The sequence below is a fragment of the Streptomyces sp. NPDC044921 genome, from assembly GCF_056432865.1.
Genome location: NZ_JBWKIF010000022.1, coordinates 1 through 55,552, shown reverse-complemented (window position 1 = coordinate 55,552; position 55,552 = coordinate 1). Strand labels below are relative to the sequence as shown.

At 73.2% G+C, this 55,552-nt stretch carries 52 protein-coding genes (1 of these 52 cut by a window edge); 14 read left to right on the top strand and 38 right to left on the bottom strand.

The window, feature by feature from the left end; translation table 11 throughout:
• The 3 genes from argJ to AC07DA_RS28890 all read right to left on the bottom strand — a co-directional run.
• A protein-coding gene (argJ, locus tag AC07DA_RS28900) for a bifunctional glutamate N-acetyltransferase/amino-acid acetyltransferase ArgJ (RefSeq protein ID WP_479131151.1) crosses the window boundary here: on the bottom strand, positions 1-917 show its 5' portion. It extends 235 nt beyond the left edge of the window; only the first 917 of its 1,152 coding nucleotides appear in the window; its start codon is at positions 915-917; its stop codon lies off the left edge, out of view.
• Complete coding sequence (gene argC, locus AC07DA_RS28895) at positions 914-1,942, bottom strand: N-acetyl-gamma-glutamyl-phosphate reductase (RefSeq protein ID WP_479131150.1); 1,029 nt, start codon at positions 1,940-1,942, stop codon at positions 914-916. The genes argJ and argC overlap by 4 nt, the downstream gene beginning before the upstream one ends.
• A gap of 120 nt (positions 1,943-2,062) precedes the next feature.
• Positions 2,063-4,546 carry an alpha-L-arabinofuranosidase C-terminal domain-containing protein gene (locus AC07DA_RS28890; RefSeq protein ID WP_479131148.1) on the bottom strand — a complete coding sequence of 828 codons (2,484 nt, stop codon included), beginning with the start codon at positions 4,544-4,546 and terminating at the stop codon, positions 2,063-2,065.
• Between the two features lie 137 nt (positions 4,547-4,683).
• Here AC07DA_RS28890 and AC07DA_RS28885 point away from each other — a divergent pair, with 137 nt between their 5' ends.
• Positions 4,684-5,124, top strand: a complete 441-nt coding sequence (locus AC07DA_RS28885) for a DUF6314 family protein (RefSeq protein WP_479131147.1) — start codon at positions 4,684-4,686, stop codon at positions 5,122-5,124.
• A 672-nt stretch (positions 5,125-5,796) separates the two neighbouring features.
• On the opposite strand, the gene AC07DA_RS28880 is transcribed toward AC07DA_RS28885, so the two are convergent.
• The 3 genes from AC07DA_RS28880 to AC07DA_RS28870 all read right to left on the bottom strand — a co-directional run bounded on the left by AC07DA_RS28880 (position 5,797) and on the right by AC07DA_RS28870 (position 8,380).
• Positions 5,797-6,390 carry a histidine phosphatase family protein gene (locus AC07DA_RS28880; protein ID WP_479131145.1) on the bottom strand — a complete coding sequence of 198 codons (594 nt, stop codon included), beginning with the start codon at positions 6,388-6,390 and terminating at the stop codon, positions 5,797-5,799.
• A gap of 73 nt (positions 6,391-6,463) precedes the next feature.
• Positions 6,464-6,904 (bottom strand): GNAT family N-acetyltransferase, encoded by a 441-nt coding sequence (locus AC07DA_RS28875; RefSeq protein ID WP_479131144.1) that lies wholly within the window; start codon positions 6,902-6,904, stop codon positions 6,464-6,466.
• A gap of 39 nt (positions 6,905-6,943) precedes the next feature.
• The gene (locus AC07DA_RS28870) at positions 6,944-8,380 is read right to left on the bottom strand and encodes an aminotransferase-like domain-containing protein (protein ID WP_479131143.1); all 1,437 of its coding nucleotides are present in this window, start codon (positions 8,378-8,380) and stop codon (positions 6,944-6,946) included.
• Here AC07DA_RS28870 and AC07DA_RS28865 point away from each other — a divergent pair.
• On the top strand, positions 8,379-9,299 hold the full coding sequence (locus AC07DA_RS28865; protein ID WP_479131142.1) for a DMT family transporter: 921 nt from the start codon (positions 8,379-8,381) through the stop codon (positions 9,297-9,299). The genes AC07DA_RS28870 and AC07DA_RS28865 overlap by 2 nt on opposite strands.
• A gap of 92 nt (positions 9,300-9,391) precedes the next feature.
• The gene (locus AC07DA_RS28860) at positions 9,392-9,592 is read left to right on the top strand and encodes a DUF1918 domain-containing protein (RefSeq protein ID WP_010045242.1); all 201 of its coding nucleotides are present in this window, start codon (positions 9,392-9,394) and stop codon (positions 9,590-9,592) included.
• Between the two features lies 1 nt (position 9,593).
• Here the strand turns inward: AC07DA_RS28860 and AC07DA_RS28855 are convergent, their stop codons facing one another.
• Positions 9,594-10,823, bottom strand: coding sequence for a glycoside hydrolase family 10-like protein (locus tag AC07DA_RS28855; protein WP_479131141.1), 1,230 nt, complete (start codon positions 10,821-10,823; stop codon positions 9,594-9,596).
• 179 nt (positions 10,824-11,002) lie between these two features.
• On the opposite strand from AC07DA_RS28855, the gene AC07DA_RS28850 reads away from it, so the two are divergent.
• Positions 11,003-11,878, top strand: a complete 876-nt coding sequence (locus AC07DA_RS28850) for a 3-hydroxybutyryl-CoA dehydrogenase (RefSeq protein ID WP_479131140.1) — start codon at positions 11,003-11,005, stop codon at positions 11,876-11,878.
• Between the two features lie 22 nt (positions 11,879-11,900).
• Here AC07DA_RS28850 and AC07DA_RS28845 read toward each other — a convergent pair whose 3' ends face one another.
• Positions 11,901-12,131 carry a hypothetical protein gene (locus AC07DA_RS28845; protein ID WP_479131139.1) on the bottom strand — a complete coding sequence of 77 codons (231 nt, stop codon included), beginning with the start codon at positions 12,129-12,131 and terminating at the stop codon, positions 11,901-11,903.
• A 219-nt stretch (positions 12,132-12,350) separates the two neighbouring features.
• On the opposite strand from AC07DA_RS28845, the gene AC07DA_RS28840 reads away from it, so the two are divergent.
• Positions 12,351-12,608: a hypothetical protein gene (locus AC07DA_RS28840; protein ID WP_094057196.1), complete on the top strand. Its 258-nt coding sequence runs from the start codon at positions 12,351-12,353 to the stop codon at positions 12,606-12,608.
• Positions 12,609-12,620: 12 nt separating this feature from the next.
• On the opposite strand, the gene AC07DA_RS28835 is transcribed toward AC07DA_RS28840, so the two are convergent.
• The 10 genes from AC07DA_RS28835 to infC form a co-directional block, all read right to left on the bottom strand.
• Complete coding sequence (locus AC07DA_RS28835; RefSeq protein WP_479131138.1) at positions 12,621-13,166, bottom strand: NUDIX hydrolase; 546 nt, start codon at positions 13,164-13,166, stop codon at positions 12,621-12,623.
• A gap of 106 nt (positions 13,167-13,272) precedes the next feature.
• Entirely contained in the window at positions 13,273-14,613 is a 1,341-nt protein-coding gene (locus tag AC07DA_RS28830; RefSeq protein WP_479131137.1) for a transcriptional regulator, read from the bottom strand.
• A gap of 274 nt (positions 14,614-14,887) precedes the next feature.
• Entirely contained in the window at positions 14,888-15,907 is a 1,020-nt protein-coding gene (locus AC07DA_RS28825) for a PP2C family protein-serine/threonine phosphatase (RefSeq protein ID WP_479131136.1), read from the bottom strand.
• Between the two features lie 212 nt (positions 15,908-16,119).
• Positions 16,120-18,633: a phenylalanine--tRNA ligase subunit beta gene (gene pheT / locus AC07DA_RS28820; protein WP_479131135.1), complete on the bottom strand. Its 2,514-nt coding sequence runs from the start codon at positions 18,631-18,633 to the stop codon at positions 16,120-16,122.
• Entirely contained in the window at positions 18,633-19,754 is a 1,122-nt protein-coding gene (gene pheS / locus AC07DA_RS28815) for a phenylalanine--tRNA ligase subunit alpha (RefSeq protein WP_479131134.1), read from the bottom strand. Before pheS ends, pheT begins: the two co-directional genes overlap by 1 nt.
• Positions 19,755-19,882: 128 nt before the next feature.
• On the bottom strand, positions 19,883-21,034 hold the full coding sequence (locus AC07DA_RS28810; RefSeq protein WP_479131133.1) for a sensor histidine kinase: 1,152 nt from the start codon (positions 21,032-21,034) through the stop codon (positions 19,883-19,885).
• A gap of 53 nt (positions 21,035-21,087) precedes the next feature.
• On the bottom strand, positions 21,088-21,948 hold the full coding sequence (locus AC07DA_RS28805) for a TrmH family RNA methyltransferase (RefSeq protein ID WP_479131132.1): 861 nt from the start codon (positions 21,946-21,948) through the stop codon (positions 21,088-21,090).
• A gap of 88 nt (positions 21,949-22,036) precedes the next feature.
• Positions 22,037-22,420 carry a 50S ribosomal protein L20 gene (rplT, locus tag AC07DA_RS28800; RefSeq protein ID WP_003989074.1) on the bottom strand — a complete coding sequence of 128 codons (384 nt, stop codon included), beginning with the start codon at positions 22,418-22,420 and terminating at the stop codon, positions 22,037-22,039.
• A gap of 94 nt (positions 22,421-22,514) precedes the next feature.
• Positions 22,515-22,709, bottom strand: a complete 195-nt coding sequence (gene rpmI, locus AC07DA_RS28795) for a 50S ribosomal protein L35 (RefSeq protein WP_003977225.1) — start codon at positions 22,707-22,709, stop codon at positions 22,515-22,517.
• Positions 22,710-22,816: 107 nt separating this feature from the next.
• The gene (gene infC / locus AC07DA_RS28790; RefSeq protein ID WP_479131238.1) at positions 22,817-23,455 is read right to left on the bottom strand and encodes a translation initiation factor IF-3; all 639 of its coding nucleotides are present in this window, start codon (positions 23,453-23,455) and stop codon (positions 22,817-22,819) included.
• A 396-nt stretch (positions 23,456-23,851) separates the two neighbouring features.
• Between infC and AC07DA_RS28785 the strand changes: the two genes are divergently transcribed.
• On the top strand, positions 23,852-24,208 hold the full coding sequence (locus AC07DA_RS28785) for a DUF1844 domain-containing protein (protein WP_479131131.1): 357 nt from the start codon (positions 23,852-23,854) through the stop codon (positions 24,206-24,208).
• 53 nt (positions 24,209-24,261) lie between these two features.
• Here AC07DA_RS28785 and AC07DA_RS28780 read toward each other — a convergent pair whose 3' ends face one another.
• Genes AC07DA_RS28780 through AC07DA_RS28770 form a run of 3 tightly spaced genes read right to left on the bottom strand, consistent with a single transcriptional unit; the run spans position 24,262 to position 27,042 of the window.
• Positions 24,262-24,990 carry an SseB family protein gene (locus AC07DA_RS28780; RefSeq protein WP_479131130.1) on the bottom strand — a complete coding sequence of 243 codons (729 nt, stop codon included), beginning with the start codon at positions 24,988-24,990 and terminating at the stop codon, positions 24,262-24,264.
• A gap of 44 nt (positions 24,991-25,034) precedes the next feature.
• The gene (gene mycP, locus AC07DA_RS28775) at positions 25,035-26,213 is read right to left on the bottom strand and encodes a type VII secretion-associated serine protease mycosin (RefSeq protein ID WP_479131129.1); all 1,179 of its coding nucleotides are present in this window, start codon (positions 26,211-26,213) and stop codon (positions 25,035-25,037) included.
• Between the two features lie 16 nt (positions 26,214-26,229).
• The gene (locus AC07DA_RS28770; protein ID WP_479131128.1) at positions 26,230-27,042 is read right to left on the bottom strand and encodes a hypothetical protein; all 813 of its coding nucleotides are present in this window, start codon (positions 27,040-27,042) and stop codon (positions 26,230-26,232) included.
• A 1,609-nt stretch (positions 27,043-28,651) separates the two neighbouring features.
• On the opposite strand from AC07DA_RS28770, the gene AC07DA_RS28765 reads away from it, so the two are divergent.
• Positions 28,652-29,854 (top strand): amino acid deaminase/aldolase, encoded by a 1,203-nt coding sequence (locus AC07DA_RS28765; RefSeq protein ID WP_479131126.1) that lies wholly within the window; start codon positions 28,652-28,654, stop codon positions 29,852-29,854.
• Positions 29,855-29,866: 12 nt separating this feature from the next.
• Here the strand turns inward: AC07DA_RS28765 and AC07DA_RS28760 are convergent, their stop codons facing one another.
• From AC07DA_RS28760 to AC07DA_RS28745, 4 genes are read right to left on the bottom strand one after another with little or no spacing between them, the layout of a single operon-like run.
• Entirely contained in the window at positions 29,867-30,787 is a 921-nt protein-coding gene (locus AC07DA_RS28760) for a DUF2510 domain-containing protein (RefSeq protein ID WP_479131236.1), read from the bottom strand.
• A 47-nt stretch (positions 30,788-30,834) separates the two neighbouring features.
• Positions 30,835-31,620: a 3-oxoacyl-ACP reductase gene (locus AC07DA_RS28755; protein WP_479131125.1), complete on the bottom strand. Its 786-nt coding sequence runs from the start codon at positions 31,618-31,620 to the stop codon at positions 30,835-30,837.
• Complete coding sequence (locus AC07DA_RS28750) at positions 31,617-32,990, bottom strand: aldehyde dehydrogenase family protein (RefSeq protein ID WP_479131124.1); 1,374 nt, start codon at positions 32,988-32,990, stop codon at positions 31,617-31,619. The genes AC07DA_RS28755 and AC07DA_RS28750 overlap by 4 nt, the downstream gene beginning before the upstream one ends.
• Positions 32,991-33,019: 29 nt before the next feature.
• Positions 33,020-34,384, bottom strand: coding sequence for a glutamine synthetase family protein (locus AC07DA_RS28745; RefSeq protein ID WP_479131123.1), 1,365 nt, complete (start codon positions 34,382-34,384; stop codon positions 33,020-33,022).
• Between the two features lie 86 nt (positions 34,385-34,470).
• On the opposite strand from AC07DA_RS28745, the gene AC07DA_RS28740 reads away from it, so the two are divergent.
• The 3 genes from AC07DA_RS28740 (at position 34,471) to AC07DA_RS28730 (ending at position 37,511) form a co-directional block, all read left to right on the top strand.
• Positions 34,471-35,205 carry a FadR/GntR family transcriptional regulator gene (locus AC07DA_RS28740; protein WP_479131122.1) on the top strand — a complete coding sequence of 245 codons (735 nt, stop codon included), beginning with the start codon at positions 34,471-34,473 and terminating at the stop codon, positions 35,203-35,205.
• A gap of 150 nt (positions 35,206-35,355) precedes the next feature.
• Positions 35,356-36,801: an ethanolamine permease gene (eat, locus tag AC07DA_RS28735; protein WP_479131121.1), complete on the top strand. Its 1,446-nt coding sequence runs from the start codon at positions 35,356-35,358 to the stop codon at positions 36,799-36,801.
• A 35-nt stretch (positions 36,802-36,836) separates the two neighbouring features.
• The gene (locus AC07DA_RS28730) at positions 36,837-37,511 is read left to right on the top strand and encodes a gamma-glutamyl-gamma-aminobutyrate hydrolase family protein (protein ID WP_479131235.1); all 675 of its coding nucleotides are present in this window, start codon (positions 36,837-36,839) and stop codon (positions 37,509-37,511) included.
• A 212-nt stretch (positions 37,512-37,723) separates the two neighbouring features.
• Here the strand turns inward: AC07DA_RS28730 and AC07DA_RS28725 are convergent, their stop codons facing one another.
• Complete coding sequence (locus AC07DA_RS28725; RefSeq protein ID WP_479131120.1) at positions 37,724-38,653, bottom strand: LysR family transcriptional regulator; 930 nt, start codon at positions 38,651-38,653, stop codon at positions 37,724-37,726.
• A gap of 70 nt (positions 38,654-38,723) precedes the next feature.
• Here AC07DA_RS28725 and AC07DA_RS28720 point away from each other — a divergent pair, with 70 nt between their 5' ends.
• Complete coding sequence (locus AC07DA_RS28720) at positions 38,724-39,875, top strand: TDT family transporter (RefSeq protein ID WP_479131119.1); 1,152 nt, start codon at positions 38,724-38,726, stop codon at positions 39,873-39,875.
• On the opposite strand, the gene AC07DA_RS28715 is transcribed toward AC07DA_RS28720, so the two are convergent.
• Together AC07DA_RS28715 and AC07DA_RS28710 are read right to left on the bottom strand one after the other, a co-directional pair.
• Positions 39,787-40,506 carry a helical backbone metal receptor gene (locus AC07DA_RS28715; RefSeq protein WP_479131118.1) on the bottom strand — a complete coding sequence of 240 codons (720 nt, stop codon included), beginning with the start codon at positions 40,504-40,506 and terminating at the stop codon, positions 39,787-39,789. The two genes, AC07DA_RS28720 and AC07DA_RS28715, sit on opposite strands and share 89 nt — an antisense overlap.
• The gene (locus AC07DA_RS28710; RefSeq protein ID WP_479131117.1) at positions 40,503-41,075 is read right to left on the bottom strand and encodes a helix-turn-helix domain-containing protein; all 573 of its coding nucleotides are present in this window, start codon (positions 41,073-41,075) and stop codon (positions 40,503-40,505) included. Before AC07DA_RS28710 ends, AC07DA_RS28715 begins: the two co-directional genes overlap by 4 nt.
• Before the next feature lie 480 nt (positions 41,076-41,555).
• Between AC07DA_RS28710 and AC07DA_RS28705 the strand changes: the two genes are divergently transcribed.
• The 3 genes from AC07DA_RS28705 to AC07DA_RS28695 all read left to right on the top strand — a co-directional run bounded on the left by AC07DA_RS28705 (position 41,556) and on the right by AC07DA_RS28695 (position 44,853).
• On the top strand, positions 41,556-42,476 hold the full coding sequence (locus AC07DA_RS28705) for a 5'-3' exonuclease (protein WP_479131116.1): 921 nt from the start codon (positions 41,556-41,558) through the stop codon (positions 42,474-42,476).
• 79 nt (positions 42,477-42,555) lie between these two features.
• The gene (locus AC07DA_RS28700; RefSeq protein WP_479131115.1) at positions 42,556-43,398 is read left to right on the top strand and encodes a siderophore-interacting protein; all 843 of its coding nucleotides are present in this window, start codon (positions 42,556-42,558) and stop codon (positions 43,396-43,398) included.
• A gap of 453 nt (positions 43,399-43,851) precedes the next feature.
• The gene (locus AC07DA_RS28695; protein ID WP_479131114.1) at positions 43,852-44,853 is read left to right on the top strand and encodes an RluA family pseudouridine synthase; all 1,002 of its coding nucleotides are present in this window, start codon (positions 43,852-43,854) and stop codon (positions 44,851-44,853) included.
• On the opposite strand, the gene AC07DA_RS28690 is transcribed toward AC07DA_RS28695, so the two are convergent.
• From AC07DA_RS28690 to AC07DA_RS28645, 10 genes are all read right to left on the bottom strand, one after another.
• On the bottom strand, positions 44,847-46,364 hold the full coding sequence (locus AC07DA_RS28690; protein ID WP_479131113.1) for a cytochrome P450: 1,518 nt from the start codon (positions 46,362-46,364) through the stop codon (positions 44,847-44,849). The genes AC07DA_RS28695 and AC07DA_RS28690 overlap by 7 nt on opposite strands.
• Before the next feature lie 61 nt (positions 46,365-46,425).
• On the bottom strand, positions 46,426-47,046 hold the full coding sequence (locus tag AC07DA_RS28685; RefSeq protein WP_479131112.1) for a GTP-binding protein: 621 nt from the start codon (positions 47,044-47,046) through the stop codon (positions 46,426-46,428).
• The gene (locus AC07DA_RS28680; protein ID WP_479131111.1) at positions 47,027-47,431 is read right to left on the bottom strand and encodes a DUF742 domain-containing protein; all 405 of its coding nucleotides are present in this window, start codon (positions 47,429-47,431) and stop codon (positions 47,027-47,029) included. The genes AC07DA_RS28685 and AC07DA_RS28680 overlap by 20 nt, the downstream gene beginning before the upstream one ends.
• Positions 47,428-47,835: a roadblock/LC7 domain-containing protein gene (locus AC07DA_RS28675; protein ID WP_010045319.1), complete on the bottom strand. Its 408-nt coding sequence runs from the start codon at positions 47,833-47,835 to the stop codon at positions 47,428-47,430. The genes AC07DA_RS28680 and AC07DA_RS28675 overlap by 4 nt, the downstream gene beginning before the upstream one ends.
• Complete coding sequence (locus AC07DA_RS28670; protein WP_479131110.1) at positions 47,832-49,475, bottom strand: sensor histidine kinase; 1,644 nt, start codon at positions 49,473-49,475, stop codon at positions 47,832-47,834. The genes AC07DA_RS28675 and AC07DA_RS28670 overlap by 4 nt, the downstream gene beginning before the upstream one ends.
• Positions 49,476-49,840: 365 nt before the next feature.
• Complete coding sequence (locus AC07DA_RS28665) at positions 49,841-52,687, bottom strand: DEAD/DEAH box helicase (protein ID WP_479131109.1); 2,847 nt, start codon at positions 52,685-52,687, stop codon at positions 49,841-49,843.
• 57 nt (positions 52,688-52,744) lie between these two features.
• Positions 52,745-53,635, bottom strand: coding sequence for a diacylglycerol kinase (locus AC07DA_RS28660; RefSeq protein ID WP_479131108.1), 891 nt, complete (start codon positions 53,633-53,635; stop codon positions 52,745-52,747).
• Positions 53,636-53,666: 31 nt separating this feature from the next.
• Complete coding sequence (gene tatC, locus AC07DA_RS28655) at positions 53,667-54,629, bottom strand: twin-arginine translocase subunit TatC (RefSeq protein ID WP_479131107.1); 963 nt, start codon at positions 54,627-54,629, stop codon at positions 53,667-53,669.
• 47 nt (positions 54,630-54,676) lie between these two features.
• Positions 54,677-54,958, bottom strand: a complete 282-nt coding sequence (gene tatA, locus AC07DA_RS28650; protein WP_309095037.1) for a Sec-independent protein translocase subunit TatA — start codon at positions 54,956-54,958, stop codon at positions 54,677-54,679.
• A 259-nt stretch (positions 54,959-55,217) separates the two neighbouring features.
• Entirely contained in the window at positions 55,218-55,412 is a 195-nt protein-coding gene (locus tag AC07DA_RS28645) for a hypothetical protein (RefSeq protein ID WP_479131105.1), read from the bottom strand.
• Positions 55,413-55,552 lie beyond the last annotated feature (140 nt).

The following is a 55,552-nucleotide window of genomic DNA, read 5'->3' as shown; positions in this document are numbered from 1 at the left end:
AGCACCCGGCCCCAGTTGGGGTCCTCGCCGTGGATGGCGCACTTGAGGAGGTTGTTGCGGGCGATGGAGCGGCCCACCTCGACGGCGTCGTCCTCGGTCGCGGCGCCCACCACCTCGACCTTGATGTCCTTGCTGGCGCCCTCGGCGTCCCGGATGAGCTGCTGCCCGAGGTCGTCGCAGACCTGCCGCACGGCCTCGGCGAACTCCTCGTACCCGGGCGTGATGCCGGAGGAGCCGGAGGCCAGGAGCAGCACGGTGTCGTTGGTGGACATGCAGCCGTCGGAGTCGACCCGGTCGAAGGTGACCTTGGTGGCGGCGCGCAGGGCCGTGTCCAGGCTCTCGCTGTCGACGTCGGCGTCGGTGGTGAGGACGACGAGCATGGTGGCGAGGCCGGGGGCGAGCATGCCCGCGCCCTTGGCCATGCCGCCGACCGTCCAGCCGTCCTTGGTGACCACGGACGTCTTGTGGACGGTGTCGGTGGTCTTGATGGCGATGGCGGCCTTCTCCCCGCCGTGCTCGCTGAGCGCGGCGGCGGCCTGCTCGACGCCCGGGAGCAGCTTGTCCATGGGCAGCAGCACGCCGATCAGGCCGGTCGAGCAGACGGCGATCTCGACGGCGCCCCGCCCGAGGACCTCGGCGGCCTTCTCCGCGGTGGCGTGCGTGTCCTGGAAGCCCTTCGGTCCGGTGCAGGCGTTGGCGCCGCCGGAGTTCAGGACGACGGCGGACACCTGGCCGCTCTTGAGGACCTGCTCGGACCACAGGACCGGGGCGGCCTTCACGCGGTTGGAGGTGAAGACGCCGGCGGCGGCGCGGCGGGGCCCGGTGTTGACCACGAGGGCCAGGTCGGGATTGCCGTTCTCCTTGATCCCGGCGGCGATGCCCGCCGCCGTGAATCCCTTCGCTGCCGTCACGCTCACGGCGCAACTCCGATCGTCGTCAGTCCGGTGGTCTCGTCGAGACCCAGGGCGATGTTCATGCTCTGGACGGCACCGCCCGCGGTGCCCTTGGTGAGGTTGTCGATGGCGCTGATCACGATGATCCGTCCGGCGGCCTCGTCGTACGCGACCTGCACCTGAACGGCGTTCGAACCGTGGACGGACGCCGTGGCGGGCCACTGCCCCTCGGGCAGGAGGTGCACGAAGGGCTCGTCGGCGTAGGCCTTCTCGTAGGCGGCGCGCAGCACCTCGCCGGTGACGCCGTGCGCGGCCTTCGCGCTGCACGTGGCGAGGATGCCGCGGGACATCGGCGCGAGGGTCGGCGTGAAGGACACCGAGACCGGGCCGCCCGCCGCGGCGCTGAGGTTCTGGGTGATCTCGGGGGTGTGCCGGTGCCCGCCGCCGACGCCGTAGGGGCTCATCGAGCCCATGACCTCGCTGCCCAGCAGGTGCGGCTTGGGCGCCTTGCCCGCGCCGGACGTGCCGGACGCGGCGACGATCACCGCCTCGGGCTCGGCCAGGCCCGCCGCGTACGCGGGAACGAGGGCGAGGGAGACGGCGGTGGGGTAGCAGCCGGGTACCGCGACGCGCTTGGACCCCTCCAGCGCGGCGCGGGCACCCGGCAGTTCGGGAAGGCCGTAGGGCCAGGTTCCGGCGTGCGCCGAGCCGTAGAACGTCTCCCAGGCCGCGGCGTCGGTCAGCCGGAAGTCGGCCCCCATGTCGACGACCAGCACGTCCGGCCCGAGCCGCTCGGCCACCGAGGCGGACTGCCCGTGCGGCAGCGCGAGGAAGACGACGTCGTGGCCGTCGAGGACCTCCGGGGTGGTCTCCTCCAGCACCCGGCCGGCCAGCGGCAGCAGGTGCGGCTGGAGCGCGCCGAGCCGCTGCCCGGCGTTGGAGTTGCCGGTCAGGGCGCCGATCTCGACCTCGGGGTGGGCCAGGAGCAGACGCAGCAGTTCCCCGCCCGCGTATCCACTCGCTCCGGCCACTGCCGCGCGTACCGCCATGGAACCTCCTCCTTAGAGGGCATGACTATACGCTTCGCTGCACGTTTATGCAATCCCGTTCGCGGTCGTGCGAAAGGGCCGCTGCCCGGAAGGGCAGCGGCCCGTCAGGGGGAGCCTGTGCTACCTCTGCTTGATCCGCAGGAACGTCACGGAGTTCGCCGGGAAGGTGTAGGTGAACTTCGGGGCCACGCCCCGCAGCGTCGACGTCACCGGGATCACGGGCGTGTCCGTCTCGGTGTTCACCGCGTCCTGGTCGGCGGCGAGCGTGGTCACGCGGGCCGTGGAGGCGACCTTGGCGCCGCCGAGGTCGACGGCCGTGCGGGCCTCGGCGGCCTGGGCGTTGACGACCTTGACGATCAGGTCACCGGTCCCCGCGTCGTGGGTGACGACCTGGCGGAAGGGCTCGGCCGGCTTGTCGTCCCGGAAGCTGCCCCACTCCTCGCCGTCGAGGAACAGGGTGACCTGGCGGCCGCGCACCTTGATGTCGATGTCGTAGGCGCGGCCCGTCTCGATCGACCCGGCCTTGGTCAGCAGGGTGCCCTTGCCGCCGTCCACGGCCTGTTCGACGGCCGACTGGGTGTTGTTCCAGCCGCCCAGGTTCCACCAGTAGTAGTTGCCGGTGTCCTTGACGCCGAAGGCGACGAGGAAGCCCTCCTTGCCGGACTTCTTGGTGGCCTTCACGTGCAGGTCGTAGTCCTTCCAGGCGGGGTCACCCGCCGTGACCATGGTGTTCTCGGCGGCGGTGTCGGTCTGGACGTACTGCCCGTCCTGGACGCTCCAGCTGCCGGCACCGTTGTGCTTCCACCGCGAGGCGTCACCGGAGAAGTCGTCGCTCAGCAGGGTCGAGCCGTCCGCGGAGGTGACCTTCACGTCGTCGTACGCGGCGCTGGTCGCCCACGTCGACAGGCCGACGGCGCCGGTGATCGGCCCGCTGACGTCCGGGGTGGTCGTGGCCCTGGAGGGGACCACGCGGTCGCCGACGTTGGTCATGAACAGCTTCTGGACCTCGTAGTTGGCCGAGTTCCAGGAGGCCCGGTTGTTGAACCAGATCATGTCGGGCCGCCACTGCACGTAGTCCTCGTTGGCGAGCAGCGGGGCGTAGGACGCCAGCTTGACGACGTCCGCGTTGCGCTCCAGGCCGGTCATGAAGGCGGCCTCGGCCAGGCCGTTCTGCCAGGCGTTGCCCTGCGAGGCGTACTCGCCGAGGAAGACCTTGGGGCCCTCGCGGTCGTAGGAGTCGTAGCGGTCGTTGTTCTGCAGGAACCAGGTCGGGCTGTTGTAGTAGTGCTCGTCGACCATGTCGACCTTGCCCTCGCGGTTGAGCTGCCAGGCGGTGTCGAAGGTCGTGCCGGCGTCGTCCGGGCCGGAGTTGGAGATGACGGTGATGTCCGGGTGCTTGGCCTTGATGGCGGCCCGGAACCGCTCGAAGCGGGCGAAGAACTCCTTCGGCAGGTTCTCCTCGTTGCCGACGCCGATGTGGGTGAGGTGGAACGGCTCCGGGTGGCCCATCCGCGCGCGTACCCTGCCCCACGTCGAGGTGGCCGGGCCGTTGGCGAACTCGATGAGGTCGAGGGTGTCCTGGATGTGCCGCCTGAGCAGCGCCTCGTCGTCGGTGGCCTTGTTCTGGCCGCAGCCGGTCACCAGGGCCGGGACGACGGGCAGCGGCATGGCGCCGATGTCCTCGGAGAAGCGGAAGTACTCGTAGTAGCCGAGGCCGTAGCTCTGGTTGTAGCCCCAGAAGTTGGCGTTGGTGGCGCGCTCCTCGACCGGGCCGATGGTGTCCTTCCACTGGTAGCTGCGCTTGCGCTGCCAGCCGCTCGCCTCGCTGTAGTCCTCCATGGAGCCGGTGTTGACCAGGCAGCCGCCGGGGAAGCGCACGAAGCCGGGCTTGAGGGCGGCGATCTTCTCGGCGAGGTCCTTGCGCAGGCCGTTGGGCTGGTTCTTGTACGTCTCGCGCGGGAACAGCGACACCATGTCGAGCGCGGCGGCCCGCGTCGCGGCGACGGCGAGACGGCCGCGGTTGCTGGTGCGCGTCGCCGTGAAGGTGGCCTTGTACTTCGCCCAGCCGCCCTTGACGGCGACCTCGCGGGCCGTGGCGAGGCTGCCCGCGGCGTCCTTCAGCGAGACGGTGAGGGTGCTGCCGCTCTCGGCGCGGGCCCACACGGAGAAGTCGTACCGCTTGCCCTGCTCGACGCGGATGCCGGTGTTGTAGCCCGCGTTGGTGACGGACGAACCGGCGCCCAGCGAGAGGTAGTTGCGGTTGCGCTCGTTGAGCCGGCCCGAGTCGTTCACCACCTGGGCCGTACCGCCGACCGTCCAGGAGGTCAGGGGCGTGTAGGAGCCGTTGTCGGCGGTGGAGTACTCGAAGGACCGGTTCTGCACGAGCTCGGCGTACAGACCGCCGTCGGCGGCCCGGTTGATGTCCTCGAAGAAGACGCCGTACATCGTGTCGTCGATCTTCGCGCCCCGGGCGGAGGGGTCGACGGTGATCGTGTAGTCGGTGACGTCCTCGGCGTGCGCGGGGGCCGGTACGAGGGCTGCTGCCGTCAGGAGGGCGGTGGCGGTGAGGCCGACTCTCCATCGGGTGCGGGCGGTGCGTGGCATGGATACTCCGCGGCTCTCTGGTAGAGGAGTGTTCGAAATATCAGACATTGGTCAGCACTTCGAACGGCAAGATAGGGAGGGGGCAGGGGCGCGTCAATGGGTCGCGCAGCACCGGATGGGACGGAGAGCGGAGCGGTATGGGCGTGTTCTGGCCAGTGCCGGACGTACTGGCCTATCTGGCCGGGCGCTGGCGCGTGACCCGGTCGGTGCGGGACCTCGCGAGCGGCGCGGAGGGCGAGTTCACGGGCGGCACCCGGTTCGAGGTGCTGGGAACCGGCGGGCTGCTGCACCGGGAGACGGGCACCTTCGTGTGGCAGGGCGTGGCCCGGCCCGCCGAGCGGACCCTGCGGTTCCTGCCCGGGCCGGGCGGCACGGCGGACGTCCGGTTCGCGGACGGCCGGCCCTTCCACGACCTGGACCTGACCTCCGGGCGGCACGTCGCCGACCACCCCTGCGCGGCGGACCTCTACCGAGGCGAGTTCACGGTCCGCGACGCGGACCACTGGCGCACGGTGTGGCGCGTGCGCGGACCCGCGAAGGACCTGGTGCTGCGCACGGAGTACGCGCGCGAGGCGTGAGCGCGACACTCCACACACACGGCGTGAGCCGCCGACCCGACAGGCGGGCCGGGCCCGGACCGGCGCCGGCCCGGCAGACGGACGAGCCCGGAACCGGCGCCAGCCCGGCAGACGGACGCACCCCGGGCGAGCGCCGACCCGGCAGACGGGCGCACCCCGGCGAGCGCCAGCCCGGCAGACGGGCCAAGCCCGAACCGGCGCCGACCCGATAAGCGGGCGAGCCCGGACCGGCGCCATCCCCACAGGCACGCGCACCCCAGACCAACACCGGCCCATCAGGCGGGCGAAGCACGGACGGGCACCGGACCGGCAGCCGCGGAAACACGGACCGGCGCCAGCCAGACAGACGGGCCAAGCCCGGACGGGCGCCACCCCCTCAGACGAATCAAGCCCGGGCGAGCGCCACCCCACAGGCACCCCCGCCCCAGACCAACACCGGCCCATCAGGCGGGCGAAGCCCGGACGGGCACCGGACCGGCAGCCGCGGAAGCACGGCCGGGCGCCACCCCGACAGACAGGCCAAGCCCGGACCGGCGCCGGCCCGCCAGGCGCACGAGGCCCGGCCCGTCAGACGCGGGAAACCCGAACCGGCACCGGACCGCCACCCCGGGCGTAGCCCGGACCGGGCGCAGGCCCCCGGCGCTGAGCACCGAGTACGCGCGGACGGACGTCCTACGTGCCCGGACGCTGTGCCGGAGCTCCCTCGAAGCGCAGGTTCCAGCGCCCGGCGCGACCCGTCACCGTGGTCGTCGACAGGGGGCGGACGTCGAGGTTCCAGTACGTCGACGGCGGCGCCCCCAGGGCGTACACCAGGGCCGCGCGGATCACGGACGGCTCGGCCACCGCCACCACCCGGCAGCCGTCCTCCACGGGCCGGGTGTCGAGCCAGCCGCCGACGCGGGTGATGAAGTCCACCAGCGACTCACCGCCGTGCGGCGTGATCCGCGGGTCGGCCAGCCACGCGTCCACGGCCTCGGGTTCCCGGGCCATCGCCTCGCCCAGGGTCAGCCCGCGCCACCGGCCCATGTCGCAGTCCCGCAGGCCCAGTTGCACCAGCGGCGCGTACCCGAGCCCCTCCCCCGTGGCCCGGCTGCGCGGGGCCGGCGAGCAGTAGCGCAGCTCGGCCGCCGCGAGCGGCAGCAGCTCCTGGGCGGCGCGCTCGACCTCGCCCCAGCCGGCCTGGTCCAGCGGCCGGTCGTCCTCGAAACGTTCGGCGAGCAGCGGTGAGCTGCGCGCGGCGGCGACGAACGTGACCCGAAGTGACATGCGGCGATCGTGGGCGCAGCAAGTGCGCAGGTCAAGAGGTGTTACCTGGGAGTTACCGAGGGTGCGGCGACCCTCACTGCCCGAAGAGGAGCACCATCCAGTGCTCGGGCCGCTCCAGGGGCGCGAACCCGAGCTTCGCGTAGACGCCGTGCGCGTCGTGCGTCGCGAGCAGCACCCGCCGCACCCCGTACGAGCGCACCTCCTCCCGTACGGCCGCCACGAGCGCGGTGCCGACGCCCTTGCCGCGCACCGACGGGTCCACGTACACGTCGCACAGCCACGCGAAGGTCGCCCGGTCGGTGACGACCCGGGCGTAGGCCACCTGCTCGCCCGAAGCGGTGTCGTACACCCCGAAGTTGAGCGAGCCCTCGATGGCCCGGTCCTGCTTCTCACGGGGGCGGCCCAGCGCCCAGTACGCGTCGGTGGACAGCCAGCGGTGCACCCGCTCGGCGTCGACGCGGGAGGGGTCGGTGGAGATCTCGTAGCCTTCGGGCAGGCTCGGCGTGTCGGTCATGACGGGATGCTCGCAAATCACCTGTCCGGGGTCGAGCGGTTATCCCAGCACCTCCTCGCACGCCGTGCGCAGCCGCCGCACCCCCTCCGTGATCTCCCCGGTCCCGGCGACCGCCGCGAAGCTCAGCCGGAGGTGCGCGGCGGGCGGCTCGGCGCTGAAGTAGGGGCGGCCGGGCGTGACGGCGACACCGGCCCGCAGGGCGGCCGTCGTCAGGGCCGCCTCGTCCGTGCCGTCGGGCAGACGCGGCCACAGGTGGTAGCCGCCGGACGGGACGTGTGCCAGCTCCAGCCACGGCAGGTGGAGTCCGAGCGCGCCGGTCATCGCGTCCCGGCGGGCCTTCAGCTCCGCGGAGACCGCCCGCAGATGCCGTGGCCAGGCGGGCGAGCCGACGAGTTCGAGCGCGGCCTCCTGCAGCGGGCGCGGCACGAAGAAGGTGTCGACGACCTGGATGGCGCGCAGCCGCTCCAGGACCGGCCCGCGGGCGGCCAGCGCGCTCACCCGGAAGCTCGGCGAGGTCGCCTTGGTCAGCGAGGAGACGTGGACGACGACGCCGTCGGGGTCGTCGGCGGCCAGCGGGCGCGGCAGCGGCCCGGCGTCCTCGTGCACGAGCCGCCGTACGAAGTCGTCCTCGACGACGAACGCGCCCGCGGCCCGGGCGATGCGCAGCACCTCGGCGCGCCGCCCGGGCGCGAGCACGGCGCCGGTGGGGTTCTGGAAGAGCGGCTGGCAGACGAAGGCCGGGGCCCCGGTGGACCGGAACGCGTCGGCGAGCAGGGCCGGTCTCACCCCGTCGGCGTCGACGGGGACGGGCACCGGCCGCAGGCCGGCGGCCCGGGCGATGGCGAGCATGCCGGGGTAGGTCGGCGACTCGACCAGGACGGGGGCGCCGGGCGGGGCGAGGGCGCGCAGGGCGGTGGTGAGGGCGGACTGGCCGCCCGCGGTCACCAGGACCTCGGCGGCGGTGACCGAGCCGCCGATGGCCCGTGCGAACCACTCGCGCAGCTCGGGCAGCCCTTCCATGGGCGGCCTCCCCCAGGCCCCCGGGCGGCGTCCGGCCCGCGCCAGGGCGGCGGCCATGGCCCGCTCGGGCTGGAGCGAGGGGTGCAGGTAGCCGCCGTTGAACTCGATCACGCCGGGCGGCGGTGCGGCCAGCGACACCAGCACCCCCGAGGCGTCCACCGAGCGTGGTACGAGGTCGGCGGCCCCGTCCGCGCTGAGCGCGACCTCCTGCCAGGAGGTGTCGCCGCCGGGAGCCGGTGCCGTCCGGGGCCGCGCGCGGAAGGCGCCCGCGCCGGGGCGGGTGACCACGAGCCCTTCCGCGGCGAGCTGCGCCAGTGCCCGCGACACCGTCACCGGACTGACCCGGAACCGCTCGACCAGCGCCCGGCTGGACGGCAGCTTTCCACCCGGTGAGTAGCGGTCGAGCTCCCGTCGCAGCTGTTCCGCCAGTTCAGCCACGCTGCTACGCTCTTGCATGAGAGCACAGAGTAGCGCTACTGCCGCACCCCGGATAGCAGTCGCCACCCCGGAGCGGGACCGCCCCGGCTTCGGCACCCTCCAGGCGGCCCTCGGCGTCACCGCCTTCTCCCTCACCTTCCCGGCCACCGCGTGGGGGCTGGAAGGGTTCGGGCCCTGGTCGCTCGTCGCCGTGCGCAGCGTCCTGGCGGCGCTGATCGCGGGCGGTGCTCTGCTGGCCCTGCGTGTACCGCTGCCCGCCCGGCGCCACTGGCCGGGCCTCGCCGTCGTCGCGGCCGGTGTCGTCCTGGGTTTCCCGCTGCTGACGACGCTGGCGCTGCAGACCTCGACCACGGCGCACGCGGCCGTCGTGGTCGGGCTGCTCCCGCTGACCACCGCGCTCTGCTCCGCGCTGCGCGTCGGCACCCGGCCCTCGCGCACCTTCTGGGCCGCGGCCCTCGCGGGCGCCGCGGCGGTGGCCGCCTTCACCGTGCAGCAGAGCGGCGGCGCCCTGTCCACCGCCGACCTGTACCTCTTCGCGGCGCTGCTGGTGTGCGCGGCCGGCTACACCGAGGGCGGGCGGCTGGCCCGGGTCATGCCGGGCTGGCAGGTGATCGGCTGGGCGCTGGTGCTGTGCCTGCCGCTGACCGTGCCCGTGGCGGCCCTGGCGCTGGCCCAGGAGCCGTGGCAGCTGACCGGGCACAGCGTCACCGGGCTGCTGTGGGTCGCGGCGGGCTCGCAGTTCCTCGGGCTGGTCGTCTGGTACCGGGGCATGGCGGCCATCGGCATTCCGAAGGCCAGCCAGTTGCAGCTCGCCCAGCCCCTGCTCACACTGGTGTGGTCGGTGCTGCTGCTGGGCGAGCACCTGACGGTGGCCGCCCCGCTGACGGCGGCGGCGGTGCTGGTCTGCATCGCCGTCACCCAACGGGCGCGCGGCTGAGCGGGGCGCCGCACGGCCCCTGTCGGCCCGTGCCGCCAGCCGTGGTCCCCGGGCCACGGACCGCCGCTGCGCACCTCGTGAGGAGGCCCCAGATGCGCGCAACCGTGGGTGACCAGCTTGTCCAGCACGGCAGGGTGGTCGGCCAGCACGACAAGGTCGGCGAGATCGTCGAGGTGCTCGGCCAGGAGGGCAACCCCCCGTACCGGGTCCGGTTCGAGGACGGGCACGAGGGCGTGTGCTCGCCGGGGCCCGACACCGAGATCCGCCACCGGGAGACCACCACCGGGCCGTGACTCAGCGCGGCGGGTCCGCCGGTTGCCCGTAGTGGTCGGCGACCACCCGCGCCATCGCCCCGATCCGGTCGGCCGCCACGTCCCTGGCGGCGAAGAAGACGTGTCCGCGCACCTGCGCGTGCTCCTTGGCGAACGCCAGGTGCCGGGACAGTTCGGCCGGCTCCTGCCAGGCGGCGGGCTGGGCGGGGTCGCCCGCCTTGTACAGCGCCTCCCCCACGTACAGCTGCGTCGAACTGCCGCGCGCCACCTCCGCCCACCAGGGCAGCAGCTTGGCGTAGTCGGCGGCGGCGAAACCGATGTTCCAGTACAGCTGCGGCACGATGTAGTCGATCCAGCCCTCGCGCACCCACTTGCGGGTGTCCGCGTGCAGGTCGTCGTAGGTCTCGACCCCGGCCCGGCTGTCCGAGCCCGCCGGGTCCGTGGAGGCGTTGCGCCACACGCCGAAGGGGCTGATGCCGAAGCGGACGCCCGGCCGGACCTCCTTGACGCGGTCAGCGGTCTCGCGCACCAGCCGGTCGATGTTGTCCCGCCGCCACGCGGCCCGGTCCGGGAAGCCGCCGCCGTGCTCCGCGTAGGCGGCGGCGTCGTCGAACGCCTCCCCCGCCACCGGATAGGGGTAGAAGTAGTCGTCGAAGTGCATCCCGTCGACGGGGTACCGGGCCACCGCGTCCAGCATCGCGTCCTCGACGAAGGCCCTGACCTGCGGCAGCCCCGGGTTGTAGAAGAGCTTCCCGCCGTACGCCACCACCCAGTCCGGGTTGCGGCGGGCCGGGTGCGAGGCGGCGAGCCGGGCCGGATCGGTGTGGGCCGCGACCCGGTAGGGGTTGAACCAGGCGTGCAGCTTCAGGCCCCGGGCGTGGGCCTCCTCGACGGCCGTGCCCAGCGGGTCCCAGCCGGGGTCCTTGCCCTGGGTGCCCGTGAGGTACTGCGACCACGGCTCGTACGGCGAGGGCCACAGGGCGTCCGCCGTGGGACGGACCTGGAAGACGACGGTGTTGAGCCGGTTGCGGACGGCCGTGTCGAGGTGGGCGAGGAGTTCGGAGCGCTGCTGCGACGCGGTCAGCCCCGGCCTCGACGGCCAGTCGCGGTTGGCCACCGTGGCCAGCCACACCCCGCGCATCTCGGAGACCGGCGCCCCGCCCCTGCGCCCGGGCGCGGCCGACGCCGGAGTCGTCATGGTGAAAGCCGACAGCGCCGCCACGGCGAACGCCCTGCGTGAGACTCGTCCCATCCGCATGCCCCAAAATGCCGCGGATCCGCCCGGTCACGGATCGCTCCGGGCCCAGCATGCCCGAACCGCACCGGCCCCCGGCGATCGATCATCGATACTTGGCGGTAACGTGCACGAACGGAGCAGGCGCCGGGACCCGGCGGCCTGCCCGGTCGTGGATCAGCAGCGAAAGGGACGATGTGACGGACACCCCTGCGGGAGACATTGCACGCGTCGGAGTCGTGGGCTGCGGTCAGATGGGCGCGGGGATCGCCGAGGTGTGCGCCCGGGCCGGCCTGGACGTCATGGTCGCCGAGACCACCGGCGAAGCCCTGGAGATCGGCCGCACCCGGCTGTTCGGCTCCCTGGCCAAGGCAGCCGAGCGCGGCAAGATCACCGAGGAGGAGCAGGAGGCCACGCTGGCCCGCCTGAGCTTCACCACGGACCTCGGCGAGTTCGCCGACCGTGACCTGGTGATCGAGGCGGTCGTGGAGAACGAGCAGGTCAAGACCGAGATCTTCCAGGTCCTGGACCAGGTCGTGACCCGGCCGGACGCGATCCTGGCCTCCAACACCTCGTCCATCCCGCTGGTGAAGCTGGCGGTGGCGACCTCGCGGCCGAACCAGGTCATCGGCATCCACTTCTTCAACCCGGCCCCGGTGCAGAGGCTCGTCGAGCTGATCCCCGCCCTCACCACCTCCGAGGGGACGATCAGCCGCGCCCAGCTGTTCACCGAGAAGCTGCTCGGCAAGCACGCGATCCGTGCCCAGGACCGTTCCGGCTTCGTCGTCAACGCCCTGCTGATCCCGTACCTGCTCTCCGCGATCCGGATGTTCGAGACGGGCATCGCCAGCCGCGAGGACATCGACAACGGCATGGAGATGGGCTGCGCCCACCCGATGGGCCCGCTGAAGCTGTCCGATCTCATCGGCCTGGACACGGTCGCCTCGGTCGCGCAGTCGATGTACGAGGAGTACAAGGAGCCGCTGTACGCCGCTCCCCCGCTGCTGCAGCGCATGGTCGACGCGGGCCGCCTGGGCCGCAAGACGGGCTCCGGCTTCTACACGTACGGCTGACCGCCCGGTCGCGGGTCCCACCTCAGCGCCGCCGCTCCTCCGGCCACGGCCGGACGCGGCGGCGTCCCCATTCCGCGGCCTGCTCGTTGAGGCGGCGGCGCAGCCAGCCCATCCACAGCGCGAGCGGAGTGGCCACGAGGGCGAGCAGCAGGGCCGTGCCCCATCCGGTGCCGCCGGAGGAGTACCGGATCACCACCGCCCCCAGCACGTAGAGCGCCAGCGCGAACGCCACGTTCTTCTGCAGCTTCGTCATGGGTCGTCGGATACCCCCCGCGGCTGGTTACGGACGGTCAGATTTCGGCCAAGGAGCGGGCCCGGCACCCGGAAGGGTGCCGGGCCCGCGGCATTCACACACCGTGTGCGCGCCGGGCTCGCATATGCCCCTCGCACACTCTCCCCAGGCGCCCACCAGGGGAGTTGACTCCTGTGCGCACACCAGGGATGTGACACGACTACGGAAAGGAGCGGAATCGTGACCGTCGATCCCGAGCATCCCGTCGTCCATGGAGAACTCGCAGAGTTACGACGCCGCCTCGACGTGGCGTACGCCCGCGTCGAGGGCGGCCTGGCACTGCTCAGTCACCGCACCGAGGAGACCGCCAAGGAGATCGAGGAACTCAACACCCGGATCCACACACTGGAACACGCGCGCTGGCCGCTGCCCGCGGTCGCCGCCCTCACCGCCGTGGGTGCCCTCGTCGTGGCGATCTGGCAGGCGTTCGGACGGTAAGGCCACACCGGGTCAGGGCAACGTGTCCTGTCCGAGCTTGAGATGGTGCAGCAGAAGTAACGCGGCCGCCATGTTGGCGGCCGGGACCTCGCCGCGGGCGACCAGGTCGGGGACGAGTTTGAGGGGCACCCATTCCCGGCGGTCCGACTCGAAGTCGTCCACGGGGTGCCCGACGTACTCGCCCTCGTCCGCCCAGTACACGTGGTGCCGGGCGTCGGTGAGCCCGTTGGACGGCTCCACGCTCATGAGGTGGCGCAGGGGTCCCGGCCGCCAGCCGGTCTCCTCCTCGAGTTCCCTGGCGGCCGCGCGGACGACGTCCTCGCCGTCCTCCACGACGCCCGCCGCGAGTTCCCACCCCCAGCTGTCCGTGATGAAGCGGTGCCGCCACAGCAGCAGCACCTCGTTGGCCTCGTTGACCACCGTGGCCACGGCGACGGGCCGCAGGCGTATGAGGAAGTGGTCGAGGTGCCGGCCGTCCGGTAGTTCGACATCCGCCAGATTGACGCTGAACCAGCGGTTTGAGTACACAGTTTGTTCGTTGTGTTTCGTCCACTGCACGGTTCTGCCACCTTCCGTCGAGTAAGTGGCAATATCGCAGCAGGGACGTGGCCACAGCAGGCGCACAGGAAGCGGCTCGGGACACACGGGCACCGCGGCCCGGGATCTACAACGGTACGCGCAGTGCCCCGTCGATGAGTTCGGCGGCCTCGGCCGTGCCCGCGCACCCGCTGCGCACCAGGTGCTCGCGCACCGCGCGCAGCCGGTCGCGCAACCGCTGGGACTCCATGCCCCGGGCCTGCTCGGCCATCTGCACGGCGATGGCGACCGCCTTGTCGGCGTTGCCCTGCCGCAGCTCGATGGTGCTGAGCATCGCGAGCCGGTGCACGCGCCCCCGGTCGTGCGCCGGGTTGTCGACGGCGGCCGCGGCGTGCTCCCCGGCGGCCGCGATCTCCCCGAGGCTGAGCAGCGCCTCGGCCACCTGGACGTTGACCAGGCCCGGCTGGACGTAGCCGGTCTCGTCGGGCTCGTAGCCGCGCCGGATGCGCTCGGCGGCCCGCTCGGCGCGCCGGATGCACGACAGGGCGCTGCCGCCGTCGCCGAGATGCGCGTACGCCTTGGCCTGCATCGCGTAGAGGTCGGAGGCGAGCGCCGGGGTGATGTGCTTGCCCGCGGCCCGCAGCGCGGCCTCCGCGAAGGCCACGGCCTGCCGGTACTCCCGCATGAACAGCGACTGGTTGACCAGCAGGGCGATGACGTACGCCCCGAGCCCCCGGTCGCCGCTGGCCTTGGCCAGGCGCAGGGCCTGGTGGAAGTAGCGCTGGGCGAGGCCGTGCGCGTCGGAGTCGTAGGCGCAGATGCCGGCGACCGCGACCAGCCCGCCGGTGGCCCGGTGCAGTTGGCGGCCGGTCTCGTCGGTGTAGCTGCCGCGCAGCAGCGGGGCGGCCTCGGCGTTGAGGAATCCGACGATCCGGGCGCGCGTCGCGATGCCCCCGGCCTTGCGGTACATCTGCTCGTAGTGCGTACGGGCCGCCCGCAGCATCTCCAGGTCGCCCTGGGTGACCCGGTGTCTGCCGCCCCGGGAGACGTCGACGTCCTCCGGCGGATTCTCCCACTCCCACACGGGCATGACGGCGGGGGTGCCCGTGAGGGCGGGGGCGTCCAGGATGTGCGGGCGCTGCTGCTGGTCGGAGCGCCACAGGGCGGTGGCCCGCTCGACGAACCCGGACAGGGAGCCGGTGTGCGGGGCGGACGGCTCGCCGGGGACGCCGAGGCCGATGTCGTCCAGGGTGACCGGCCGCTGCAGCCGGGCGGCCAGCACCTCGCAGATCAGGTCCGGCACCTGGCCCCGGGGGCGCTGCCCCTTCAGCCACCGGGCGACGGCGGTGTGTTCGTAGCGCAGGGACAGACCTCGTGCCCGTCCCGCCTGGTTCACGTGTGCGGCCAGCCCCGCGTGCGAGATCCCCGCCTCGTCCAGGATCGCGTCGAGCAGAGTGTTGGGCTGCATGTGGGCCCCCCGGGTGGCTCGGTGCGGCCAGGTTAGTGGGTCCGGCTTCACACGGGGTGTGAACGGAGTGCCCGAATCCGCACCGTGTGCGCACTGTCGCTCTCCGTCGCCGACCGGTTGACTGAAATGCCTCGCAAGAGGCCGGCCGGGCCGCCGGCTCCCCCTCGTACAGTGCGGCGGCCCGCTTCCGCCGTCCGCCCGGCCGCCTGCCCGACACTCCGTGGCGGGGCGGACGGCATCGCCGGCCGGTGCCGGGCGGTGCGCCGCCATGACGTCAGTGGTGCCGCGCCGGCCGGGGGCACGTGGTGGCTGGTCGCGCGCTTCCGCACGCCCCGGGCGGCGCGCCCCTGCCGTTGGTCAGCACCAGCAGCGCGATGTCGTCGGCCGGTGCTCCGCGGATGTGGTGCCGCAGGGCCGTGGAGACCCTGGCGAGCACCTGCTGGGGGGAGGCCGGCTCGTTCCGCACGGCGCTCTCCAGCACGGCCGGCAGGGGGAAGAACCGGCCATGCCCGTCCCGCGCGTCCTGGGCACCGTCCGTGTAGAGGAACAGGCCGTCACCGGAGCACAGGCGCCCCAGGCCGACGCAGGGCAGGTCGGCGTCCGGCAGGGGGAACAGCCCCAGGGGCGGATACGGGTCACCGGCGGTGAGGTGTTCCACCGCGCTCCCGCTGAGCCGGTACGGCCAGGGGTGGCCGCAGTTCAGGGCGAGGATCTCGCCGTCGGCCCGGATCTCCACGAGCAGCAGGGTCACGAACTCCTCGGCGTCGCCGGTGGGGTGCTCCTGGCGCAGGTGCCGCTCCAGGGCGCGCTCCAGCCGGCGCAGCACACCGCCGAGTTCCTTCTCGTCGTGCGCGGCCTCGCGGAAGCAGCCGAGCACGGCCGCGACCGTGCCGAGCGCGCCGATGCCGTGCCCGCGGACGTCGCCCATCACGGCCCGGACGCCGTGCTCGGTGGCGACGACCTCGTACAGGTCGCCGCCGATCGCCGCGCCGCGCTCCGCCGGCAGCTGGGCGGCGGCGACGTCCAGCCCGTCGACGCGGGACGGCGGCGGCCGCAGCAGCGCGTGCTGCGCGGCGCCCGCGACCCGGCGCAGCTGCCGCAGCTCGCGCATCAGCGACCGCCGCACGTGCAGGATCAGGCCGGTGCCGACCGCGAGGAACACGGCGCTGGTCAGGATCCGTGCCGGAAGATCGGTCTGCTGGGCGAGCGGGCAGGCCAGCTTGTACGTGACGGCCGCCGCGCCCCACGCCGCCGGCGCTCCGAGGCCACGCACCCGACCCCTGACGCGGATCATGCCGATGGCCCCCCATCAGGCCCCTGACACACAGAATCGGACCGGCCCGAGAAGGCCGGTCCGATTCTGTGGGACGGTCCGCCCGAAAAGGCGGGATCGGCCACCTATACCACTCAAAAGAGTGAGGTGACCCGCCCCGCAAGGGGCGCGGGGAACTGCGCGACCGGCCACAGCGAACTCGCGGCCGGAGTCACCGCGCAGCCCCCACGGCACTAACTCCGCAGCTCGGCCCCCACCCGCTCACCGGCGAGGGCGACGGCCGCGTCCCGGGCCGCGGACGCCTCGTCCACGGTCAGCGTCCGGTCGGCCGCCCGGAACCGCAGCGCGTAGGCGAGCGACTTCCGGCCGTCACCCAGCTGCTCGGCGTTCTCGTACACGTCGAACAGCCGGATCGACTCCAGCAGCTCACCGGCCCCGTCGCGCAGGGCCTCCTCGACCTCCGCCGCCGGAACCACCGCGTCGACGACCAGGGCGACGTCCTGCGTGGCCACGGGGAACGTGGAGATCCGCGGCGCCGCCACCGTGGCGTCACCCGCCGCCTCCACGGCGTCCAGGTCGAGCTCCATCGCGCAGGTGCGCGCGGGCAGGCCGAACGCCTTCACGACCCGGGGGTGCAGCTCACCGGCGTGCCCCACGACCCGCTCGGCACCGTCCACGGTGACGGCCAGTTCGGCGCACCGCCCCGGGTGCCAGGGCCCGTACTGCCCCTTGCGGACGACCAGCCCGGCACCGGCCTCGCGGGCGACGGACCGCGCCGCCTCGACCGCGTCGGCCCAGTCCGCCGGACGGCCCTTGCCCCACCAGCCGGCCTGCTCGCGCGCACCGGCGAGCACCACGGCGACGTGCCGCGGCTGCTCGGGCAGTGCCGCGTCCAGCTCGGCGAGCTCCTCGCCGCTGGGGCGGCGGTCGACGGACAGCACGGCGGCGATCCGCCGCTCCTCGCGCGGCCGGAACACCAGGCCCGTCTCGAACAGCGCGAGGTCGTGCGAGCCCCGGCCGTCGTTGCGGCGCAGCGCGGCGAGCAGACCCGGCAGCAGCGTCGTGCGCAGCGCGGGCTCCTCGTCGCTCAGCGGGTTGCTGAGCCGCACGACACGGCGGGCCGGGTCGTCCTTCTCCAGGCCCAGCTGGTCGAAGACCTGCTCGCCGATGAACGGGTAGTTCAGCGCCTCGACGTAGCCGGCGCCGGCCAGGGCGCGGCCGACACGGCGGTGCAGCCGCTGCCGGCCGGTGAGGCCGAGGCCGGCCGGCGGCTTGGGCAGCGTGGAGGGCAGGTTCTCGTAGCCCTCCAGGCGGATGACCTCTTCGGCCAGGTCGTTCGGGTCGGTGAGGTCGGGCCGCCAGGACGGCACGGTGACGATGAGCTCGTCCTGCCCGTACACGTCGCAGCCGATCTCCTGCAGCCGCCGGACGACGGTCTCGCGGCCGTAGGCGACGCCCGCGACCTTGTCCGGGTGGTCGGCCGGGAGGGAGATGGTGCGCGGGGCGGTCGGGGCGAGGACCTCGGTGACGCCGGCCTCGGCCGTGCCGCCGGCGAGGAGGACCAGCAGGTCGACCGTGCGCTGCGCGGCAGCGGCGGCGGCCTGCGGGTCGACGCCGCGCTCGAAGCGGCGCGACGCCTCGGAGGACAGCTTGTGCCGGCGGGCCGTGCGCGCGATGGACACCGCGTCGAAGTGCGCCGCCTCGATGACCACGTCGGACGTGGCGTTCTCCACGTCGTCGTGGTCGGCGATCTCCGTGTTGGCGCCACCCATGACACCGGCGAGCCCGATCGGACCGCGGTCGTCGGTGATCACCAGGTCCTCGGCGTCCAGGGTGCGCTCGACGCCGTCGAGGGTGGTGAGCTTCTCGCCCGGCTCGGCCCGGCGCACCCCGATGGTGCCCTGGACCAGACTGCGGTCGTAGGCGTGCAGCGGCTGGCCGAGCTCCATCATCACGTAGTTGGTGACGTCGACGGCGAGCGAGATCGGGCGCATGCCGACCTTCTGCAGCCGGCGCTGCAGCCAGATCGGGGAGCGGGCCTCGGCGTTCAGACCGGTCACCGTGCGGGCCGTGAAGCGGTCGCAGCCGGTGGGGTCGGAGATCCGCACCGGGTAGCCGTAGGCGTTCGGGCCGGGCACGTCGATCAGCGCCGGGTCGCGCAGCGGCAGGCCGTAGGCGATGGCGGTCTCGCGGGCGACGCCGCGGATGGACAGGCAGTAGCCGCGGTCGGGCGTGACGGCGATGTCGAGGACCTCGTCGACCAGTTCCAGCAGCTCGACGGCGTCCTTGCCGACCTCGGTCTCCGGCGGCAGCACGATGATGCCCTTGGTGCCGTCGTCGCCCATGCTCAGCTCGTCGCTGGAGCAGATCATGCCGCGCGACATCTTGCCGTAGGTCTTGCGCTCGGCGATCTGGAAGTCACCGGGCAGGACGGAGCCGGGCAGGGCCACGACGACCTTGTCGCCGACCGCGAAGTTGCGGGCGCCGCAGACGATCTCCTGGGGCTCGCCCGTGCCGTTGGCCCGGCCGACGTCGACGGTGCAGAAGCGGATCGGCTTCTTGAACTCCGTCAGCTCCTCGATCGTCAGCACCTGGCCGACGACCAGCGGGCCCTTGAGGTCGGCGCCGAGCCGCTCGACGGTCTCGACCTCCAGACCGGCCGAAATGAGCTTGGCCTGGACGTCCCGGCCGGTCTCCGTCGCCGGCAGGTCGACGTACTCCCGCAGCCAAGAAAGCGGGACCCGCATCAGATCTCCATCCCGAACGGCCGGGTGAACCGGACGTCACCCTCGACCATGTCTCGCATGTCCTCGACGTTGTGGCGGAACATCAGCATCCGCTCGATGCCGAACCCGAAGGCGAAGCCGCTGTACTTCTCCGGGTCGACCCCGCAGGCCCGCAGCACGCGGGGGTTGACCATGCCGCAGCCGCCGAGCTCGATCCAGCCCTCGGACGAGCAGGTCCGGCAGGAACGGTCGGGGTTGCCGACGGACTCGCCCTTGCACACGTAGCAGAGCATGTCCATCTCGGCGCTGGGCTCGGTGAACGGGAAGAAGTTCGGCCGCAGCCGGGTCTTCATGTCCGCGCCGAACAGCGACTGGACCATGTGGTCCAGCGTGCCCTTGAGGTCGGCCATCGTCAGGCCCTCGTCCACCGCGAGCAGCTCGACCTGGTGGAAGACCGGCGTGTGCGTGGCGTCCAGCTCGTCGGCGCGGTACACGCGGCCGGGGCAGATGACGTAGACGGGCAGCTCGCGGTCGAGCAGGGAGCGGATCTGCACGGGCGAGGTGTGCGTGCGCAGGACGACACCGCTTTCGGCATCGCCGTTCGGGCTCTGCACGAAGAACGTGTCCTGCTCGCCGCGGGCCGGGTGGTCCGGACCGATGTTGAGCGCGTCGAAGTTGAACCACTCGGCCTCGACCTGCGGGCCCTCGGCCACCTCGTAGCCCATGGCCACGAAGACGTCCTCGATGCGCTCCGACAGCGTGGTCAGCGGGTGCCGGGCACCGGACGGCACGCGGTCGTAGGGCAGCGTGACGTCCACCGCCTCCTCGACCAGCACGCGGGCGTCCCGCTCGGCCTCCAGCTCGGCCTGTCGCGCGGCGAGACCCTTGTTGACGGCGCCGCGGGCCTGGCCGACGCGCTTGCCGGCCTCGGCCTTGGCGTGCGGGGGCAGGGCGCCGATCTCGCGGTTGGCGAGGGCCAGCGGCGAGGCGGGGCCGGTGTGGGCGACCTTGGCCTCGTGGAGCGCGTCGAGGGAGTCCGCGGCGGCGAAGGCGGCGAGCGCCTCGTCCCGCATGCGCTCGATCTCTTCCGGTTTCAACGTCTCGACCTCGACAGGGTCGTACGACTTATTCGGTGCCGACATCTCTTCCCGTGCTTCCGGTTGGCTGGCTGAAGGTCCCCGTCACCGACTCCGACGGCCGTCTGCGGGACACAAAGGTGCCAAGGGCCGAGTCTAACGGGGTGGAGGTATACGAATGCGCCCGTGGTCCTTCAGGCGAGATACGCCGGGGCCCCCACGGGCAGGGTAAATCGGAACTCGGCGCCGGCGCCGGGAGCGCGGCCGACCGTGATGGTGCCGCCGTGGGCCTCGACGATGCCCTTGACGATGTAGAGCCCGAGGCCCGTGCCGCCGCGCTTGCTGCCCCGCCAGAAGCGGGTGAAGACGCGGTTCATGGATTCCTCCGGGATGCCGGGCCCCTCGTCGCTCACCGTGACCGACGTGGCTGCGTTCTCGGCGTACTCGCCCTCGCGCAGGGACGCCGTGGCCGTGATGTCGATCGTGACAGTTCCCTCGCCGTGCCGCACGGCATTTTCCAGCAGGTTGCTGAGCACCTGGTCGATCTTGTCGGGGTCGGCCCACAGGTCGGGCAGCGGCTGCTGGACGCGCAGCAGGAAGCGGTCGGCGGGCTGTCCCGCGGCGACGTAGGCCTGGATGTGCCGTCCGACGGCCGCGCCGATGTCGACGGGCTGGCGGCGCAGCTCCAGGCGGCCGGAGTCGATCCGGGAGATGTCGAGCAGCTCGGCGATGAGCCGGGTGACGCGGTCGGCGTCGGCGTCGACGGTCTCCAGCATCAGCCGCTTCTGGTCGTCGGTGAACCGCTCCCACTTGGCCAGCAGCGTGGCGGTGAAGCCCTTGACGGAGGTGAGCGGGGAGCGCAGTTCGTGGGCGACGGTGGCGATCAGCTCGGCGTGGCTGCGCTCGGTGCGGCGGCGGGCCTCGGTGTCGCGGAGGGTGACGACCAGGCGCCGGACGGGTCCGGTGGGGCGGGTGCGCACGTAGCGCGCGGAGACCAGCACCTCGCGCCCGCCGGGCAGCAGGAGGTTGCGCTCGGGCTGCCCGACCCGGATGGCGAGGCCGCCGTAGGGGTCGGTCAGCTGCCACCAGCGGCGGCCTTCGAGGTCCTCTAACGGCAGGGCCTTCTCCAGGCGCTGCCCGAGGGCGTCCCGGGCGCGGACGGCGGTGATGCGCTCGGCGGCGGCGTTGAAGCAGATGACCCGGCCCTGCTCGTCGGCGACGACCAGCCCGTCGGGCAGCTGGTCCGGGTCGATGCCGAGGTCGGCGAGATCACCGGCCGGCCGGGACGCGGCGGGCGGGCTCCCGGCGTCCCGGGCTCCCGGTGCGCTGCTCGTGCCGACGCTCATCCCCGTACCCCACCTCTCAGGCTCCGCGGAGGGTCCCTGAGCTGGTCACCCTACTAGCTCCCGGTGACGGAGCGGCACCCTCCGGGGGCGCGCTGTGCACGCGCCGACGCATAGAGACATACGGCGGCGGCGGTGGCGAGGTTCAGGCTCTCGGCCTTCCCGTGGATCGGGACCCGCACGACGGCGTCGGTGAGGGCCCGGGTCTCCTCCGGCAGACCCCAGGCCTCGTTGCCGAAGACCCAGGCGGTGGGCCCGCCCATGGTGCCCTTGTCGAGCTCGTCGTCGAGGTCGCGGTCACCGGCCCCGTCGGCGGCCAGGACCCGGACACCGGCGGCGCGCAGCGCCTCGACGGCCCGCTCGACGGGGACGCCGACGGCGACGGGCAGGTGGAACAGGGAGCCGACGGAGGCGCGCACGGCCTTGGGGTTGTACACGTCGACGGAGGCGTCGGTCAGCACGACCGCCTCGGCGCCGGCGGCGTCGGCGCAGCGCAGCACGGTGCCCGCGTTGCCGGGGTCGCGGACGTTGGCGAGGAGGGCGACGAGCCGCGGCCGGGCCGCCAGGACCTCCTCGAAGGGCGTGTCGAGGAACCGGCAGACCCCGACGAGTCCCTGCGGGGTGACGGTGGTGGAGATGTCGGCGATGACCTGCTCGGCGGCGAGGTGCACGCGCGCTCCGGCGTCCCGCGCGGCACCGATGATGTCGGCGTACCGCTCCGCGGCCTCCAGCGTCGTGAACAGCTCCACCAGCGTGGCCGCGCCCCCGGCCCGGTGCCCGGCTGCCTCCCGCACCGCCTGCGGCCCCTCCGCGAGGAACAGCCGCTCCTTCCCCCGGAAGCTCCGCTTGGCCAGCCGTCGCGCCGCCTGGACGCGGGAGGAGCGGGGGGAGATGAGCTCGGGGGTGGCAGGGGACATCCTGTTCGCTTTCTCGGTAGCTGCACAGCAGGACCCGCAGGCCGTTCGGCCTGCGGGTCCTGTCAGTCACATCGGCTCGGAGCCGGCGTCAGGCCGCCTTGGGGGCGTTGACGTCGCTCGGCAGCGCCTTCTGGGCGACCTCGACGAGCGCGGCGAACGCGCCGGCGTCGTTGACGGCCAGCTCGGCCAGGATCTTGCGGTCGACCTCGACGTTCGCGGCCTTCAGACCCTGGATGAAGCGGTTGTAGGTCATGCCGTTGGCGCGGGCGGCGGCGTTGATGCGCTGGATCCACAGCTGGCGGAAGTCACCCTTGCGCTTCTTGCGGTCGTTGTAGTTGTAGACCAGCGAGTGGGTGACCTGCTCCTTGGCCTTGCGGTACAGGCGCGAACGCTGACCGCGGTAGCCGGAGGCCTGCTCGAGGATCGCCCGGCGCTTCTTGTGGGCGTTGACTGCCCGCTTGACGCGTGCCACTTCTTAACTCCTTGTAGCGGGGCCGCGGTGGTCCTCACACGGCCCGAAATCGATTGGGTCCCGGTCCTGACGCGCGGCGCTCACGCGCCGGGCGTCACTTGCCGAGAAGCTTCTTGATCTTCGCGGCGTCGCCCGGGGCCATCTCGGCGTTGCCGGTGAGGCGACGCGTCACACGGGACGACTTGTGCTCGAGCAGGTGGCGCTTGCCGGCGCGCTCGCGCAGCACCTTGCCGGAGCCGGTGATCTTGAAGCGCTTGCTGGCACCGCTGTGCGACTTGTTCTTCGGCATAGCGCCGTTCTCTCCTCGTCGGTGGCGCTCCGGTGCCCGGTCGTGAAACCGGGCACGGTGGAGCGTCGTCTTGTTTCGGTTGCTTCCTGGGACTCGCGTCCCGGGGGTCACGCCTCGGCGGGCTCCTCGGCCGACGCCTCGGCGTCCGCGGCGTTCTGCGACTTGCCGGGGTTGGCCTTCGCTTCCGCCTTGCGGGCTTCCTGCGCCTGACGAGCCTCGGCCATCGCCTCGGTCTTCTTCTTGTGCGGACCGAGGACCATGATCATGTTCCGGCCGTCCTGCTTCGGGTTCGACTCCACGAACCCGAGGTCGGCCACGTCCTCCGCGAGACGCTGCAGCAGCCGGTAGCCCAGCTCGGGCCGGGACTGCTCGCGACCACGGAACATGATCGTGATCTTGACCTTGTCGCCCTGCTTGAGGAACCGAACGACGTGACCCTTCTTGGTGTCATAGTCGTGCGGGTCGATCTTCGGCCGGAGCTTCATCTCCTTGATGACCGTGTGCGCCTGGTTCTTGCGCGCCTCACGGGCCTTCATGGCCGACTCGTACTTGAACTTCCCGTAGTCCATGAGCTTGCACACGGGCGGACGGGCGTTCGCCGCGACCTCGACCAGGTCCAGGTCGTACTCCTGCGCAAGCTCCAGTGCCTTGGCCAGGGGGACGATGCCCACCTGCTCGCCACTGGGACCGACAAGTCGCACCTCGGGAACGCGAATCCGGTCGTTGATGCGGGGCTCGGCGCTGATGGATCCTCCTCGGTAGCACCACGCGACGGTCTGGCGGACGGCCGCGTAACGTCTCTTTTCGACAGACCTAACCGCGCCGAAGCAAGAAAAATGCCCCGGACGATTCCCAGGCGGGGCTCCTCGAACTACCGGAGCACCGCCGCGGGGAGCCGCGGGGCGCGCTTTCGGACGGATCGCCGCCACGGGGGCGGGGCCGTCTGACCGGTGACCCGACGCCCTGGGGGCGGTCAGGTGGGAGTTCGAAAGCCTCCACTTGTGGGTCGGGCTCGCGGGCTGCGAGGCACACGTGTCCGACCGGTCGTTACACGAGGTTACCAGCAATGGCCAGGAAGGGCTAATCGGCACGGGTCGGGGCCTGGTGCGGCGCGGCACCGTCCTGCGCCTATCGTGTGGGGCATGAGTGAGACCCCTCCTGAGTCCCCCGACTTCGACGCCATGGCCCGCGACATCGCCGAGGTCCCGGCGGTCGAGGTGATCGTGACGGTCGCCGTCAACCTGATGAGCGCGGCCGCCGTCAAGCTCGGTCTGACCGAGGAGGGCGAGAAGCACAAGGACCTGGACGAGGCGCGCAAGCTGGTGCACGCGCTGGCCGGTCTGCTGGACGCGTCGGCGACCGAGATCAGCTCGTTCCACGCGGCCCCCCTGCGCGACGGTCTGAAGTCGCTGCAGCTGGCCTTCCGCGAGGCCTCGCTCGTCCCGGACGCGCCCGGCCAGGGCCCGGGCGAGAAGTACACCGGCCCGGTCTACGGCTAGCAGGTCGCCCGGCGCACGTCGCTCAGCGCAGGTCGCTCAGCCGCGCACGTCGCTCAGCGCACGAAGAGGGGCTCGCCCGGGGGCGTCGCCTCGGCCGGCAGCAGGGCCAGGTCGAGACCGCGCACCAGGCGGGCCCTCAGTGTCTCGTCGGCGGCCAGCCGCTCGGCGACCGCCCGGGCGGCCTCGGCGGGAGCCGCGGACGGGTCCAGGACCAGGGCCAGGGTGCCGTCGGCCCGCCCGGGGCCCAGGTGGGCGCGCAGCACGGCCGGCTCGGCGGCCACGGCCTCGCGCACGGCGCCGACGACGGCCGGGTCGGCGAGCGGGTCGGTGCTGGCGCGGCCCTCCGCGAGGGCGAGCAGGGCGGGTCCGGTGAGCTCGAACGGCACGGGTCCGGCCAGGTCCAGCACGATCGTGTCGGCCTTCTCGTGCGCGGCGGCCTGCAGGGCCTGGTGCAGCGGTACGGCGACGGGACGTGCCCCGGCGTCCCAGCGGGCGAGGGAGTCCGTGGAGGTGAAGGCGGGCAGGGCGGTGCGGTTCCCGGCCTTGAGGGTGGGGACGGCCATGTCGCTCGTCTTCTCGCGGCGCAGCCCGTTCTCGTCCTCCTCGGCCTCGCCGAGCACGGCCACGACGGGGACGAGCAGCCGGGCGCCCCTGAGCGCCTCCAGGACGGGTGCCACGGCGGTGCGGTCCTCCGACCAGGCGGCGAGGGCCGCGCTCAGCCGGGGGTCGGCGGAGCCGTCGTCGTCGGAGAAACCGGGGTCCGGGATGTTCTTGTTCGCCACGGTCGTCGACCCTATCGGCCGGCCGAGGCGTCCCGGCCGGCGGCTCAGAGGTCCCGGTGGCTCGTGCGGCGGCCGCGCCACAGGACGACGGCCGCGACCAGCAGCACGCCGCCGGCGCTGCCCGCGAGGGGGGCCGCCCAGTCGGCGGTGCCGTCGCCGGAGGAGGCGGCGTCCGGGCCGCTGCCGAAGTACTTCTCGCCGTAGGAGGCCGACTGGAGGCGCTCGGGCTTCATCCGCGCGGCGGCCCTGATGGCGGCGGCCGGGTCGACGAAGCCGAAGCCGCGCGAGTCGTCGCGGCCGCCGACGGGTCCGTTGCGGGCGGTGTCCTCCAGGAGCGTCTTGACCTGGGCCGGGGACAGGCCGGGGTGGGCGGCCTTGACCAGGGCGGCGGCGCCGGAGACGAAGGCGGCGGCGGCGCTGGTCCCCCAGCCCTCGTAGTACTTGTGGTCCGGGTCGGCGATGACGACGTCGACGCCGGGGGCGCTGACGGTGGCGTACCAGCGGCGGGTGGAGAAGGGGGCGCGGGTTCCGGCGCGGTCGACGGCGGTGGCGGCGATGACGCCGGGGTAGGCGGCCGGGTAGGAGATGCGGTCGCCCTTCTCGCCGCCGTTGCCGGCGGAGGCGACGACGACCACGCCCTTCTCCAGGGCGTACTGGATCGCCTGGTCCTCGGCGGGTTCGGGGTGGGCGGAGGCGGAGTCGTCGCCCAGGGAGAGGTTGATGACGTCGGCGCCCTGGTCGGCGGCCCAGCGGATGCCCTCGGCGAGGGCGTTGCCGCGGGTGCTGCGGGCCTTGGCGCGGGAGGGGTCGCCGTCCTCCAGGATCACGCGCACCGGGAGGATCTTCGCCTCGGGGGCGATGCCGAGGACGCCGTCGGCGTTGCCCGGGCCGTGGCCGTGCCCGGCGATGATGCCGGCCATGGCGGTGCCGTGGCGGGCCCAGGCGCGGTCGCCGGGTTCGGCCCCGAAACCGACCAGGTCCTTGCCCGGGAGCACGTTTCCGGCCAGGTCGGGGTGGTCGGCCTCGACGCCGGTGTCCAGGACGGCGACGGTGACGCCCGCGCCCTTCGTGGTCTGCCAGGCCTCCTGGGTGTGCATGGCCTCCAGGGCCCACTGCTGGGCGCGGATGCCGTCGGCGTGGGCGGGGGCGGCCGGGACCAGGGCCAGTCCGGCGGCGAGGAGGACGCCCAGAAGCCCGCCCGCGCGGGAGGTGACGGCTTTCACGACGGCTGCTCCCGCTTCACGACGGCTGCTCCGTGGCCGAGCGGACGTTCCTGCGCAGGGCGCGTTCGACGCGGTCGGCGAGGCCCTGGGCCTCGTGGCCGAGGCCCGCCTGGGCGGGGGCGGTGGCGGCGCCGGACTCCATGGCGTCCTCGGCGGGCTGGGGGTCGTCGACGGTACGGCCGTCGGCCCAGCCGGAGACGGCGTAGACGACGACCGGGGCCTCGGTGAGCACCGAGACGGTCCAGGAGGCGCGCTGTCCGGGCCCGAAGTCCGCGGCGGGGGTGTCCTTCGCGGCGTACGGCAGGGGCATCAGGTCGCTGCGGCGGTCCAGGCGCTCCTTGCGGAAACGGTTCGCGAGGGAGGTCATGCCCGGGGCGTCGGCGTCGGTGAACAGCAGGCCCACGGTGGTCACGTGGCTCTCGGTCGCGTCGGTGTACGTGGCGCGCAGCAGGCGGGCGCAGCCGACGGGGGCGAGGGCCTTGCGCAGCAGGGGGTCGAAGGCGTTCTCGCAGCCGCTGTCCGGGGCGACGGCTATCCGGGTCCAGGTGCGGTCGGCTCCGCCGGGGCCGGCGCCCTGGCCCTGCACCGTGCGGGGGAACAGCTGGTCGACCGGGACGCTGTGCCAGAGGCCGCCGGCGGCGGTGAAGGTGCTGCGCGCGCCGTCCTCGCCGGAGCCCCCGACGAGCCAGCTGCCGGTGACCGCGCCCGAGATCAGCCCCAGTCCGAGCACCAGGCAGACGGCGGCAGCGGCGGCCTGCAACGCCCCCCGCCGTCCGAGCGCCCGGGGCCGGGCGTCGCCGTCGTACCCCTCGGGCTCCCCGAACGACACACGGGGACGCGTGGCGCCCGGGGCGCCACCGGGGCTGAGGGGGGCGCTCCACGAGAGTGCGGGGTCCGGGCTGTCGGCGCCAGTGGTGTCCGTGGCCGGCGGGGTGGAGGGAGCGGGGCGGTGGGCCGGAACGGGCGGGGCGGGCCGCCGGGCGGACCGCTGAGGGGGCATGGTGCCGCGCGGCGGTTCGGTGGGGGCGGCGGGTGCGGGGCGCTCGGAGGGCCGCTCGGGCAGCGGCGTACCGCGGCCGGTGGCGGCACCGGCGTCCGCGCGGGCGGTCCTGCCGGCGGTCGTGTCCCGGACACCAGGAGCGGACCCACCGGCGAACGCGTCCCGGACACCAGGGGAGGTCCCGCCGGAAACCGCGTCCCGGACACCAGGAGCGGACCCGCCGGCGAACGCGTCCGGGAGGCCGGGGGCGGTCCTGCCGGAAGTCGCGTCCGGGGCGCCGGGGGCGGTCCTGCCGGAAGTCGCGTCCGGGGCGCCGGGGGCGGTCCTGCCGGAAGCCGTGTCCGCGTCACCGGAGCCGGCGGGCCTGTCGGAACCGGTCGACGTGCCCGGGGCGGGCGTGCCGGTACCGGCGCCCGGCCTGGGCCCATGTGCCGGGCGCGGCGGGACGTCGGAGCGCGCCGCGGGCGGTCCCTGCGCGCCCGGGCGGTGGAAGGGGTCGGCGGGGGACGGGGTCCCGGGGGCCGGGCGCGGACGGGCGGTGGTCCCGGAGGCGGGCTCGGCGGGAGGTCGCACCGGGCGGGGCGGGGCGAGACGGAACGGGCGGCCGGTCGTCGCCGGCGAGCTGCCCGCGGGGGTGTCCGTACGGCCGGTCGCGGTGGGACGACGGGACGCGCCGGTCGCCTCGGAGGAGGTGGCGGTACGACTGCTCTCGGCCGGGCGCGACGGGATGTCGGCCGTCCGGGGCGACGCTCCGGTCCGGGCCTGCGCACCGCCGCGCGCCGTGATGCGGAACGGGCGGTCGGGGGTCCCGGGCGCGGACCCGCGGTCGTAGCCCGTGCCGGGCGGCGCGTCCGGGAGGCGGGACGACGCGCGGGGCGGCGGAGGTGACGCCGGCTCCTCGCGCCGGGGGGCCGTCGTGCCGGGGTCCGGGAAGCGACGCTCGTGCGGGCGTCGGTCGTCGGGGGCGCACTCGGCGGAGCCCGTCGTACCGCCCCGGGGGGCGCCCGTGCCCTCCGCGGCGGTGCCAGGGCCGCCGGTGCCCGCGGCCGTCGGCTCGTCAGCGGCCGAGGGACCGTGGCCCACGGGGCCGGACGCGGCGGCCGGGGCCTGCGTCGGGGCCGGCGGGTGTGCGGGGCGCGGAGGGAAGGAGGCGCGTCGCGCTTCCGTGCTCATGCACCCCCCGTTCCTCGGCCCGGGCCACGCTGCGCGCGCGGGCCGGTGTCGTTCCGCCCGAGGCCCGGCACCGACTCGTCCGGGCACACCTACCCGTACGGACGGAGCGTCATCCCGGCACGGCTGCGCGGCCGGCGTCGTCCGCCGTACGTGCGCGTCACTCTACGGCTTGTCCCCGGGCGAACGGGAACCAGTCCGCGAGCCCGGGGCATCTGCCCGGAACGTCCCCCTACCCTGCGGTAATCCGTTCTGGCAGGCTGCGTTCATGACTGCGCGCGCCGCCGACCGGGCCCGTTACGACCGGGCCACCGCCCATCTCGACGCCCCTCTCGCGATCGTGGACCTGGACGCCTTCGACGCCAACGCCGCCGACCTGGTGCGCCGCGCCGGGGGCAAGCCGATCCGGGTCGCCAGCAAGTCCGTGCGGTGCCGGGCGCTGCTGGAACGCGTCCTGGCCCGGGACGGCTTCGCGGGGATCATGTCGTTCACGCTCGCCGAGTCGCTGTGGCTGGCCCGGTCGGGCTTCGAGGACGTGCTGCTCGCCTACCCGTCCGCCGATCGCGCCGGGTACGCCGAACTCGCCGGTGACCCCAAGCTCGCCGCCGCGGTGACCGTCATGGTCGACGACGTCGCCCAGCTGGACCTGATCGACGCCTCCCGGGGTGGCGGACGCGAAGTCGTGCGCGTGTGCCTGGAGTTGGACACCTCGCTGAGGCTGCTGGGCGGGCGGGTGCGGATCGGGGCCCGGCGTTCGCCGCTGCACTCCCCCGCCGAGGTCGCCGAGGTGGCCCGCGCGGTGGCCCGGCGGCCCGGTTTCGAGGTCGTGGGGATCATGGCGTACGAGGGTCATGTCGCCGGGGTCGGGGACGCGGTGGCGGGGCGGCCGCTGCGCTCGCGCGCCGTCCGGCTGATGCAGGCCGCCGCCAGGCGCGAACTGGCCGAGCGGCGCGCGGAGGTGGTGCGGGCGGTGCGGGCCGTGGTGCCGACGCTGGAGTTCGTCAACGGCGGGGGCACCGGCTCCGTGCAGCACACGGCCGCCGAGGACGCGGTCACCGAGATCGCCGCCGGGTCGGGGCTGTACGTACCGCGGCTGTTCGACAACTACACGTCGTTCCGTGGCAGGCCGGCCGCCCTGTTCGCGCAGCCGGTGGTGCGGCGGCCGGGGGTCGGGGTCGTGACGGTGCTCGGCGGCGGGTACCCCGCCTCCGGTGCGGCCGGGCCCGACCGGTCGCCCGTGCCGTACCTGCCCGAGGGGCTGCGCTACGACCCGCAGGAGGGCGCCGGCGAGGTGCAGACGCCGCTGCTCGGCTCGCCCGCCGACGACCTGCTGATCGGCGACAAGGTGTGGTTCCGGCACGCGAAGGCCGGTGAGCTGTGCGAGCGGTTCGACACCCTGCATCTCGTCGAGGGCGACACGGTGTCCGCGGCCGTGCCGACCTACCGGGGCGAGGGACACACGTTCCTGTAACCCGCTGCCGGGTCAGCCGGTCGGGCCGATGCTGCTGCCCACGCCGCCGCCGGTGTCCGCGTCGCCGGCCGGGCGGATGCCCTTGGTGATGCGGTCCATGTCGGCGAGCGGCGGCCCCTCCGCGCCCGCGTCGAAGACGAACCGGACCAGGACCGGCGACTCGGTGCCGACGCTGGAGGGGAAGACGAGCGACTGGACATAGCCGCCCGGACCCTTGGCGGTGTGCACGCGCCAGCGCACGAAGTACCCGGCGCGGCCCGCCACCGCGACCGGACCCTGCTTCACGAGCCGGTGGGACTCCATCCCGCCGTAGGGCTTCTGGCCGATCGCGTCGCGGTCGAAGGCGTCCTCGGCGGCGTCGGCGATGTCCGCCTTGGCGAGCGCCTCGGGGGACGTCTCGTCGTTCGCGGTCACGGTGCGGGAGATGACCAGGCCGTGGCGGCAGACGGCGCCGTCGCCGGGGCAGTCGTAGGTGCCGTCCGTGGTCATGACGACGTCGTCCTGGGCGACGTGCCGGGGGCGGACCCAGCCGTCGAGGAGCGGGAAGGTGACGCCGTTGAGCTGGTCCTCGACGACCGAGGGGTCGTCCGCGGACGGCGCGGGGGTGGACTCCTCGGGGGTCGGTTCCGGGGACTCGGGCGTGGCGGCGGCGGTGGACGTGGGGGCCGTCCTGGTCTGCGTTCCGCCGTCGTCGCCGCCGAGGACGGCCGCTCCGGTGACGATGGCCGCGACCAGGACGGCCCCGGCGGCGACGAGGGCGACGGTCTTCGCCCGCCCGGTGCCGCCGCCCGGGGGCGTGGGCACCGGGGCGGCGGGCACCGGGGTGGTGGGGGCCTCGGGCGTGCGGCGGTGCTCGGTCCAGGCCGTGCCGTCCCACCAGCGCCGCAGGTGCGGTGCGTGCGGGTCCGGATACCAGCCGGGTGGGGGCGTCATGCTCATCCCGGCACTGTAGGCCGCGGCCCGGGCCGGGCGGACGCGCCCTACAGGGGTGTGACGTACGCCCCGGCGATGCCGCCGTCGACGAGGAAGTCGGTGGCGTTCACGAAGGAGGAGTCGTCGCTGGCGAGGAAGGCGACGGCGGCGGCGATCTCCTCGGCCTCGGCGAACCGGCCGACCGGGATGTGCACCAGGCGGCGCGCGGCGCGCTCGGGGTCCTTGGCGAACAGCTCCTGCAGCAGCGGGGTGTTGACCGGCCCGGGGCACAGGGCGTTGACCCGGATGCCCTCGCGGGCGAACTGCACGCCCAGTTCCCGGGACATGGCGAGGACGCCGCCCTTGGAGGCGGTGTAGGAGATCTGGGAGGTGGCAGCGCCCATCCGGGCCACGAAGGAGGCCGTGTTGATGATGGAGCCCTTGCCCTGGCGCCGCATGTAGGGGATGGCGGCCTTGCAGCACAGGTAGACGGAGGTGAGGTTGACCTCCTGGACGCGCTTCCAGGCCTCCAGGCCGGTCTCCAGGATGGAGTCGTCGTCGGGCGGGGAGATGCCGGCGTTGTTGAAGGCGATGTCGACGCTGCCGTAGGTGTCGTACGCGGTCTTGAACAGGGCCTCGACCTCCTCGGGGTCGGTGACGTCGACCTTCACGAAGGTGCCGCCGGTCTCCTCGGCGGCGGCCTTGCCGCGGGTCTCGTCGACGTCGCCGCAGACGACGTGCGCGCCCTCGGAGGCGAGGCGCCGGGCGGCGGCGAGTCCGATGCCGCTGCCGGCTCCGGTGACGACGGCGGTGCGGCCGACCAGACGGCGGCAGATGCTTTCCTGGGCAGTCACTGTGCGGGGCCCTCCGTGCTGATGAAGACGTTCTTGGTCTCGGTGAAGGCGGCCAGGGCGTCGGGTCCGAGTTCGCGGCCGACGCCGGACTGCTTGTAGCCGCCGAAGGGGGTCCAGTAGCGGACGCTGGCGTGGGAGTTGACGGACAGGTTCCCGGCGCGCACGGCCCGGGAGACGCGCAGGGCGCGGCCGACGTCCCGGGTCCAGATGGAGCCGGACAGGCCGTAGGGGGTGTCGTTGGCGAGGCGGATCGCGTCCTCCTCGTCGGTGAAGGGCAGCAGCACGGCGACGGGGCCGAAGATCTCCTCGCGGGCCGCGGGCGAGTCGGGCCGCTCCCCGGTGAGCACGGTCGGCGGGAACCAGAAGCCGGGTCCCTCCGGGGCGCTGCCGCGCAGGGCCGGGGCGTCGTCGGGCACGAAGCCGCGGACGCGGTCGAGCTGCTGCCGGGAGATCAGCGGGCCCATCTGGGTCTTCTCGTCGGCCGGGTCGCCCACCACCACGGCGGACAGGGCGTCGGCGAGGAGCGCGCGGACCTCGTCGTAAACGGACTGCTGGACCAGGACGCGGGTGCGGGCGCAGCAGTCCTGGCCGGAGTTGTCGAGGAAGGAGAAGGGGTCGACGGCGCTCTTCAGGTCGGCGTCGGCGAAGACGATGTTGGGACTCTTGCCGCCGAGTTCGAGGGTGACCGGCTTGACCTGCCCGGCGGCGAGCGCGGCGACGCGGGTGCCGGTCCGGGTGGAGCCGGTGAACACGATCTTGGCGACGCCGGGGTGCCGGACGAGGGCGTCGCCCGTGATGTCGCCGCGTCCGGGCAGGACCTGGAAGAGGTGCTCGGGCAGCCCGGCCTCCAGGGCGAGTTCGGCCAGGCGCAGGGCGGTGAGCGGGGTGGTCTCGGCGGGTTTGAGCAGGACCGCGTTGCCGGCCGCGAGGGCGGGGGCGGTGCCCCAGGCGGCGATCGGCAGGGGGAAGTTCCAGGGGGCGATCACGCCGACGACGCCGAGCGGTTCGAGGATCGTCACGTCCAGGCCGCCGGGCACGGGGATCTGCCGTCCGGTGAGCCGCTCCACTCCCCCGGCCGCGTAGTCCAGCAGGTCGCGGACGTTGGCGGCCTCCCAGCGGGCGTTGCCGATCAGATGCCCGGCCTCGCGGACCTCCAGCCGGGCGAGTTCCTCCAGGTGCTCGTCGACGGTGGTGGCGAAGCGGCGCAGCAGCCGGGCGCGGTCGCCGGGGGCGAGGGCGGCCCAGGCGTGCTGTGCCCGCGCGGCGCGTACGACGGCCGTGTCGACGTCGGCCGGGCTCGCCCCGGCGACGGCGGCGACGACCTCCTCGGTCGCGGGGTTCAGTACGTCCAGAAGGTGCGCGGAAGACAACTCTGAAGACTCCGAAGACAACGAGGGCCTCACATGCGTTCGAAGGAGCGGCGCAGCTCCCAGTCGGTCACCGCGGCGTCGAAGGCGTCCAGTTCGACCCGCGCCATGTTGCGGTAGTGGGCGACGACCTCGTCCCCGAAGGCGGCCCGGGCGATGGCGCTGTGCTCCCAGAGCTCGGCGGCCTCGCGCAGGGTGGTGGGGACGTGGGCGAAGCCGGCGGTGTAGGCGTTGCCGGCGCAGGGCTCGGGCAGTTCCAGCTTCTGTTCGATGCCATGCAGGCCCGCCGCGACCAGCCCGGCCACCGCCAGGTAGGGGTTGACGTCGCCGCCGGGCAGGCGGTTCTCGAAGCGCATCGAGCGGCCGTGGCCGACCACGCGCAGCGCACAGGTGCGGTTGTCCCGGCCCCAGGCGACGGCGGTCGGGGCGAAGGAGCCGGGCTGGAACCGCTTGTAGGAGTTGATGTTGGGGGCGTAGAGCAGCGAGAACTCGCGCAGGGCGGCGAGCTGGCCGGCGAGGAAGTGCCGCATGACGTCCGACATGCCGCCCTCGCCGTCCCCGGCCATGGCGTTGGTGCCGTCGGCGTCGGCGAGCGAGAGGTGGATGTGGCAGGAGTTGCCCTCGCGCTCGTTGTACTTGGCCATGAAGGTGATCGACATGCCGTCCTGGGCGGCGATCTCCTTGGCGCCGGTCTTGTACACGGCGTGCTGGTCGCAGGTGACCAGGGCCTCGTCGTAACGGAAGGCGATCTCGTGCTGGCCGGGGTTGCACTCGCCCTTGGCGGACTCGACGGTGAGTCCCGCGCCTGCCATCTCGTTGCGGATGCGGCGCAGCAGGGGCTCGATGCGGCCGGTGCCGAGGACCGAGTAGTCGATGTTGTACTGGTTGGCCGGGGTCAGGCCGCGGTAGTTCGCGTCCCAGGCCTGTTCGTAGGTGTCCTTGAAGACGATGAACTCCAGCTCGGTGCCCACCTGGGCGGTGTAGCCGAGCTCGGCCAGGCGCTCCAGCTGGCGGCGCAGGATCTGGCGCGGGGCGGCGACGACCGGGGAGCCGTCCTCCCAGGCGAGGTCGGCGAGGACCATGGCCGTGCCCTCGTTCCACGGCACGCGGCGCAGGGTGGCCAGGTCCGGGTGCATGGCGAAGTCGCCGTAGCCGCGGTCCCAGGAGGACATCGCGTAGCCGTCGACGGTGTTCATCTCGGTGTCGACGGCGAGCAGGTAGTTGCAGCCCTCGGTGCCGTGGTGCAGGACTTCGTCGAGGAAGAAGCGTGCGGCGAACCGCTTGCCCTGGAGCCGTCCTTGCATGTCGGGGAAGGCCAGGACGACAGTGTCGATCTCACCGCCGGCGACGAGGGCGTGCAGTTCCTCGACGCTCAGCGGGGGTGTGCGGTCTGCCACGGGAGAGCCTCCTTCGGCTTCTTTCGCCGAGCCGGGAGCCATAAGGTATTGCGGAAGACCATTGCTTGGGAAGGGGGTACGGCCACATGCCGGAGGAAGCGGTCGGCGGGGTGCGGGACCGGCTGACGCCGGTGCTGCGGCCGGTACGCGCGGGCAACGGTTTCGAGGAGGCGCTGGAGCAGATCCTCCAGGTCGTGCGGCTGGGCCTGGTGGCGGGGGGCGAGCGGCTGCCCGCCGAGCGGGAGCTGGCGGAGCGGCTCGGGATCAGCCGGGTGACGCTGCGCGAGGTGCTGAAGGTCCTCCAGGACCAGGGCCTGGTCGAGTCGCGGCGCGGGCGCTACGGGGGCACGTTCGTGCTGCCGCGCACCGACGCGGGCGGCGAGGACGAGCTGCGGCGCCGGATCGCCGAGACGGACATAGAGGACGTGCTGCGGTTCCGTGAGGTGCTGGAGGTGGGCGCCGCCGGGCTGTGCGCGGCGCACGGACTGTCCGGCGACCAGGAGGCCCGGCTCCGCGCGGCGCTGGCGGGCACGCACGACGCGCCGCTGAGCGACTACCGGCGCCGGGACACGCTGCTGCACCTCACGCTCGCCGAGCTGTCCGGCTCCCCCACGCTGACCGCCCAGTACGCGGCGGTGCGCGCGAGCGTGAACGACCTGCTCGACTGCATCCCGCTGCTGGTGCGCAACCTGGAGCACTCCCAGCGGCAGCACACGGCGCTGGTGGAGGCCGTGATCGAGGGCGACGCCGACCAGGCGCGGGAGATCATGCGCGAGCACTGTGGGGGCACGGCGGCGCTGCTGCGCGGATTCCTGGGCTGAGCCGGCCGGTGGCCGGGCCCGGTGAGGATTTACGGGTGATTAACGCACGGGTCTTGCCTTCCCTCGGTCGGCCCCGCAAAGGTATGGCCTCATTCCATTGAGTCGTAGCGCGCTCGACCCCGTGACCGCCGCCCCGTCGGGAGTCTGCCCATGCCCCAGGAACCCACCATCCCGCCCGTCGCCCCGGAGGGCGACGACTACCTGGAGCGCAGAGCGCTCCGCCGCGGCAGCGCCGGCTGGGTGCTGCTGACCGGCCTCGGCGTCGCCTACGTCGTCTCCGGCGACTACTCGGGCTGGAACTTCGGCCTGGCCGAGGGCGGCTTCGGGGGCCTGGCCATCGCCATGGTGCTCATGGGCGCCATGTACGCGTGCATGGTCTTCGCCCTCGCCGAGCTGTCCTCGATCCTGCCGACGGCCGGCGGCGGCTACGGCTTCGCCCGCCGCGCGCTCGGCCCCTGGGGCGGCTTCCTGACCGGCACGGCGATCCTCATCGAGTACGTCCTCGCCCCCGCCGCGATCGTCATCTTCATCGGCGACTACGTCGAATCGCTCGGCCTGTTCGGCCTGGAGTCGGGCTGGCCGCTGTACCTGGTCTGCTTCGCGATCTTCCTCGGCATCCACCTGTGGGGCGTGGGCGAGGCGCTGCGCTTCAGCTTCGTCGTCACCGGCATCGCGGTGGCCGCCCTGGTCGTGTTCGCGCTGGCCGCCCTGCCGGACTTCTCCTTCTCGGCGCTGGACGACATCCCGGTCGACGCCTCGGCCGCCGGGTCGAACTCCTGGCTGCCGTTCGGGCTGCTCGGCATCTGGGCGGCGTTCCCGTTCGGCATGTGGTTCTTCCTCGGCGTGGAGGGCGTGCCGCTGGCCGCCGAGGAGACCCGGGACCCGGCCCGGACGCTGCCGAGGGCGATCCGCTGGTCCATGGGCATCCTGGTGGTGCTCGCGGTGGTCACGTTCTTCGCGGCGGCCGGGGCGCGCGGTTCGGCGGCGATCCAGGAGGCGGGCAACCCGCTGGTCGAGGCGCTCCAGCCGGACGGCGAGGCGACGACGCTGAGCCGGATCGTCAACTACGCGGGACTGGCGGGCCTGGTGGCCTCGTTCTTCTCGCTCATCTACGCGGGCTCGCGCCAGCTGTTCGCCCTCTCCCGCGCGGGCTACCTGCCCCGCTTCCTGTCCCTGACCAGCCGCCGCAAGGCGCCCTACCTGGGCCTGCTGGTGCCCGGCACGATCGGCTTCCTGCTGGCCGCCGTGTCCGGCAACGGCGCGCGCATGCTGAACATCGCCGTCTTCGGCGCGACCATCTCCTACGCGCTGATGTCCCTGTCGCACATCGTGCTGCGCCGCCGCGAACCGGAACTCCCCCGGCCGTACCGCACGCCGGGCGGGGTGCTGACCTCCTCGGTCGCGCTGGTCCTGGCCTGCGCGGCGCTGGTGGCGACGTTCCTGGTGGATGTGACGGCCGCGTTCATCGCGCTGGTGGTGTACGCCGTGGCCGTCGCGTACTTCGGCCTGTACAGCCGCAAGCGGCTGGTGGCGAAGGCGCCGGAGGAGGAGTTCGCGGCACTGGCCGCGGCCGAGGCAGAGTTGGCACGGGACTGAGCGTCGGGCAGGGAGGAGCGACTGTGGCCAGGCCGCTGATCGGGGTCAGCACCTATCTGGAGGCCGGTGCGCGCTGGGGCGTGTGGGAGCTGGAGGCGGCGCTGCTGCCGGTCGGCTACCCCCGGCTGGTGCAACGGGCGGGCGGCCTGGCCGCGATGCTGCCGCCGGACGACCCGGAGCGGGCCGCCGAGGCCGTGGCCCGGCTGGACGGGCTGGTCATCGCGGGCGGGCCGGACGTGGAGCCGGTGCGCTACGGCGCCGAGCGCGAGCCGCGGACGGGGCCTCCGGCGCCCGAGCGGGACGCCTGGGAGCTGGCGCTGATCGACGCGGCCCTGGCGGCGGGCGTGCCGCTGCTGGGGATCTGCCGGGGCATGCAGCTGCTGAACGTCGCGCTGGGCGGCACGCTCGTGCAGCACCTCGACGGGCACGCCGAGGTCGTCGGCGTGTTCGGGGGGCACCCCGTCAAGCCGGTGCCGGGGACGCTGTACGCCGGGATCGTGCCGGAGGAGACGTCGGTGCCGACCTACCACCACCAGGCCGTGGACCGGCTCGGCGAGGGCCTGGTGCCGTCGGCGTACGCCGCCGACGGCACGGTGGAGGCGGTGGAACTCCCCACCCCGGACTGGGTCCTGGGCGTCCAGTGGCACCCGGAGATGGGGGACGACGTGCGGGTGATGCGGGCGCTGGTGGAGGCGGCGGCACCGCGGTGACCCGGGACGTGCCCGGCACGCGTCCGCCGAGGAGCCGCCAGGCCTGTCTGACAGGTCCCGGCGTCGCCCGGAGGGCGGCCTCGCGGCGTTAAGGTGCGTGCTCTCGGCGTGCCGGGCGTAGAGCGTCGTACTGGAGGTACTCGGCTCTGCGCCCGGTGCGGCGAGAGTGCGTGCACGGCGTCGCGAGGCAGGCGGGAACGGTCAGACAGGCCTTAGCTCCGCGTCAGCGACAGCAGGTCCCGCGCCGGTCCCGTGGGGCGGTGGCCCGTCGGCCACACCGCGCGCAGGTCCCGCGCCAGGGCCACCCCGTCCACCGGCACCCGCACCAGCCGCCGCGTCGCCAGTTCCTCCCCCACGGCCAGCTCGCTCAGCACGGCCGGCCCCGCCCCGCCGACCGCCGCGGCCTTCACCGCGGTCGTCGAGGACAGCTCGATGAGCGGGCGGGCCAGCCCGCCGAGCGCCGCGTCCAGCACCTGGCGGGTCCCGGACCCCTTCTCCCGCAGGATCAGCGGCGTCGAGGCCAGCTCCTCGGCCGCCACCGGCCGCCCGCGGCGCCCCCAGGGGTGCCCCGGCGCCGTGACCACTATCAGCCGGTCGTGGGCGATGACCACCGAGTCGAGCCCGGTCGGCACGGTGAGCCCCTCCACGAAGCCGAGGTCCGCCTCGCCCGACAGCAGCCGTTCGGCGACCACCGTGGAGTTGCCCGCGTCCAGGGACACCGCCGTGTCGGGCCGCTGCGCCCGCAGCGCCAGCAGCCACCCCGGCAGCAGGTACTCCGCGATGGTCATGCTCGCCGCCACGCGCAGCCGCGAGTCACGGCGGTCGCGCAGCGCCTGCGCGCCCGCGTCGAACGCCTCCGCCGCCTCCACGATCCGCCGCGCCCAGTCCGTCACCAGCGCGCCGGCGTCCGTGAGCCGGGAGCCGCGCGGCGAGCGGTCGACCAGGGCCACACCGAGCTGCCGCTCCATCGACCGGATCCGGCTGCTGGCCGCCGGCTGCGTGATGCCGATCTCCCGCGCCGCCCCGCCGAGGCTGCCCACCCGCGCCACCGCCAGCAGCAGTTCCAGGGCGCCGAGGTCCGGCACCCGGTGCGCCAGGGACCCGGCGCTCGACGGACCGGCCTGCTCCTCCGTGTTGCTCATAAAGCCAGCTTATGTCGCCATAGGGGCGACCTCCCTGGTGGTGGACGTTCCGCGGCCCGACCGTGGAGTCATGGTCACCGCCGCCCCGCCCGCCGCGTTCCCGCTGTCCGTCCGGCACCTCGGGCCGAACTGGTACGCCACCGTCATGGGCACGGCCGTCGTCGCCACCGCCGGGACCGCCCTCCCGCCGCACGTCCCCGGACTGCGCGGCGTGCTCGCCGGGGTGTGGGCCCTGTCCCTCGTCCTGCTGCTGGCCCTGCTCGCGGCCCGCTCGGCCCACTGGGCCCGCCACCGCGACCAGGCCCGCGCCCACCTGCTCGACCCGGCGACCGCGCCCTTCTACGGCTGCCTCGCCATGGCCCTGCTCGCCGTCGGCGGCGGTGCCCTGGCCGCCGGCCGGGACGTGATCGGCGTGCGGGCCGCGGTGGCGCTCGACGCCGTGCTGTTCACCGCCGGCACGGCGGTCGGGCTGGCCGCGGCCGTCGCCGTTCCGTACCTGATGGCCGTACGCCACCGGGTGGAGCCGGGGCAGGCCACGCCCGTGTGGCTGCTGCCGCTGGTCGCGCCCATGGTGTCGGCCGCCGTGGGGCCGCGGCTGGTGCCGCATCTGCCCGCCGGGCAGGCCCGGGAGACGCTGCTGCTGGTCTGTTTCGCGCTGTTCGGGTGCAGCCTGCTCGCCACGCTGCTCATGCTGCCGCTGGTCTTCGCCCGGCTGCTCACCGACGGGCCGCTGCCCCTCCCCCTCGTTCCGACGCTGTTCCTGGTGCTGGGCCCGCTCGGCCAGTCCACGACCGCCGTCGGCGCGTTCGCGGACGTCGCCCCCGGGGTCGTACCGGAGCCGTACGGCCGGGGCTTCGGCGCCCTCGCCGTGCTCTACGGGGTGCCCGTCATGGGGTTCGCGCTGCTGTGGTTCTGCCTGGCCGGCGTCCACGTGTGGCGTGCCCGGCGACGGGGGATGCGGTTCGCGATGACCTGGTGGTCGTTCACCTTCCCGGTCGGCACCTGCGTCACCGGCGCCGAGGCGCTGGGCCGGCACACCGGGCTCGTGGCCTACGCGGGGCCGGCGGTCGTGCTGTACGGCGTGCTGGTCGCCGCCTGGGGCACGGCCGTCGTGGGAACCGTGCGCGGGCTGCTCAGGGGCGAGCTGCTCGCAGGGCCCGGCCCAGCACCCGTGGCGCCTCGGCCAGCGAGGGTCCGTACCACGTCAGGTGCCGTCCGCTGACGAGCGCGCACGGCAGGCCGGGGAAGGCCTCGGGGCCGTCGTCCGCGGTGAAGCGGTACGGCTCGTCAGGCAGGACCACCACGTCCGGCGCCGCCGCACGCAGTTCCTCCAGCGGGACGCGGGGGTAGCGCTCGGGGTGCGCGGCGTGCACGTGGTCGACGCCGAGGCGGGCCAGGACGTCGCCGGCGAAGGTGTCGCGGCCCAGGACCATCCACGGGCGGCGCCAGACCGGCACGACCGCCGTGCGGCGGGTCTCCGGCGGCGGCAGGGCCGACCAGGTCCGCTCCGCCTCGTCCAGCCAGCGCGGCCGGGCCGTGACCCCGCAGGCCGCCAGCACGCGGTCCAGTTCCCGGAAGGCCTGCGGCACGTCGCGGACCTCCGTCACCAGGACCTCCACGCCCGCCGCGCGCAGGGCCGCCAGGTCGGGCCCGCGGTTCTCCTCCTCGTTGGCGATCACCAGGTCGGGCGCGAGGGAGACGATCCGCCCGGTCTTCGGGTTCTTGGTGCCGCCGACGCGGACGACGCCCAGGTCCGGCGGGTGGGTGCACCAGTCGGTGGCGCCGGCCAGGACGCCGGGCGCGGACCGGGCCACGGCCTCGGTCAGCGACGGGACCAGGGAGACCACCCTCACCGGCGTGGCCGGTCCCGGACCGCCTCGATGTGCTCCGCCACGGCGACGACGATCACACGCGTGTCCGACTCGGTCGCCCGCCAGCGGTGCCGTACGCCGCCGGTGAGGTACAGCGTGTCGCCGCGGCCCAGCCGGTAGGCGCGGCCCTCCGCCTCGATCTCCACGGCGCCGTCGGCGACGTACATCAACTGGTCGTTGCGGTACTGGAATTCGCGGCCCGCGTCATGGTCACCGGTGAACTCGGAGGCGTGCATCTGGTGGTGGCCGCGCACCAGGGACCGGGTCCGCGGCTGAGGGGACGGCGGCTCACCGGCGTCGGCGCGGACGACGTCCACGCTGCACGCCGGATCGGCCGCGGCGAGGAGTTCGACGGCGGTGGTGCGCAGGGCGTCGGCGACCTTCTCCAGGGAACTGGTGCTGGGCCGCGCCCGGTCGTTCTCGATCTGGCTCAGGAACGGGACCGACAGGCCGCTGCGCTCGGCCACGACGGCGAGGGTGAGCTCCAGCGCGCGGCGCCGCCGGCGCACGGCCGCGCCCACCCGCAGGGGCTGCTCTTTGTGGTCGCCCATCGCTCCGGCTCCCTCCTTCGCCCGTCGGTCCGCCTCCCGTGTGCCGATGGCCCGGCGCACGGCTTCTGTTGAGTTGTCTGCACCCTACGCATGTTCGGCAAACCGTTTCCCGCGCCCGCCGCATCGGCGTCGTCCGGGGCGGGGCGCGACCCCACAGTTCGCGCCAGGGGGTCCGCCGCCCGGGAGACCGGGGCGGCCAATCTCCCACGGGAGGAACAGGGAGGGAGTGAGGGTTCGGGGGGTGGTGTAGCGCTCTGTGGTTGTCCGGATCCTGATCGTGGATCCGGGGGGTGCGGGGCGGGACGCAAGTCTGTCGCACGTCCCACCCCGGAACCCTACTGCGGAGTCATCCGGTGCACCATCGTGAGCCGGGGGTACCGCGCGGGGGAACTCGCCCCTTGCTGGCGCGGGCGGACGGGCGGGCCGCAACGCGTCGCGCAGCGGCGGCCGGCTGTCGGCGGGGTACGGCATGATGCGAGCGTGACCGGACGACTGATGCTCCTCGACACCGCCTCCCTGTATTTCCGCGCCTACTTCGGCGTGCCCGAGTCGGTGAAGGCACCGGACGGCACGCCGGTGAACGCCGTGCGCGGGCTGCTCGACTTCATCGACCGCCTGGTGAAGGACCACCGGCCCGACGCGCTGGTGGCGTGCATGGACGCCGACTGGCGGCCGCAGTGGCGGGTGGAACTCATCCCCTCCTACAAGGCGCACCGCGTCGCCGAGGAGCGTGAGACCGGCCCGGACGAGGAGGAGGTGCCCGACACGCTGTCGCCGCAGGTGCCGGTCATCGAGGCGGTGCTGGACGCGGTGGGCATCGCACGGGTGGGCGTCGCCGGGTACGAGGCGGACGACGTGATCGGCACGTTCACGGCGCGGGCGCGGGGCCCGGTCGACATCGTCACGGGCGACCGCGACCTGTACCAGCTGGTGGACGACGCGCGCGGGGTGCGCGTGCTGTACCCGCTGAAGGGTGTGGGCACGCTGCAGCTCACCGATGAGGCGGTGCTGCGTGCGAAGTATGGGGTCGGCGGGAGCGGGTACGCGGATCTGGCCCTGCTGCGCGGCGACCCCAGTGACGGCCTGCCGGGAGTGCCGGGCGTCGGTGAGAAGACGGCCGCCAAGCTCCTGGCCGAGTACGGGGACCTGGCCGGGATCCTGGCGGCGGTCGAGGACCGGCGGTCGAAGCTGACGCCGACGCAGCGCAGGCGGCTGGACGAGGCACGCCCGTACCTCGCGGTCGCGCCGAAGGTGGTCCGGGTCGCGGACGACGTGCCGCTGCCGGACGTCTCGACGGCGCTGCCGCGCACCCCGCGCGACCCGGCGGCGCTGGAGGCGCTGGCGGCCCGCTGGGGACTGGGCGGGTCCCTGGAGCGCCTGCTGACGACGCTCCGGGCGTGACCTTCGTGTACGGCAGGTGGGCAGCGGGGGCGGGGTGCTAACTTAGGTAACCCTAACCATGTGACACAGGGAGGCCCTCATGGCAGAGCGACCGGGACGCCAGCTGCGCAAGCCGCACTCCGCTCAGGTCGTGCGCACCGAGCGGCTGACCCCGCACATGCAGCGGGTGGTGCTCGGCGGTGAGGGCCTCGCCGACTTCGCGGCGGACACCTGCACCGACCACTATGTGAAACTGCTCTTCCCGCCCGCGGGCGTGACCTACCCGGAGCCGTTCGACCTGCAGCGCGTCCGTGACGAGCTGCCGCGCGAACAGTGGCCGGTGACCCGGACGTACACGGTGCGCCACTGGGACCCCGAGCACCGGGAGCTGACGCTGGACTTCGTCATCCACGGCGACGAGGGTCTGGCCGGCCCGTGGGCCACGCGGGTCCAGCCCGGCGAGACGGTGCGCTTCCTGGGACCCGGCGGGGCCTACGCGCCCGACCCGGAGGCGGACTGGCATCTGCTCGTCGGTGACGAGAGCGCGCTGCCCGCGATCGCCCGCGCCCTGGAGTCGCTGCCGCGCGGGGCCAGGGCGCACGCCATCGTGGAGATCTCCGGCCCCCAGGAGGAGCAGAAGATCGACTCCGACGTGGAGGTCGTCTGGCTGCACCGGGGTGCCCGGCCCGTCGGCGAGGCGCTGGTGGAGACCGTGCGCGCCCTGGACTTCCCCGCGGGCCGGGTGCAGGCCTTCGTCCACGGCGAGGCGCACTTCGTGAAGGAACTGCGCCGACTGCTGCGGGTCGAGCGCGGCATCCCGCGCGAGGACCTGTCGATCTCCGGGTACTGGCGTCTCGGCCACAACGAGGACGGCTGGCAGGCCTCGAAGCGGGAGTGGAACGCCCGCATCGAGGCGGAGCAGGAGAACGCACCCGCCGCCTGAGACGCTCCGTCGCGCCCACCCTCCTGCACGCGGTGGGCAACGAGCCGTCCTGCCGGTTCGCGACCCGGACCGGGTCCGCGCTGGAGGGCACCAAGCGCAGCGCCGTCCGCGCCGCGACGCCCCCGGCCCCGTGCCGCCGGGGCGGTCCAGTACGCCCCTTCCGCCGTCCCGTCGTCGAGCCGCGCCTCGCGGCGCCGCCCGTCCCCGCAGCGCGCCGAGTCCGTCGACGACGGCCCACTGCGCCTCCCGCTCTCCCTCCCACGCCTCGCCCCACGCGCGGATCCAGCCGGTGACCTCGGCCACGCAGTGGCTGGCGGCCCGGGCGGGCGGGTGGTGGCTCTCCGCCCAAGGCTCCGGGGCCAGGACCGGGCTGATGGAGAACGGGCAGAACCCCGGCGGCCGGTCCCGGCGATTTTTCCGGCAGTCCCCCGCGCTCTCGTACGCTGGGCCGCGATGAGACGCAAGACCCGCACCCCGCCCTCTCCCCTGCCGCAGCGCCACGGTGTGGACCCGGTACGGGTGCGGCTGCCCGCCGCCGGCCCGTGGGCCACGGTGCGCGAGCATCTGGTCGAGCGGCTCACCGGCGCCGGGGACGGAACCGTCGACGGCATGTTCGAGGCGGGACTGGTCGTCGGCGCGGACGGACGGCCCGTCGCGGCGGACGCGCCCTACGTGCCCGGGATGTTCGTGTGGTTCCACCGCGAACTGCCCGCCGAGGTGCCGGTGCCGTTCCCGCTGGAGGTCGTGTACCGCGACGAGCACGTCGTCGTCGCCGACAAGCCGCACTTCCTCGCCACCACCCCGCGCGGCGCCCATGTCGCCGAGACCGCGCTGGCCCGGCTCCGCCGTGAGCTGGGCCTCCCCACGCTCAGTGCCGCGCACCGGCTGGACCGGCTCACCGCCGGGCTCGTGCTGTTCACCGTGCGCCCGGAGGAACGGGGCGCGTACCAGACGCTGTTCCGTGACCGGCGGGTCCGCAAGGAGTACGAGGCCGTCGCCCCTCACGACCCCGCCCTCGCCCTCCCCCGGACCGTACGCAGCCGGCTCGTGAAGGAGCGCGGCGTGCTGACCGCCCGGGAGGTGCCGGGCGAACCCAACGCGGAGACCCGTGTCGAACTGCTCGGACACCGTCCGGCGGGGACCACCGCGCAAGGCACCGGCACACTGGCCCGGTACCGGCTGCTCCCCGCCACCGGGCAGACCCACCAGCTGCGCGTGCACATGGCGTCGCTGGGCGTGCCGATCCTCGGCGATCCGCTCTACCCCGGGGTGACCGGGCCCGTACCGGCCGGTGACTTCCGGCGCCCGCTGCAACTGCTGGCCCGGGGCCTGGAGTTCACCGACCCGGTCACGGGTGAGGAGCACCGGTTCCGCAGCGGCCGGGTGCTCGCGGCCTGGCTGTCGTACGACCGGTGGGCCGCCGGGACGTACGACGGCCCACAGGACGGTCAGTAACCGCGCCACCAGAGCAGGAAGCGCTGCCACACGCCCTTGGGACGCACCGGCTCCTCGGCCTCGGGCCGCGGGGGCACCGGGAGCGGCTGCGGCTGCACCGGCTCGGGTTGCGGCTGGGGCTGGGGCTGGGGTTGCGCGGTGGCCGGGGCGGGCTGCGGCTCCGGCTGCGAGATGCTGATCTGCCAGTCGGCGCGCTGCGTGGGCACCGCCTTGTGGTGCGGCGTCTCGGACACGTCCTGCGGCGGCTTGGGCGAGAACTGCACGGGCAGTTCCACCAGGTGCCGGGAGGCGATCGACGACGTCCAGCGCAGATCCTCCTGGTCGCAGTCGAGTTCGACGTCGGGCAGCCGCAGCAGCAGCGCGTCGACGCCGACGTCGGCGATGGAGCGGCCGATGTCCTGGCCCGGGCACTCGTGCGGTCCGCCGCCGAACGCCAGGTGGGACCGGTTGCCCTGCATGCTGGCCTTCAGGTCGGGCCGCACCCGGGGGTCCACGTTGGCCGGGAGCGGGGCGAAGAGCAGCCCGTCGCCCCGGCGGATGCGCTGCCCGCCGAGCTCGGTCTCCTGCTTGGCGAAGTAGGCGAAGACCGTGCTGAACGGCGGCTCGTTCCACAGGGACTGCTCCACCGCCTCCGGCACCGTCATCTGGCCGCCGTTGAGCTGGGCCCGGAAGCGCGGGTCGATCAGCACCGTCAGCAGCACGTTGGACAACAGGTTCGTGGTGGCCTCGTAGGCGGCGAAGAGGACCAGGCGCAGGTGCTCCCTGACCTCGTCGTCGGTCAGCCGGGCGGGGTGGGTGATCAGGTAACTGGCGAGGTCCTCCTCCGGCTGGGCGCGGCGCAGGGCGGTGAGCCGGCTCAGCGCCTCCATGACGTAGGTGTGGCTGGCGATGGCGGTCTCGGTGCCCTTGAGCGCGTCACGGGCGCACTCCACGAGCCGGTCGTTGTACGCGTCGGGCATGCCGAGGATCTCGCACATCACGGCCATCGGCAGGTGCTCGGTGAACTGGCTGACGAGGTCGGCCTCACCGTGCTCGCAGAAGCGGTTGACGATGACCTGCGTGCTGCGGTTGATGTAGCGGCGCAGGCTGCGGAAGTCGATGGTGGAGATGGCGCCCATGACGGCGCCGCGCAGCCGCTTGTGCTCGTCGCCCTCGGCGTGCGAGGCGATGGGCTGCCAGGCGATGTGCGGCATCAGCGGGTGGTCGGGCTTGACCAGCCCCTCCCGCAGCGGGGTCCAGATACGGCTGTCCCGGCAGAACTGCGAGGGCGAGCGCACCATGTGCAGGTTCTCGGTGTGGCCGAGGACGATCCAGATCGGTACGTCGTCGTGGAGCAGCACGGGCGCGACGGGACCGTGTTCCTCCCGCAGTTTCTCGTACAGCGCTCCCAGGTCCTCCGACTCGTGCAGCCGGTGCAGCCCCCCGGGCCCGAGGCCGTGCGCGGGGCAGCCGGGGGGCGGATCGAGCCGGGGTCCGTCCGTACCGGTCGGGGCGTGGGATTCAGGCGTCACAGTGGTCGCTCCGGAGCTTTCCAGGTGTCTGGGGGGAGGTGGGTCAGGGGGCGGGACGGGATCAGGTGGCCGCGCCCTGCATGGCGAGCGAGTGCAGGAAGCGCATCAGCGTCATCAGCACGTCCCGGCTGGAGGCCCGGCGGCGTGCGTCGCACTCCATGATCGGGATGTCCGGGGTGAGGTCGAGGGCCGTGCGCAGTTCCTCGATGGCGTAACGGGGCGCGTCGGGGAAGGTGTTGACGGCGACCACGAAGGGCACGCCGCGCTCCTCCAGGCGCCCCATGACGTCGAAGCTCACCTCCAGCCGGCGGGTGTCGACCAGGACCACCGCGCCGAGCGCGCCCTCGAACAGGCCGTTCCACAGGAACCAGAAGCGCTGCTGGCCGGGCGTGCCGAAGAGGTAGAGCACGAGCTGCTCGGTGATGCTGATGCGGCCGAAGTCCATGGCGACCGTGGTGGCCGTCTTGGACGCGGAACCGAAGTTGTCGTCGACACCGATGCCGGCCTGCGTCATGGTCTCCTCGGTGGTCAGCGGTGTGATCTCGCTGACCGAGCCGACCATCGTCGTCTTGCCGACACCGAAGCCACCCACGATCACGATCTTGGCCGCGGCCTGTGCCGTGTGGGGCAGCTGGTCCTCGGCCCGGGGGCCCGGGATGGTGTCAGAGCCTTTGAAGTCCATTCATCACCGCTTCGAGAAGGGAACGGTCGGAACGCGCCTTGCGGACGACCGGGGAGCGCGCCTGTACCAGTTCCGCCGTCAGCATCTCGGTGAGCAGCACGCCCATCGCGCTGAACGGCAGGTGGAGGTAGGCCGACAGCTCGGCCACGGACAGCGGGGCGGCGCAGAGCCGGAGCAGCGCCGCCTGCTCGGGGGAGGCGGAGGGCGGCGGATCCGTGGCACGCGCCACGATTAACGTCACCAGGTCGAGCTCGGCCCGTTCTCCGTCCGGGCCGGCCACCACGTACATCCGCTCGGGGTTCCTGACCTTGCCCTCGCCCTCCTGGGCGGGCTGCGGGGGAGGTTCGGGTGCGGGGCTGCGCCTCTGGCGTTGCGGAGGGGTCATACGATCTGCCCGTTCCGCCGCGGCGGACTGGTCAGGTGGCCGCCGATGCGGACGACGAGGTCGCGCATCATGGCGCTCATCCGGCCGGGTTCGCACCGCACGTCGGAGAGCACCGCGAGGAACGCGTTGGCGCCGGCGTTCATCAGGTAGAAGTAGCCGCGGTCGATCTCGATCATGACCAGCTTCATCTCGCCGTCGCCGACGGTGAGTTCCTGGCAGACGCTGCTCGCCAGGGACTGCAGGCCGGCGCAGGCCGCGGCGACCCGGTCGGCCGCGTCGGGTTCGCCGCCGTAGCGGGCGATGCGCAGGCCGTCGGCGGAGAGCACCACGATCATCTCGATGCCCGGCACGCCGTCGGCGAGTTGCTTGAGCATCCAGTCGAAGTTGCCTCGCTGCTGGATCACTTGAGGTCCCCCTCGTCATCGGCCTCGGTGGGGGCCGGGTCGTTGAGCAGGTGCAGGTACTTGGTGGGGTTCCGGATGAAGTCCGTCGGGTGGGTGCCGGGCTCGATGCCCTGCTTGAGTCCCTCCCAGAAGGCCTCCAGGCCCTTGCCGGGGGCGTCCGGGGCGCTCATGTCGCGCAGCGGCGGGATCTCGGGCTCCTTGGCCGCGGCCCAGGGGTTGTACTCGCCCCGCTCCTCCGCCTCCCGGTCCTCCTTCTCGTAGGCGGCCTGCTGGGCGAGCCGTTCGGCGAGCGGCGTCTTCACCCGGCTGCGGCGCTGCGGCAGGCCGTTCGCCGTCCACTCGGTGACCTCGGGGACGTCGTCGTCCTCCAGGGAGACGGTGGCGGGGATCTTCGGCATGGTGGGGCGGCGCTTCTTCGGGGTGCGCTTCGGGCCTTCGGGGATGCCGACCGTCATGGGGATGCCGGTGGCGCCGATGCCGTGGGCCAGGCCCACACCGGGCGCGTGGGTGATCATCTCGCTGGGCACGATGAGGATGGCCCGGACGCCGCCGTAGGCGGAGGCGCGCAGCGAGACCTGCATGTTGTACGCCGTGCACAGACGGCCCACGACGGCCAGGCCCAGGCGCGGGTGCTCACCGATGTCCTGGAGGTCGACGCCGGCCTTGGCGGCCTCCAGCATGCCCTCGATGCGGGCCCGCGCCTCCTCGTTGAGGTTGACTCCGCCGTCCTCGATCTCGATGCAGACGCCGGTCTGCACCTCGGTGGCGGTGACGTGGACCTTGGTCTGGGGCGGCGAGTAGCGCGTGGCGTTGTCGAGGAGTTCGGCGGCGGCGTGGATGACCGGCTCGACGTAGATGCCCTTGACGCTGACCTTCGCGATGGAGGCCAGCTGGATGCGCCGGTACTCCAGGATGCGCGACATGGCGCCGCGCAGCGTGCTGTAGAGGGACACCGGCTCCGGCCACTGGCGTCCGGGGCGGCCGCCGCCGAGGACGGAGACGGAGTCGGCGAGACGTCCGATCAGGGCGTTGCCGTGGTCGATGCGCAGCAGGTCGTCGAAGACCTCGGGGTTGCGGCCGTGGTCCTCCTCCATCTCCCGCAGTTCCTGGGCCTGCTGGTGGATGATCGCCTGCACGCGGCGGGCGACGCTGACGAAGGAGCGCGCGGCGGCGTCCCGCATGACCACCTCGTGGTCCACGATCTTCAGGGCGGTCAGCAGCGTCTCGCGCAGCGGCGCCGGCAGGTCGCGGTACTCGGGGTGGGCGAGGCCCATCTTGCGAATCGCCTCTCTGGGGGATTCTCCCGAGTGCAGCAGGTTGAGCGCGGTGGGGAAGATCTCCCGGGCGAAACGGAGGAACTCCTTCTCGTGGGCGGCGATCCGCTGTTCCAGATACGCGCTGTGACGGGCGTGCTCACCCTGCTGCTTGCGCAGGACACGGCCGCGGCGGACCGCTTCGGCCGCCGTGGCGACGACCAGGACGGTGGCGATGCCGCCCAGCCAGCCGACGGCGAGCCGGGCCGGCTCCGACACCAGGGCGACGGCGGCCCCGGTCGCCGCGGCCATCGCTATGGCGGGGAGCAACAGCAGGCGCGCGAGGGGAAGTTCGCCGCGAACGGGAGGGGATTGAACACTCACCATGTAGGCCTTCTGACAGGGGTCGGCTGGGGTTCAGGGGAACGTGCAGATGGGTAGGTCATGAAACTGTCGGACTTTCCACACATGGGGGAACAAGCGCACGAATTCACCTCAAGCCGGTGCGCTGCGGGCGAGCTTAGTCCGACCGGATCATCGCCGTGTCATATTCAGCAAGTGCCGGAAACCGGACGCGAAGGGATAGTATGCTCGCTCGTTTACACGGTGCGACACCGTTCGAATGCGCAACGTAACCGCGAACGGGCATGCGAAAGCCCACTCACCGTGACGGGTGAATGGGCTTCGGGAAGACGCCCCTCAAGGGGCGCCGGGAACTGCGCGAACGGCCACGGACCACCCGCGCGGCCAGGTCACCCCACCGACGAGTAGGCGACCACTCCCCGCAGCAGCAGATCGACGGCCTTGCGCGCGTTCTTCACCACGGCAGACCCCTGCGGCGCCGCCGCCGCGATCTGCCCCAGCACGTCGATGACCTGCTTGCACCACCGCACGAAGTCCCCCGCCGGCATCTCCGCCTCGCGCAGCACCTCGTCCAGCCCCTTCCCGGAGGCCCACATGTACGCGGCCCAGGCGAAGCCGAGATCGGGCTCGCGCTGCCCGACCCCTTCCGTCTGGGTGATCCGGAACTCCTCCTCCAGCGCGTCCAGCCGGCCCCAGATCCGCACCATCTCGCCCAGCGCGGCCTTGGCCTTCCCCGTCGGCAGCTTCGGCGCCATCGCGTCGTCCCCGACGCGCGCCTCGTACACCAACGCCGAGACACACCCGGCCAGTTCGGCCGGGCCGAGCCCTTCCCAGACGCCCTCGCGCAGGCACTCGCTGGCGAGCAGGTCGAGCTCGCCGTAGAGCCGCGCGAGCCGCTTGCCGTGCTCGGTGACCTCGTCGCCGCGCAGGTAGTCCAGCTCGGTGAGCAGCGCGACGATACGGTCGAACGTCCGGGCGATCGTGTTCGTACGGCCCTCGATCCGCCGCTCCAGCTGCGAGGTGTCCCGCAGCAGCCGGTGGTAGCGCTCGGCCCAGCGGGCGTGGTCCTCGCGGTCGCTGCAGCCGTGGCAGGGGTGTGCCCGCAGGGCCGTCCGCAGCCGGGCGATCTCCCGGTCGTCGGCCGCCTGGGAGCGCCGCTTGCGGTGCCGGTCGGCCGGGATGTGCCCGGCCTTGGTGCGCAGCGCCGAGGCGAGGTCCCGACGGGACTGCGGGGAACGGGGGTTGAAGGACTTGGGGATCCGCATCCGCTCCAGCGGCTCGACGGGAACCGGGAAGTCGATGGCCGCCAGGCGCTTCACCTGCCGCTCGGCCGTCAGCACCAGCGGGCGCGGACCGTCGTGGTGGTCGAAGCCGCGGTGGCCGTTCGAACGGCCCGCGGGCAGACCCGGGTCCAGCACCAGCGCCAGGCCCGCGTACTTGCCCGTGGGCACGTGGATGACGTCACCGGGCTTCAGCTTCTCCAGCGCGACGGCCGCCTCCGCGCGCCGCTGGACCGCGCCCTGCCGGGCCAGCTCGTTCTCCCGGTCCTTCAGCTCGCGGCGGAGCCGCGCGTACTCCTCGAAATCACCGAGGTGGCAGGTCATGGAGGCCTTGTAGCCCTCCAGGCCCTCCTCGTTGCGCTGCACCTGCCGAGAGATGCCGACGACCGACTTGTCCGCCTGGAACTGTGCGAAGGACGTCTCCAGCAACTCGCGCGAGCGGTGCCGGCCGAACTGCTCGACCAGGTTGACCGCCATGTTGTACGACGGCTTGAAGCTGGAGCGCAGCGGGTACGTGCGCGTGCCCGCGAGTCCGGCCAGGTGCTCGGGGTTCATGCCGCGCTGCCAGAGCACCACGGCGTGGCCCTCGACATCGATGCCGCGCCGCCCGGCCCGGCCCGTCAGCTGGGTGAACTCGCCCGGGGTGATGTCCGCGTGCTGCTCGCCGTTCCACTTGACGAGCTTCTCCAGCACCACCGAGCGGGCGGGCATGTTGATGCCGAGGGCGAGGGTCTCGGTCGCGAACACGGCCTTGACCAGCCCGCGCACGAACAGCTCCTCGACGACCTCCTTGAAGGTCGGCAGCATGCCGGCGTGGTGGGCGGCGATGCCGCGCTCCAGGCCCTCCAGCCACTCGTAGTAGCCGAGGACGTGCAGGTCCTCGCGCGGGATGGACGCCGTGCGCTCCTCGACGAGGGAGCGGACCTTGTGCCGCGCCTCGTCGTCGTTCAGCCGGAGCCCCGCGTACAGGCACTGCTGGACGGCGGCCTCGCAGGCGGCGCGGCTGAAGATGAAGGTGATGGCGGGCAGCAGCCCCTCGGCGTCCAGCCGCTCGATGACCTCCGGCCGGCTCGGCGTCCACACGCGGGAACGCTGCCTGCGCTCCCGCTCCCGGTCGGCCTCGCGCAGCCGGCCGCGCCGGCGGTCCTGGTACGACGGCCGGCTCGCCTCCATGCGCGCCATGCGCGTGAGGTCGGGATTGACGGCCTTCTTGTGGCCCTCCCCCTCCTCGAACAGGTCGTACATCCGCCGTCCGGCCAGCACGTGCTGGAACAGCGGCACGGGCCGGTGCTCGGAGACGATCACCTGGGTGTCGCCGCGGACCGTGTCGAGCCAGTCGCCGAACTCCTCGGCGTTCGACACGGTCGCCGAGAGGGAGACCAGCGTGACCGACTCGGGCAGGTGGATGATCACCTCTTCCCAGACGGCGCCCCGGAACCGGTCGGAGAGGTAGTGCACCTCGTCCATGACCACGTAGCCGAGGCCCAGGAGGGTCTGGGAACCGGCGTACAGCATGTTCCGCAGCACCTCGGTGGTCATCACGACCACCGGGGCGTCGGAGTTGACGCTGTTGTCGCCGGTGAGCAGGCCCACCCGGTCCGTGCCGTAGCGGCGGCACAGATCGGCGTACTTCTGGTTCGACAGCGCCTTGATGGGTGTCGTGTAGAAGCACTTCTTGCCCTGCCGGAGGGCGAGGTGGACGGCGAACTCGCCGACGATCGTCTTGCCGGAGCCGGTGGGCGCGGCCACCAGCACGCCCTTCCCCGCTTCGAGCGCCTGGCAGGCCTCGATCTGGAAGGGGTCGAGGCCGAAGTCGTACATCTCGCGGAAGGAGGCGAGCGCGGTGGCCTGCTCGGCAGCGCGCTTGCGGGCTGCCGCGTACCGCTCGGCCGGTGAGAGGTCCTCTGTCATCGTGCTTTCGAGCGTACCGGGCCGCACTGACAACAGGACGATCATTATCCGGATCCGTCCCTGTGAAACCCGGGATCGGCGCAGCTCAGGGGCGGCTCGCGGTCAGGGGCCGACGATCCGCACGCCCCCGCGCACACAGCGCGCCGTCAGCGGCAGCGGGCCGAGCGGCTCCCCGTCGGCGTAGCCGGTGACGTCCTCGGCGGCGAGCTCGACCCGGGCCGCGCGCAGTACCGTCACCTTCGGGTGGTCCACGTGCGTCCCCCGGTACACCCTCGGGAACACGCGCAGCAGCGTCGTACGGCTGCAGTCCCCGACCACGGTGATGTCGAACAGCCCGTCGGTCAGATCGGCGCCGGGGCAGATCCGCATGCCGCCGCCGTAGGAGGAGCCGTTGCCCACGGCCACGAGGGTGGCCTCCATCTCGCGCACCTCGCCGCCGTCGAGCCGGACGCGGTACGGCAGGGGCCGGAACGCGGCCAGTTCGGAGAGCAACGCCAGGTCGTACTTGAGGCGCCCGGCGGGCCTGCGCATGCGGTTGCCCCGGTCGTTGACGCGGGAGTCGAAGCCGGAGGCGAGGACCGTACCGAACCAGCGGTCGCCCACCCGGCCGAGGTCGACGTCCCGGATCCGTCCGCACTTGAGGGCGTCGGCGATCATGCGGCCCGCGGCGTCCGGCCGGCGCACGGGCAGTCCGAGGGCGCGGGCGAAGTCGTTGCCGGTGCCGACCGCGACCAGGCCGAGCGGGGTGCGCGTGCCCGCGACCGCCCGCAGCGCGAGGTGGGCCATGCCGTCGCCGCCGACGGCGATCAGCGCGCCGGTGCCGCCCGTGACGGCCGCACGCGCGCGGGCGAGGGCGTCGTCGGCGTCCTCCCCGACGACGGTGCGCACCGAGAAGCCGGCCGCCCGCAACGCCGAAGCGGCCGGCTGCGCCGCGCGGGCGCCCCGGCCGCGGCCCGCGGTGGGGTTGACGAAGAGGGTGATCTCGCTGGTCACGAGAGTGACCTTATGAGCTGCCCGCCGGTGCTCAGGTCACGTCGTCATAACCGTTGACCCGCTCCGCGCGGTCCGCGCCCGCCTGCTCGGGCAGGGCGGCCCGGCTGGTGGTCACGGGCTCGATCTCGCCGATGTCCTCGGGCGTGAGGTCCAGCTCGGAGGCCTCGTCGTCGGCGGGGCCGAGAGCTTCGCGGCGGCTGCGGCGACGGTCGTTCAGCAGGGAGAAGCCGACGGCCGCGAAGTAGAGGATCCAGATCGGCGCGGCGAGCGACAGCATGGTCAGCGGGTCGGTGCTGGGCGTGGCGATGGCCGCGAAGACCGTGATGCCCATGATCATGCCGCGCCACCAGCCGAGCATGCGCTTGCCGGTCAGCACCCCGGTGAGGTTGAGCATGATCAGCAGCAGCGGCAGCTCGAACGAGAGGCCGAAGACGAGCACCATCCGCATGACCAGGTCGAGCAGGTCGTCCAGCGGGAGGAGGTTGGACGTGCCGCCCGGGGTGAACTCCAGCAGCACCTTCGCGGTGGTCGGCAGGACCGTGTAGGCGAAGTAGGCGCCGATGATGAACAGCGGGGCGCCCGTGGCGACGAAGGCGTAGGCGTACTTCTTCTCGTGCCGGTGCAGTCCGGGCGCGACGAAGGCCCACAGCTGGTACAGCCAGACCGGCGAGGCCAGCACGACGCCGGCCATCAGGGACACCTTCAGCGCGAGGGTGAACGGCGTGAGCAGGCCGTTGATCGTGATCTGGGCACAGGGCTCGGTCCCGGCGCGCGCCTGGGCCAGCTCGGCGAAGGTCTTGTCACAGCCGACCGAGTCGAGGATCGGCTTGGTGATCAAGTTGATGATGTCGTTGTAGAAGAACGCGGCGAAGACCGTGACGACGACGATCGCCAGGATCGCCTTGGCGAGCCGGTTGCGAAGCTCGCGAAGGTGCTCCGCGAGGGGCATCCGCCCCTCGGGGTCCTTCTCCTTCTTGCGGGCAGACTTCAGCAACCCACGTTCCCATCTCGTGCGGCGGGCCGGAGGTCACCGGCCCTGCGTCAGCGCTTGGTCGTGTCCGTCGGCTCGTTGACCGGGCGCGAGCTGGTCACGTCACCGGGAGCGGCCTGGATGGTGCGCTGCGCGGGCTCGTCGGTGCTGGGCGGGCCGGCCGGGGTCGTGGACGACTTGTTCTCGTCCTTCATCGCCTTGGCCTCGCTCTTGAGGATGCGGGCGGACTTGCCGAGCGACCGAGCCATGTCCGGAAGCTTCTTCGCGCCGAACAGCAGGATGATGACGACGAGGATGAGAATGATCTCGGGGGCTCCGAGCCTTCCGAACATAAGTCTTTACCTTCTCACCGAGGCGGCTGTGGTGGGGTGCTGTCCGACCGGTCGGACATACGTCCGAACGATCGTCACGACAGCGATCGTAACGCCCGGGGGTGAACGTGAGGCAATCCCTCTGCATCCCCTGTGCGTACTCCCGTCCGCGACCCGTGCCTCGTTAACCGGGGCGCGACCAGCAGAGTACCTGCCCGAACCGCCCGGGTGACAGGGCGAAGTGGCCCAAAACGCGACTCATGGCCGCCTGCCCGGCGGCTCACAGGGCGTCGACGGACCGGGCGGCGCTCTCGGTGGCCCGCTCCAGGTCCTCGGCGGCCCGGTTGATCCGGCGCGCCGATTCCGTGACCTGCCTGCCCAGGCGCTGTGCCTCCACGAAGACCCGCACGGCGAGCACACCGAGCACGACGAGACCCAGGAAACCCACAGCGATCGCGAACATCGGCCAGAACATGACGTCGAGCCTAGACCGTCGCGCCGGGCCGGACGCCGCGACCCTCTAGGTGTGCTGTCCCGGGACGTTGGTGACACGCGTGCTGGGTGCTTGAACGGGTGAGGGCCTTCTGGGTTCGGTGTGGATTGCGACATCTACGC

Bases quoted from the DNA above. Each gene is read 5' to 3' on its own strand.
- AC07DA_RS28725 (WP_479131120.1), bottom strand. From the start codon at position 38,653: ATGAGCAACACGGAGGAGCAGGCCGGTCCGTCGAGCGCCGGGTCCCTG.
- pheS (WP_479131134.1), bottom strand. From the start codon at position 19,754: ATGTCGGCACCGAATAAGTCGTACGACCCTGTCGAGGTCGAGACGTTG.
- AC07DA_RS28670 (WP_479131110.1), bottom strand. From the start codon at position 49,475: ATGGTGAGTGTTCAATCCCCTCCCGTTCGCGGCGAACTTCCCCTCGCG.
- AC07DA_RS28890 (WP_479131148.1), bottom strand. From the start codon at position 4,546: ATGCCACGCACCGCCCGCACCCGATGGAGAGTCGGCCTCACCGCCACC.
- AC07DA_RS28785 (WP_479131131.1), top strand. From the start codon at position 23,852: ATGAGTGAGACCCCTCCTGAGTCCCCCGACTTCGACGCCATGGCCCGC.
- rpmI (WP_003977225.1), bottom strand. From the start codon at position 22,709: ATGCCGAAGAACAAGTCGCACAGCGGTGCCAGCAAGCGCTTCAAGATC.
- AC07DA_RS28845 (WP_479131139.1), bottom strand. From the start codon at position 12,131: ATGACGAAGCTGCAGAAGAACGTGGCGTTCGCGCTGGCGCTCTACGTG.
- tatA (WP_309095037.1), bottom strand. From the start codon at position 54,958: ATGTTCGGAAGGCTCGGAGCCCCCGAGATCATTCTCATCCTCGTCGTC.
- AC07DA_RS28825 (WP_479131136.1), bottom strand. From the start codon at position 15,907: ATGATCCGCGTCAGGGGTCGGGTGCGTGGCCTCGGAGCGCCGGCGGCG.
- AC07DA_RS28695 (WP_479131114.1), top strand. From the start codon at position 43,852: ATGAGACGCAAGACCCGCACCCCGCCCTCTCCCCTGCCGCAGCGCCAC.
- AC07DA_RS28810 (WP_479131133.1), bottom strand. From the start codon at position 21,034: ATGAGCGTCGGCACGAGCAGCGCACCGGGAGCCCGGGACGCCGGGAGC.
- AC07DA_RS28740 (WP_479131122.1), top strand. From the start codon at position 34,471: ATGCCGGAGGAAGCGGTCGGCGGGGTGCGGGACCGGCTGACGCCGGTG.
- AC07DA_RS28720 (WP_479131119.1), top strand. From the start codon at position 38,724: ATGGTCACCGCCGCCCCGCCCGCCGCGTTCCCGCTGTCCGTCCGGCAC.
- AC07DA_RS28870 (WP_479131143.1), bottom strand. From the start codon at position 8,380: ATGCAAGAGCGTAGCAGCGTGGCTGAACTGGCGGAACAGCTGCGACGG.
- AC07DA_RS28805 (WP_479131132.1), bottom strand. From the start codon at position 21,948: ATGTCCCCTGCCACCCCCGAGCTCATCTCCCCCCGCTCCTCCCGCGTC.
- AC07DA_RS28830 (WP_479131137.1), bottom strand. From the start codon at position 14,613: ATGCAGCCCAACACTCTGCTCGACGCGATCCTGGACGAGGCGGGGATC.
- AC07DA_RS28885 (WP_479131147.1), top strand. From the start codon at position 4,684: ATGGGCGTGTTCTGGCCAGTGCCGGACGTACTGGCCTATCTGGCCGGG.
- pheT (WP_479131135.1), bottom strand. From the start codon at position 18,633: ATGCGGGTCCCGCTTTCTTGGCTGCGGGAGTACGTCGACCTGCCGGCG.
- AC07DA_RS28680 (WP_479131111.1), bottom strand. From the start codon at position 47,431: ATGACCCCTCCGCAACGCCAGAGGCGCAGCCCCGCACCCGAACCTCCC.
- AC07DA_RS28860 (WP_010045242.1), top strand. From the start codon at position 9,392: ATGCGCGCAACCGTGGGTGACCAGCTTGTCCAGCACGGCAGGGTGGTC.
- AC07DA_RS28760 (WP_479131236.1), bottom strand. From the start codon at position 30,787: ATGACGCCCCCACCCGGCTGGTATCCGGACCCGCACGCACCGCACCTG.
- AC07DA_RS28855 (WP_479131141.1), bottom strand. From the start codon at position 10,823: ATGGGACGAGTCTCACGCAGGGCGTTCGCCGTGGCGGCGCTGTCGGCT.
- AC07DA_RS28665 (WP_479131109.1), bottom strand. From the start codon at position 52,687: ATGATCGTCCTGTTGTCAGTGCGGCCCGGTACGCTCGAAAGCACGATG.
- AC07DA_RS28765 (WP_479131126.1), top strand. From the start codon at position 28,652: ATGACTGCGCGCGCCGCCGACCGGGCCCGTTACGACCGGGCCACCGCC.
- AC07DA_RS28710 (WP_479131117.1), bottom strand. From the start codon at position 41,075: ATGGGCGACCACAAAGAGCAGCCCCTGCGGGTGGGCGCGGCCGTGCGC.
- argC (WP_479131150.1), bottom strand. From the start codon at position 1,942: ATGGCGGTACGCGCGGCAGTGGCCGGAGCGAGTGGATACGCGGGCGGG.
- AC07DA_RS28700 (WP_479131115.1), top strand. From the start codon at position 42,556: ATGGCAGAGCGACCGGGACGCCAGCTGCGCAAGCCGCACTCCGCTCAG.
- AC07DA_RS28645 (WP_479131105.1), bottom strand. From the start codon at position 55,412: ATGTTCTGGCCGATGTTCGCGATCGCTGTGGGTTTCCTGGGTCTCGTC.
- AC07DA_RS28685 (WP_479131112.1), bottom strand. From the start codon at position 47,046: ATGGACTTCAAAGGCTCTGACACCATCCCGGGCCCCCGGGCCGAGGAC.
- eat (WP_479131121.1), top strand. From the start codon at position 35,356: ATGCCCCAGGAACCCACCATCCCGCCCGTCGCCCCGGAGGGCGACGAC.
- AC07DA_RS28875 (WP_479131144.1), bottom strand. From the start codon at position 6,904: ATGACCGACACGCCGAGCCTGCCCGAAGGCTACGAGATCTCCACCGAC.
- AC07DA_RS28865 (WP_479131142.1), top strand. From the start codon at position 8,379: ATGAGAGCACAGAGTAGCGCTACTGCCGCACCCCGGATAGCAGTCGCC.
- AC07DA_RS28880 (WP_479131145.1), bottom strand. From the start codon at position 6,390: ATGTCACTTCGGGTCACGTTCGTCGCCGCCGCGCGCAGCTCACCGCTG.